This window comes from Streptomyces sp. NBC_01476 (assembly GCF_036227265.1).
Classification (GTDB): Bacteria; Actinomycetota; Actinomycetes; order Streptomycetales; family Streptomycetaceae; genus Actinacidiphila.
Genome location: NZ_CP109446.1, coordinates 6,155,001 through 6,212,671, shown reverse-complemented (window position 1 = coordinate 6,212,671; position 57,671 = coordinate 6,155,001). Strand labels below are relative to the sequence as shown.

Annotated in this window: 39 protein-coding genes, 1 tRNA gene and 2 rRNA genes (2 of these 42 cut by a window edge); 8 read left to right on the top strand and 34 right to left on the bottom strand. The window is 71.2% G+C overall.

All coding sequences use genetic code 11. The features are described from left to right. Positions 1–619: the 3' portion of a serine/threonine-protein kinase gene (locus OG552_RS27185; RefSeq protein ID WP_329137283.1), read on the top strand. It extends 602 nt beyond the left edge of the window; only the last 619 of its 1,221 coding nucleotides appear in the window; its start codon lies beyond the left edge, outside the window; its stop codon occupies positions 617–619. Here the strand turns inward: OG552_RS27185 and OG552_RS27180 are convergent. The 5 genes from OG552_RS27180 to OG552_RS27160 form a co-directional block, all read right to left on the bottom strand. Further along, the gene (locus OG552_RS27180; RefSeq protein WP_329137281.1) at positions 597–1,169 is read right to left on the bottom strand and encodes an FHA domain-containing protein; all 573 of its coding nucleotides are present in this window, start codon (positions 1,167–1,169) and stop codon (positions 597–599) included. The genes OG552_RS27185 and OG552_RS27180 overlap by 23 nt on opposite strands. 54 nt (positions 1,170–1,223) lie before the next feature. Next, entirely contained in the window at positions 1,224–2,990 is a 1,767-nt protein-coding gene (locus tag OG552_RS27175) for an IucA/IucC family protein (protein ID WP_329137279.1), read from the bottom strand. A gap of 108 nt (positions 2,991–3,098) precedes the next feature. Further along, entirely contained in the window at positions 3,099–3,818 is a 720-nt protein-coding gene (locus OG552_RS27170) for a GNAT family N-acetyltransferase (protein ID WP_329137277.1), read from the bottom strand. A gap of 37 nt (positions 3,819–3,855) precedes the next feature. Beyond that, positions 3,856–5,667 (bottom strand): IucA/IucC family protein, encoded by a 1,812-nt coding sequence (locus tag OG552_RS27165; RefSeq protein WP_329137275.1) that lies wholly within the window; start codon positions 5,665–5,667, stop codon positions 3,856–3,858. A gap of 118 nt (positions 5,668–5,785) precedes the next feature. Then, positions 5,786–7,249, bottom strand: a complete 1,464-nt coding sequence (locus OG552_RS27160) for a diaminobutyrate--2-oxoglutarate transaminase family protein (protein WP_443071045.1) — start codon at positions 7,247–7,249, stop codon at positions 5,786–5,788. A gap of 156 nt (positions 7,250–7,405) precedes the next feature. On the opposite strand from OG552_RS27160, the gene OG552_RS27155 reads away from it, so the two are divergent. After that, positions 7,406–8,575 (top strand): trypsin-like serine peptidase, encoded by a 1,170-nt coding sequence (locus tag OG552_RS27155; protein ID WP_329137273.1) that lies wholly within the window; start codon positions 7,406–7,408, stop codon positions 8,573–8,575. 208 nt (positions 8,576–8,783) lie between these two features. Here the strand turns inward: OG552_RS27155 and hflX are convergent, their stop codons facing one another. The 5 genes from hflX to miaA all read right to left on the bottom strand — a co-directional run bounded on the left by hflX (position 8,784) and on the right by miaA (position 15,519). Next, positions 8,784–10,280, bottom strand: a complete 1,497-nt coding sequence (gene hflX / locus OG552_RS27150) for a GTPase HflX (protein WP_329137271.1) — start codon at positions 10,278–10,280, stop codon at positions 8,784–8,786. 179 nt (positions 10,281–10,459) lie between these two features. Continuing rightward, complete coding sequence (locus OG552_RS27145; RefSeq protein ID WP_329137269.1) at positions 10,460–12,628, bottom strand: RelA/SpoT family protein; 2,169 nt, start codon at positions 12,626–12,628, stop codon at positions 10,460–10,462. Positions 12,629–12,874: 246 nt separating this feature from the next. Continuing rightward, positions 12,875–13,780: a diaminopimelate epimerase gene (gene dapF / locus OG552_RS27140; RefSeq protein WP_329137267.1), complete on the bottom strand. Its 906-nt coding sequence runs from the start codon at positions 13,778–13,780 to the stop codon at positions 12,875–12,877. Positions 13,781–13,862: 82 nt separating this feature from the next. Beyond that, positions 13,863–14,495, bottom strand: a complete 633-nt coding sequence (locus OG552_RS27135) for a hypothetical protein (RefSeq protein WP_443071044.1) — start codon at positions 14,493–14,495, stop codon at positions 13,863–13,865. Positions 14,496–14,604: 109 nt separating this feature from the next. Next, positions 14,605–15,519, bottom strand: coding sequence for a tRNA (adenosine(37)-N6)-dimethylallyltransferase MiaA (miaA, locus tag OG552_RS27130; RefSeq protein WP_329137263.1), 915 nt, complete (start codon positions 15,517–15,519; stop codon positions 14,605–14,607). A 206-nt stretch (positions 15,520–15,725) separates the two neighbouring features. Between miaA and OG552_RS27125 the strand changes: the two genes are divergently transcribed. Then, positions 15,726–15,941, top strand: coding sequence for an antitoxin (locus tag OG552_RS27125; protein WP_329137261.1), 216 nt, complete (start codon positions 15,726–15,728; stop codon positions 15,939–15,941). Positions 15,942–16,092: 151 nt separating this feature from the next. On the opposite strand, the gene OG552_RS27120 is transcribed toward OG552_RS27125, so the two are convergent. Next, entirely contained in the window at positions 16,093–16,899 is an 807-nt protein-coding gene (locus OG552_RS27120; RefSeq protein WP_329137259.1) for a class III extradiol dioxygenase subunit B-like domain-containing protein, read from the bottom strand. A gap of 110 nt (positions 16,900–17,009) precedes the next feature. Then, complete coding sequence (miaB, locus tag OG552_RS27115) at positions 17,010–18,512, bottom strand: tRNA (N6-isopentenyl adenosine(37)-C2)-methylthiotransferase MiaB (protein WP_329137256.1); 1,503 nt, start codon at positions 18,510–18,512, stop codon at positions 17,010–17,012. 125 nt (positions 18,513–18,637) lie between these two features. Here miaB and OG552_RS27110 point away from each other — a divergent pair, with 125 nt between their 5' ends. Next, on the top strand, positions 18,638–19,666 hold the full coding sequence (locus OG552_RS27110; protein WP_329137254.1) for a TAXI family TRAP transporter solute-binding subunit: 1,029 nt from the start codon (positions 18,638–18,640) through the stop codon (positions 19,664–19,666). Here the strand turns inward: OG552_RS27110 and OG552_RS27105 are convergent. Continuing rightward, the gene (locus tag OG552_RS27105; protein WP_329137253.1) at positions 19,656–21,122 is read right to left on the bottom strand and encodes a sensor histidine kinase; all 1,467 of its coding nucleotides are present in this window, start codon (positions 21,120–21,122) and stop codon (positions 19,656–19,658) included. The genes OG552_RS27110 and OG552_RS27105 overlap by 11 nt on opposite strands. Positions 21,123–21,189: 67 nt before the next feature. Further along, positions 21,190–21,936, bottom strand: a complete 747-nt coding sequence (locus tag OG552_RS27100; protein WP_329137251.1) for a response regulator transcription factor — start codon at positions 21,934–21,936, stop codon at positions 21,190–21,192. Between the two features lie 291 nt (positions 21,937–22,227). On the opposite strand from OG552_RS27100, the gene OG552_RS27095 reads away from it, so the two are divergent. After that, positions 22,228–23,982: an FAD-dependent monooxygenase gene (locus OG552_RS27095; RefSeq protein ID WP_329137249.1), complete on the top strand. Its 1,755-nt coding sequence runs from the start codon at positions 22,228–22,230 to the stop codon at positions 23,980–23,982. A gap of 79 nt (positions 23,983–24,061) precedes the next feature. Here OG552_RS27095 and recX read toward each other — a convergent pair whose 3' ends face one another. The 7 genes from recX to OG552_RS27060 all read right to left on the bottom strand — a co-directional run bounded on the left by recX (position 24,062) and on the right by OG552_RS27060 (position 29,522). Beyond that, positions 24,062–24,715, bottom strand: coding sequence for a recombination regulator RecX (gene recX / locus OG552_RS27090; RefSeq protein WP_443071043.1), 654 nt, complete (start codon positions 24,713–24,715; stop codon positions 24,062–24,064). Beyond that, complete coding sequence (gene recA, locus OG552_RS27085) at positions 24,636–25,760, bottom strand: recombinase RecA (RefSeq protein ID WP_329141174.1); 1,125 nt, start codon at positions 25,758–25,760, stop codon at positions 24,636–24,638. Before recA ends, recX begins: the two co-directional genes overlap by 80 nt. Positions 25,761–26,000: 240 nt before the next feature. Further along, on the bottom strand, positions 26,001–27,119 hold the full coding sequence (locus tag OG552_RS27080; RefSeq protein ID WP_329137246.1) for an AI-2E family transporter: 1,119 nt from the start codon (positions 27,117–27,119) through the stop codon (positions 26,001–26,003). A gap of 106 nt (positions 27,120–27,225) precedes the next feature. Next, on the bottom strand, positions 27,226–27,420 hold the full coding sequence (locus OG552_RS27075; RefSeq protein ID WP_329137245.1) for a DUF3046 domain-containing protein: 195 nt from the start codon (positions 27,418–27,420) through the stop codon (positions 27,226–27,228). 23 nt (positions 27,421–27,443) lie between these two features. Then, positions 27,444–27,770 carry an AzlD domain-containing protein gene (locus tag OG552_RS27070; RefSeq protein WP_329137244.1) on the bottom strand — a complete coding sequence of 109 codons (327 nt, stop codon included), beginning with the start codon at positions 27,768–27,770 and terminating at the stop codon, positions 27,444–27,446. Next, positions 27,767–28,546: an AzlC family ABC transporter permease gene (locus OG552_RS27065; RefSeq protein ID WP_329141172.1), complete on the bottom strand. Its 780-nt coding sequence runs from the start codon at positions 28,544–28,546 to the stop codon at positions 27,767–27,769. The genes OG552_RS27070 and OG552_RS27065 overlap by 4 nt, the downstream gene beginning before the upstream one ends. Before the next feature lie 124 nt (positions 28,547–28,670). Continuing rightward, positions 28,671–29,522: an AraC family transcriptional regulator gene (locus tag OG552_RS27060; protein WP_329137242.1), complete on the bottom strand. Its 852-nt coding sequence runs from the start codon at positions 29,520–29,522 to the stop codon at positions 28,671–28,673. A 130-nt stretch (positions 29,523–29,652) separates the two neighbouring features. On the opposite strand from OG552_RS27060, the gene OG552_RS27055 reads away from it, so the two are divergent. Then, complete coding sequence (locus OG552_RS27055; RefSeq protein WP_443071042.1) at positions 29,653–34,296, top strand: ATP-dependent helicase; 4,644 nt, start codon at positions 29,653–29,655, stop codon at positions 34,294–34,296. Positions 34,297–34,343: 47 nt separating this feature from the next. Continuing rightward, complete coding sequence (locus OG552_RS27050; protein ID WP_329137238.1) at positions 34,344–35,147, top strand: Fpg/Nei family DNA glycosylase; 804 nt, start codon at positions 34,344–34,346, stop codon at positions 35,145–35,147. Positions 35,148–35,606: 459 nt separating this feature from the next. On the opposite strand, the gene OG552_RS27045 is transcribed toward OG552_RS27050, so the two are convergent. From OG552_RS27045 to OG552_RS27005, 9 genes are all read right to left on the bottom strand, one after another. Further along, positions 35,607–36,077 carry a Dps family protein gene (locus tag OG552_RS27045; protein WP_329137237.1) on the bottom strand — a complete coding sequence of 157 codons (471 nt, stop codon included), beginning with the start codon at positions 36,075–36,077 and terminating at the stop codon, positions 35,607–35,609. 212 nt (positions 36,078–36,289) lie between these two features. Then, positions 36,290–36,691, bottom strand: a complete 402-nt coding sequence (locus OG552_RS27040) for a helix-turn-helix domain-containing protein (protein ID WP_329137235.1) — start codon at positions 36,689–36,691, stop codon at positions 36,290–36,292. A gap of 164 nt (positions 36,692–36,855) precedes the next feature. Beyond that, complete coding sequence (locus OG552_RS27035; protein ID WP_329137232.1) at positions 36,856–37,473, bottom strand: CinA family protein; 618 nt, start codon at positions 37,471–37,473, stop codon at positions 36,856–36,858. Continuing rightward, the gene (gene pgsA, locus OG552_RS27030; protein WP_329141170.1) at positions 37,470–38,039 is read right to left on the bottom strand and encodes a CDP-diacylglycerol--glycerol-3-phosphate 3-phosphatidyltransferase; all 570 of its coding nucleotides are present in this window, start codon (positions 38,037–38,039) and stop codon (positions 37,470–37,472) included. The genes OG552_RS27035 and pgsA overlap by 4 nt, the downstream gene beginning before the upstream one ends. Before the next feature lie 206 nt (positions 38,040–38,245). Next, positions 38,246–39,877 carry a 30S ribosomal protein S12 methylthiotransferase RimO gene (gene rimO, locus OG552_RS27025; protein ID WP_443071041.1) on the bottom strand — a complete coding sequence of 544 codons (1,632 nt, stop codon included), beginning with the start codon at positions 39,875–39,877 and terminating at the stop codon, positions 38,246–38,248. Between the two features lie 68 nt (positions 39,878–39,945). Then, positions 39,946–40,746, bottom strand: a complete 801-nt coding sequence (locus OG552_RS27020; protein ID WP_329141168.1) for a helix-turn-helix domain-containing protein — start codon at positions 40,744–40,746, stop codon at positions 39,946–39,948. Between the two features lie 246 nt (positions 40,747–40,992). Beyond that, the gene (locus tag OG552_RS27015) at positions 40,993–43,758 is read right to left on the bottom strand and encodes a DNA translocase FtsK (protein ID WP_329137230.1); all 2,766 of its coding nucleotides are present in this window, start codon (positions 43,756–43,758) and stop codon (positions 40,993–40,995) included. A gap of 247 nt (positions 43,759–44,005) precedes the next feature. Then, entirely contained in the window at positions 44,006–44,710 is a 705-nt protein-coding gene (locus OG552_RS27010; protein ID WP_329141166.1) for a response regulator, read from the bottom strand. Positions 44,711–45,027: 317 nt separating this feature from the next. Next, positions 45,028–50,472: a HAMP domain-containing protein gene (locus tag OG552_RS27005; protein WP_329137228.1), complete on the bottom strand. Its 5,445-nt coding sequence runs from the start codon at positions 50,470–50,472 to the stop codon at positions 45,028–45,030. Between the two features lie 331 nt (positions 50,473–50,803). On the opposite strand from OG552_RS27005, the gene OG552_RS27000 reads away from it, so the two are divergent. Then, positions 50,804–53,431: a SpoIIE family protein phosphatase gene (locus OG552_RS27000; protein WP_329137226.1), complete on the top strand. Its 2,628-nt coding sequence runs from the start codon at positions 50,804–50,806 to the stop codon at positions 53,429–53,431. 68 nt (positions 53,432–53,499) lie between these two features. Here OG552_RS27000 and OG552_RS26995 read toward each other — a convergent pair. From OG552_RS26995 to OG552_RS26980, 4 genes are all read right to left on the bottom strand, one after another. Then, positions 53,500–53,572, bottom strand: a tRNA-Thr gene (locus tag OG552_RS26995). Positions 53,573–53,621: 49 nt separating this feature from the next. Continuing rightward, the gene (locus tag OG552_RS26990; protein WP_329137224.1) at positions 53,622–54,341 is read right to left on the bottom strand and encodes a DegT/DnrJ/EryC1/StrS family aminotransferase; all 720 of its coding nucleotides are present in this window, start codon (positions 54,339–54,341) and stop codon (positions 53,622–53,624) included. 133 nt (positions 54,342–54,474) lie between these two features. Next, a 5S ribosomal RNA gene (gene rrf, locus OG552_RS26985) occupies positions 54,475–54,591 on the bottom strand. Positions 54,592–54,684: 93 nt separating this feature from the next. Beyond that, positions 54,685–57,671: ribosomal RNA gene (locus tag OG552_RS26980) — 23S ribosomal RNA — on the bottom strand; it runs 155 nt beyond the window's last position.

The following is a 57,671-nucleotide window of genomic DNA, read 5'->3' as shown; positions in this document are numbered from 1 at the left end:
TCTGGAGATCACCGGGCAGTCCGACCTCTACTCCTTGGGATGCGTCCTCTACGCGCTGCTGGCCGAGGGTCCTCCCTTCGCCGCGGACACCTATCAGGGCTACGCCTCCTTGCACGTCCATCAGACGCCGGAGCGGATCGAGGTCCGGCGTCCTGAGGTGCCCGGGGATCTCGCGCACCTGGTGCACCGGATGCTGGCCAAAGACCCGCGGGAACGTCCCGGGAATGCCGGGGAGACGGCGGATCGGCTGCGCACCATGCTGGACGGCCTCCGGGTGCCACGCGCTCCCAGGACGCTGGACCAGGACACGCTGCATGCCGTCTGGACGCTGCTCGAAGAGGCTGAGGGCCTGCTTTCCGCCGGCCGCTTCACCGAGGCCGACGCACGCTACTGGCAGGTGCTCCAGCAGCTCGCGGGGCAAGGTGCGGAGCGTGAAGCAGCCTCCTTTGCCGCGCTCTTCGGTCGTGCCCGGGCCCTGGAGGGCCGCGGCGGCGTCGCGGTGGCCGCCCGCCGGCTGGCGGAACTGGCCCGCGCTGCCGCCGCCGGACTGGGCGCGGAGCATCCGCTGGCCCGCTGTCTGGCCTCTTATGCGGCGGTCAGAGCAGCACACGTACGGTGACGTCGGCGGCGAGCCGTATGGTGTCGCCGGTGCGAAGAGCGGTCCGGTGCTCGGGAGGCAGCCGGCGCTCGTTCACAAAGGTGCCGTTGGTGGACCCCTCGTCGGTGATCCAGACGGAGCCGTCGGGGTCGACGGCAACCGTGGCGTGGACACGGGACAAGTTGCGACGGGCGGCCAGGAAGGTCACGGCGGGGCACAGGTGCGGGTCGCGGCCGAGCCGGACGCGTACCCCGGGTGACACCGGAACGCTCTCCCCGTCCGGGAAGTGCAGCCGCAGCGTCCGCGCAGGTGGGCAGGCGTCGCTCGGCCGGGGGTCGGGCAGGACGCCGGGGCCCAGGTCGAGGATCCGGGTGGGGGCGGCCTGCGGGTCGCTCTGCAGGGACGTTTCGGGCGCGAGGGGAGGGGGCGCCATCAGGGAGAAGGGCACGAAGCACCCCCGGCAGACGAGTTGGCCGGGCCGCACATCGGGGGCGCCGCACTGCGGGCACGTCCCGAGGGCCTGGTCCCGGCCCTGGTCCCAGCCCTGGTCCTGCTCCTGGTCCTGGTCCATGGCAGCTCTGCCCCTCCCGTCACGGCCGCCCGCGCATCGTAGCGAGGCCGACGGTCAGGGACCGTGCAGCGGATTGCGGACGGTGCCGTGCACGGCCGCGTGGGGGCGCTGGGCCCGGTCGCGGTAACCGTCCAAATGGAGACGGTTGCGATTGAGGCAGAGCCGCTCGATCCGCGGAGTGAGCAGGTCGAAGAGCGCGAAGCGCTCCTTCAGTTCGGGGAACCGTTCCTGGTGGCGGAGGATCTCGTCGCGCACCAGCGCCCAGAAATCGCTTTCCGGAACGCCGAGTTGCCGATCGCACAGCGGCGCCAGATAGCGGAGCACGCCGACGAAGAGCCCCGAATGGATGAACTGGGTGAGGAATTGCGGCGGCTCGGTGAGGAGTACGGCGCGGACGTCTGTGGGCATGGTGGCGTGTTCCGGCAGTGGTTCCGCGCAGACGTTGATGTCGTCCACGAAGTCCTTCACCGCGAGGCGCACCGGAATGTCGTGCTCGTCGAAGACGACGATGGCGTTCTCGCCGTGCGGGGAGAACACCGTGCCGTACCGGTAGAGGAAGTGCAGCAGGGGCGGCAGCAGGGTGGCGAAGAGGTGCCGCAGCCACACCTGTGGGGGCAGGCCGGAACGGGCCACGAGTTCCGCGGTGAATGCCCGGCCGGTGGGGTCGGTGTGCAGGAGTCCGGCCAGAGTGCGGGCGCGCTCCCCGGGGTCGAGATGGGGGCCCAGCGGTTCGCGCCAGATACAGCCGAGCAGTTCGCGGTATTGATACGGAACGGTCGGCAGCTTGTCGTACTGGGGGTGGGCGACGCTGACGGAAGCCACCTCGCCGAGCAGGATCACCCGGGCCTCGTCGCGCAGGAAACGGTCGTGGTCGCGCAGGCCGTGCACCCAGGTGGTGACCGCGGGGGCGGCCAGCGTGCGTTCGGTGGGCAGCCCGCGGTAGACGAGGGTGTTGAGGATCGACAGCGGCAGTTTGACGGTGCGGCGGAGCGGGTGGCTGGTGTTGAGGAAGGTACGGACCGACTGCTGCGGCAGTCGGAGGTCGTTGTCAGTGGTGAGGTGCAGGATGGATCCGTCGGCGATCGACGCCGCGAAAAGCGGGGCGACGGTCTGTTCCCACTGCCAGGGGTGGACGGGCAGCAGCAGGTAGTCGCCGGGGTCGCGGCCCCGGTCGGCGACGGTGCGCCGGAAGCCGGCCAGGGTGGCGGGGGCGAGTTCGTCCGCGTAGAGGAGATCGGGGGTGGCCAGCGTGACGGTGCCACGGTATTGCGCGAGGTCGCGGTGGACGGCGATCCACGGGAGTTTGTGCGCCATACGGGCTTCCGGCGCCCAGCGGGCCGCGTCGGTGTCCGAGAACCCGATACGTCCCTTGTTGGCGACGAGCCAGGGGTGACCGGTCTGGTGCCCTTCCAGTTCCGCGTAGTCGAGGTCGGCGAGATCCGCCGCCGGTAACGCGGCCCGGTCCAGCCGGACGTCCGCGCGCAGGGTCGCCAGCAGCTCGCGGACGAGGTGGCCGAGGGTGTCGCCGTTCACCCCGAGCACGGTGTCGTGGCCGTGCATGAGGAAGTGCAGCGGGTCGCCGGTGGGTTCGATGCTGGCCGCGTCCACGTACCAGCTTCCGTAGGAGCCCCGGTTCGCCCGGAATCGGTAGGTGATCTCCGGGCCGAGGTCGAGCCGGTAGGCGCTGGGTCCTCCCGCGGGGTCGGGCTGGGGGACGATCACCTCCTCGTACGCGAACTCGGCGAGCATCTTGGCGAGCAGGCGGCGGGACGCGTGCTGCCAGACGGCGGAGTCGGAGACGGGTGGCGGGGCGGCGGTCACAGGGGCTCCTGCGTGGGACGACGGGAAGGAGGCGGATGACGGAAAGGGGGTGCAGCGCGGGCGGCGGGGAGCGCTGAGCGGCGGGGAGCGCTCGGCGGTGGGCTCCGGTCAGAGCAGGTGGCGCAGGGCGCGTTCGCGGACCACGAGGGCAGCCCGCTTGTCGGGGAGGTCGAGTTCCGCGCAGAGACGGAAGCCGGCGCTGAGGAAGGCCGAGACCGAGGGGGTGTTGCGCAGGTCGGGTTCGGCGACGACCCGGGTGCAGGCAGGCCGGTTGTCGAGGACCATCGCGGCGACGGCACGCAGGAGGACGCTGCCCAGCCCCCGGGCACGGTCGGCGGAGCCACCGATCAGCAGGTGGATGCCGGTGTCGTGCGGCCGGGCGGGATACTGCCGGGCCAATGGGTCCAGATCGGCCCGGTAGATCTCCCAGTAGCTCATCGGTGTCCCGTCCAGGGCGCCGAGGCAGGGGACGCTGCGCCCGTCGCCGGTCAGCTGCCGGCGCAGATGCTCCTCGGTGACCTGCCGGTCGCCGGAGAGTTCCCAGAACTCGGCCACTGCCGGATCGTTCATCCAGCCGGTGATCAGCTCCAGGTCGCGGTCCAGCCGGGCCGGGACGAGCCGGAAGGATCCGGCTGAGGTCTGTGCGGCTCGCCAGTCGGCGACGTGGTCGAGCAGGTCGGGCGCGGCGGCGCGGTACGGCCGGCCGGAGGCGTAAGGGGTGCGCGGCTCGGAGGGCGGGGTGAGCGGTGTGGCGGCGAAGAGGGCGAGCACTTCCGGGGAAAGTTTCAGGTCGAGGGTGTCCTCGGTGCCGGAGTCGGCGGTGGGCAACGGAACTCCTTCCTCTCCCGGGGCCCTTGGGACGTGGTCAGCGGGCCAGCGGGTTGGGGATGGTGACGTAGACGGACTGGGTGTCGACCGGGCCGACGAGCTCGTCCATGCCGTGCAGCCGGGTCAGGAGGTTGGCCTTGCAGCGCAGTTGGGTGCTGTGCAGCAGCCGCTGCGGCAGGCTGCTGCCCTGTCCGGCGCCGGTGAGGAAGCGGCGGAAGGCCGCGATCAGCACGTGCTCGCCGGCGAGGCCCTGGGAGCCGAAGGCGCCGATGAGGCCGAGCACGTTGTTGATGCCGAGGTAGTAGGCGAAGCGCTCGTCCGCGACCGCGTCGGTGACGAAGGTGTCGCTGGCCGCACCGATGCCGGGCAGTTGGCGTTCGAGTTCGGCGCGGTGGGATTCGCGGAAGTAGTAGCCCTGGTTGTCGCGGTAACGGCCGCCGCAGGGCCAGCCGTCGGCGTCCAGCAGCACCAGGGTGTTCTGCTGGTGGGCTTCGAGGGCGATGCCGGCCTGCCCGTCCAGCCACAGCACCGGCCGGATCACCGCGTCCAGATAGCGCAGGAACCACTCGGTGGCCACCGCCGGGCCGGGGCGGCCGGTGCTCTCCGCGAGGTTCGCCACGAGCACCGCCAGCAGGGAGCGCAGTGCGGGGGCGGGCACCCCGGGCCAGGGGCGTGGCGAGGTGAGCCCGGCCAGGCAGTGCGCCTGGTGGCCTGCGCCGAAGGGATTGTGCCGGAGCATCACGTCGAGTCCGGGGACAGGCTCGCCCTCGGCGGTGTTCACCCCCAGCCATGCCGGGTCGCGGACGATGTCGAAGCCGGGGTGGGCGGCCTGCCAGCGGGCCGCCAGGCCGCTGCGGAGCAGCCGGTGCACCTCGATTCCGCGCAGCAGTTCCTTGCGGAGGTTCTCCCGGCGCGAATTGGTGATCCGCAGCCCCAGCGACAGCTTGAGCATGGCCGGGGCGCCGGAACGGTAGACGGTGCGGACCGAGGAGGTGGGGTGCCAGGGCTCGCCCAGCGGGCCGAGGTCGTGCAGCAGACCGGCGTCGAAGAGGTCCCGCACCTGGGGCCTGTGCTGGAGGTCGCGGGCCTGCCACGGGTGCAGCGGCAGCGGGGCGGTGCCCGCGGGCAGTCCGAGGCCGGGTCCGGCCAGCGCGGCCAGCAGATCGGCGGCCGGGACCGTACGGCCGCGCTCGGTCCAGGCGGAGTCGGTGGCGAGCAGCGAGGCGTCCACGGCGAGCCAGTGCAGCGGGAAACTGCCGCGCGACTCGGGCGAGTAGCCGGCGCTCTCCCCTTCGCTGAGTCCTTCGCGTCCTTTGGGCGCGGGGTGCAGCGGGTGGCCCAGGATCAGCGACTGCTCGGTGTCCAGGAAGGGCAGTTCGGGCATGACGGGCCCGGGCTGCGCACGGCGTTCGGTGATGAAGACGGCGGTGCGCCGTACCGAGTCCGCCACGCGTGCCACCAGGTCGGCGCTCTCGGCCGGGTCGGTGCCTCCCTCCCGGGCCAGCAGGGCCGCCAGCTGGACGGCGGTCAGCGGGCGCTGGTCGGCGGTGGCGAGCAGGGCCCTCCCGAAGCGGTGGTGCCCGGCCGCGGACCAGTGGTGGACGGCGACCTGCACCTCGGTGCCGCTGCCGGGCAGCGGGATCCGCAGCAGCCCGTCGCCCGGCTGGGTCAGACCGGTCTCCCGGACCCAGCACCGCAGCAGGTTCTCCACCCCGGCGGCGTCCGCCGCGCCATAGGGCTCGGAGTACGCCGGGGCCTCGCCGACCGCGGTACGGGCCGCGCCGGCCCGCTGCTGCGGCACCGGCCGGCCGTGCTCGGTTGCGGTGACCGGGGGCAGGGGTGCGGTCATACCGGGGCTCCACTCGTCTGGGCGGGTGCGGGTGAAGCGGAGGCCGTGCCGGGTGCGGCCCGGCCCGGGCGAGCGCAGCCGGCCCCCGGGGTCGTACCGAGCGCCCCGGCCACCGCCGTCACTCGGGTCCTCCGCACCGGGCCGCCTCGATGGCGGCGGCCAGCCGTTCCAGCACCGACTCGGCCTGCTCGTCGGTGATGGTCAGCGGCGGCAGCAGCCGCACCACGCTGGAGTGCCTGCCGCCGAGTTCCATGATCAGGCCGCGGCACAGCGCCTCCTGCTGGACCCGGGCGGCCAGGCGGGGCGCGCTGGGCAGTGCTCCGTAGTCGTCCGGCTCGGCGTCGGTGTCCACCAGTTCGACGCCGATCATCAGACCGCGGCCGCGTACGTCACCGATGCAGGCGTGGTGGGCGGCGAGCCCGCGCAGCCGGCTCATGATGCGGTTGCCGACCGTCTCGGCCCGCTCGGCCAGCCTGTTCTGCCGGACGAAGCGCAAGGTGGCGGTGCCGGCCGCCATGGCGAGCTGATTGCCGCGGAAGGTGCCGGCGTGCGCGCCCGGCTGCCAGGTGTCGAGGCCGTCGCGGTAGACGATCACGGCGAGCGGCAGGCTGCCGCCGATCGCCTTGGAGAGCACCATCACATCGGGCACGATGCCGCTGCGCTCGACAGCCCAGAAGGTGCCGGTGCGGCCGACCCCGGTCTGCACCTCGTCCACGATGAGCGGGATGCCGCGGGCCGCGGTGATCTCCCGCATGCTCCGCAGCCAGGCGTCCGGCCCCGGGATCACGCCGCCCTCGCCCTGGACGGCTTCCAGCAGCATCGCGGCAGGCGGCTCGACGCCGCCCTTCGGGTCGTCCAGGAGGTGCCGGGCCATACGCGCGCACAGCTCCGCGCCCCGGTCGCCGCCGACACCGAGCGGGCAGCGGTAGTCGTACGGATACGGCAGCCGGGTGATCCGCGGGTCCATGCCGCCGGCCGCGGACCGCACCGCCACATCGCCGGTCGCGGCGAGCGCTCCCGCGGTCATGCCGTGGTAGGCGCCGGAGAAGGCGAGCAGACCGCTGCGGCCGGTGGCGGTCCTGGTCAGCTTGAGGGCGGCCTCGACCGCGTCGGTGCCGGCCGGGCCGCAGAACTGGATGCGGCCGTGCTCGGCGAGTTCGGGCGGCAGCGTCTCGAACAGGGCCGTGGTGAACGCGTCCTTGACCGGTGTGGCGAGGTCGAGCACCTGCAGCGGCGCACCGGAGTCGAGGACGCCTCTGATCGCCTCCAGGACCACGGGGTGGTTGTGGCCAAGCGCCAGGGTGCCCGCCCCGGTGAGGCAGTCGAGGTAGCGGCGGCCGTCGGCGCCTTCCACGGTCATTCCGCGGGCCCGCACCGGCACCACGGGAAGCGACCGGGCGTACGTGCGCGCGGCGGACTCGCGCTGTGCCTGCCTACGGAGAATCCCCTCCTCCGCGGTGAAGTCGCCAGCGGGTGCCGCCACTTGTTCCGGCGCGCTCGACAAGGCCGCCACGTCTGCTCTCCTCCGGCTCGTCTTCCTGTCCTGTCGTCCCCCATCCGTACTAACGACGCGGCGACACATCGATCACGGGCGGCAGCCGGGACTTTCCCCGCGGAACCGGACGGCGGTGGCCGTTCGTCCCCCTCAGCGTCAGGGGCCGTACGGCGCACCGAGATCCAGGGGGAACCCGTCATGTCTTCGTCCACGTCACGGATTTCGTCACGGATATCGTCACGGATGTCCAGGCCGGTACTGGCCGCCGTGGCAGCCGCCGTACTGCTGGCGGGCACGGCCACCGCGTGCGGTTCGTCGGACGGGGGGAATTCGGCGGATCCGAAGCCGAGCGGTCCGGTGACGGCCGGGGACGACCACGGTCTGCCCTCGCTGCCCACGTCCTTCCCGACCAGCCTCGACGACCTGAAGAAGTGGGAGCAGGCGTACAAGGACGGCGGCTGGAAGAACTGGGACAGATCCACCTGGCTGCGCAAGGCGGCGGACTTCGTCAATCCGGTGATCGACGGTCTATGGAGCGACGACCGGATGAAGGGCGCCGACCAGAACGACCATCCGGTCGCCGGGGACATCGCCGCCGACCAGGGCCGGACGGATCCGGCCCCGGCGCCGGTGCGGGCCCGCCCGGTCACGACGCCCTACCACGACAACGCCCCGGGCCTCGGCAAGCTGTTCTTCGACGGTCCCAAGGGGTCGATGGTCTGCTCGGCGACGGTGGTGCAGGAACCGGCGCATCCGGGCAAGTCGAACCTGGTCTGGACGGCCGGCCACTGCGTGCACGCGGGCAAGAGCGGCGGCTGGTACCGCAACGTCGCCTTTGTGCCGTCCTACGACGACGGCGGTCTGGACGCCCGGGCGCTCAAGGGCGCCTCGCGGGACGTGCTGGCGCCCTTCGGGGTGTGGTGGGCGGACGGCGCGAGCACCTCCGACCAGTGGATCGCCTCCGGCTCGGAGAAGGGCGGCAGCGGCTCGCCGTACGACTTCGCGGTGCTCCATGTGACGCCGGAGGAGGGTGCGGGCGGCAAGTCGCTGCAGGAGACGGTCGGTGCGGCCTTGCCGGTGTGGTTCGACGCGCCCTCGGTGACGAGGATCGGCACCCTGGGTGCGTGGGGGTATCCGGCGGCGGCGCCCTACGACGGGCAGCGGATGTACGCCTGCCAGGGGAGGCCGGGACGGTTGTCGGTGGACCCGAGCGCGCCGACCGAGTACCGGATCGGCTGCACGATGACCGGCGGTTCCTCCGGCGGCGGCTGGTTCGCCACCCGGCCGGACGGCAAGACGGCGCTGGTCAGTAACACGTCGATCGGTCCGGTGACCAATACCTGGCTGGCGGGACCGCGGTTGGGCGCCGAGGCGAAGAAGGTGTTCGACGGGGTGAGCCAGAAGTTCAGCTGAACTCACCGCTGCGAACCGGGGATCGGCGCCCGTGCGCGGCACACCCGGGCATGGGTAAGGGCCCGCCTCCTGGAGGCGGGCCCTTACCCCTTGCCTTAAGACGCCAGGTTCCCCGGGCGTCACCCGCGCAAGGCTCGGGGTTGCGGGCTCAAGGCCGGGGTTTCCTGCTCAGGCCCGAGCTTTCCGGCTCAGGCCCGAGCTTTCCGGCTCAGGCCCGGGCCACCAGCGTGAACGGCGCAAGCTCCGCGGCCAGTTCCTCGTGCACGCGCACCTTGAGCAGGGTGCCGTCGCCGGTGTGCTCCTCGGAGAGGACCTCACCGCCGCCGTGCACGCGGGAGACCAGCGCGCCGTGGGTGTACGGCACCAGGGCCTCCACCTCGACGTCGGGTCGGGGCAGTTCCTCGTCGATGAGGTCGAGCAGCTCGTCGATGCCCTTGCCGGTGCGGGCGGAGACCGCGATGGCGTGCTTCTCGTTGCGCAGCAGGCGCTGCAGCACCAGCGGGTCGGCGGCGTCGGCCTTGTTGATGATGACGATCTCCGGCACGTTGAGCGCGCCAACATCGCGGAACACCTCGCGGACCGCGGCCAGCTGCTCCTCCGGCACCGGGTGCGAGCCGTCCACCACGTGCAGGATCAGGTCGGCTTCACCGACCTCCTCCATGGTGGAGCGGAACGCCTCGACCAGGTGGTGCGGAAGGTGCCGGACGAAACCGACGGTGTCGACCAGCGTGTAGAGCCGCCCGCCCGGTGTCTCGGCCCGGCGCACGGTCGGGTCCAGGGTGGCGAACAGCGCGTTCTCCACCAGGACACCGGCGCCGGTGAGGCGGTTGAGCAGGGAGGACTTGCCGGCGTTGGTGTAGCCGGTGATGGCCACCGACGGCACCTTGTGGCGCTTGCGCTCCTGCCGCTTGAGGTCGCGGCTGGTCTTCATCTCCGCGATCTCCCGGCGCATCTTGGCCATCTTCTCGCGGATCCGCCGGCGGTCGGTCTCGATCTTCGTCTCACCGGGACCACGGGTCGCCATACCGCCGCCCGAGGAGCCGGCGCCACCGCCACCCATCTGCCGGGAGAGCGACTGACCCCAGCCGCGCAGCCTCGGCAGCATGTACTGCATCTGGGCCAGCGAGACCTGGGCCTTGCCCTCACGGGACTTGGCGTGCTGGGCGAAGATGTCCAGGATCAGCGCGGTGCGGTCGACCACCTTGACCTTGACGACGTCTTCGAGGTGGATCAGCTGGCCGGGGCTCAGCTCACCGTCGCAGACCACGGTGTCGGCGCCGCTCTCCAGCACGATGTCCCGCAGCTCGCGTGCCTTGCCCGAGCCGATGTACGTGGCCGGGTCCGGCTTGTCGCGGCGCTGGATCACGCCGTCGAGGACGAGGGCACCCGCGGTCTCGGCCAGGGCGGCGAGCTCGGCCAGCGAGTTCTCGGCGTCGTCCACCGTGCCGCTGGTCCAGACACCGACGAGCACCACACGCTCCAGACGGAGCTGCCGGTACTCGACCTCGGTGATGTCCTCGAGCTCGGTGGACAGGCCCGCGACCCGGCGCAGAGAGGCGCGGTCGAAACGGTCGAGCTGGTCGCCGTCCCGTTCCCCGTCGATCTCATGACTCCAGGCCACGTCCTCTTCCATCAGGGCGTCGGCCCGAAGGCTCTCGGGGAGGCGCTGGCGGTTGTCCGAAGAGGAAGAAGAGGTGGAGGTCATTGGATCCTTTGGTCGTACGGTCAACGGTCCGGCGGGTCGTCCGCCGTCAATGTCGATGGTCGCACGCCGGACAGACGCGGTCACGTGGGTTTTCCACAGCGCCTCGCCAATTGTCGTTCGACAGAAAACACCGACGGTCATATCAACGGATGAGCGACCGCCGGCATTCCTCCGTCGCCTCATGCCCCGCCGGCGGCGGGCCGGGCCCGGTACACGTCGTAGACCCCGGGGACCGACCGCATCGCCCGCATCAGGGCGGTCAGCGCCTGCGGATCCGGCAGCCGCACGGTGTACGTGTGCCGTACCCGGTGCTCCTGCGGGGGCTCCACGGCCGCGGAGACGATACCGATGCCCTGGCCTGCGATGACCTCGGTGAGGTCGGCCAGCAGCCTCGGCCGGCTGAGCGCCTCGGCCAGCACGGTGGCCCGGTATCCGGCGGCCGGGCTGTCGTCGCGCCAGCGCACCGGTACGGGTTCGCGGCCGGAGGCGGCCATCCGGGCGGTGGCCGGACACTCGGCGCGGTGGACGGCCACGGTGCCGCCGCGGATGACGAATCCCGTCACCTGGTCCGGCGGCACCGGCGTACAGCAGCGGGCCAGGCGTACCGCCGCGTCCGGCAGGTCGGTGACCGCGACCGGGTCGACGGCGGGTGCGGCGTCGGGGGTCCGCGAGGGGCGTACCGCCCGGGCGCGGTCCTGTGCGGTCTCGCCGGCCACAGCCGGGTGCTGCGTGAGCCAGCGGGTGATCGCGATGCGGGCGGCGGGGGTGGCGGCGTGCTCCAGCCAGCTCCGGTCGGGGCCCGAGGTGGCGGAGTCGTCCATCAGCAGCTGCAGGGTGTCGCCGTCCCGCAGCCGGGTGCCCAGCGGCGCGAGCCGGCCGTTGACCCTGGCTCCGACGCAGGCGTGCCCGGAGCTGCCGTGCACCGCGTAGGCGGCGTCCACGCAGCTGGCGCCCGCGGGCAGCCGGACGGTGCCGGAGGCGCCGGCGCCCTGGCTGGTGAAGACGGTGATCTCGCGGTCCTGGGCGAGGTCGTCACGCAGCGCGGTCCAGAAGGTGTCGGCGTCCGGCGCGCCGCGCTGCCATTCCAGCAGGCGGGCGAGCCAGCCGGGCTGCGTGGGATCGACCCGTACCCCGCCGGTCTCCCCTTCGGTGGCGACGGTTTCGGCGCTCGCGTTCGGGTCGCCGAGGGCGATGACCCCGGCCTCGGCGGCCCGGTGCATCCGGTGGGTACGGACCAGCACCTCGGCGATCCGGCCGTGCTCGTCCGCGATCGCGGTGTGCAGCGACTGGTACAGGTTGAATTTCGGGGCCGCGATGAAGTCCTTGAATTCCGCGATCACCGGGGTGAAGCAGGTGTGCAGCTCGCCGAGGACCGCGTAACAGTCGGCGTCCTCGGCGACCAGCACCAGCAGCCGCCCGAAGTCGCAGCCTCCGAGCCGCGTGCCGCCACGCTTGAGCAGCAGCCGGTGGACGGAGACCGCGTGCCGGGGCCGGATGGCCACCTCGGCGGCGATCCCAGCCTCCCGCAGCACCCCGCGGAGCCCCTCGGCGACCGCGGCCAGCGGGTCGGGGCCTGCGGCATGGGCCTCGATCATGGCCCTGGTCGTGGCGTGCTCCTCGGGGTGGAGGATCGCGAAGACCAGATCCTCCAGCTCGGATTTGAGCGCCTGTACGCCAAGCCGCTCGGCGAGCGGGATGAGCACGTCCCGGGTGACCTTGGCGATCCGGGCCTGCTTCTCGGGCCGCATCACCCCGAGGGTGCGCATGTTGTGCAGCCGGTCGGCGAGCTTGATGGACATCACGCGGACGTCGCTGCCGGTGGCGACCAGCATCTTGCGGAAGGTCTCGGGCTCGGCGGCGGCGCCGTAGTCGACCTTCTCCAGCTTGGTGACGCCGTCCACCAGGTAGGCGACCGCCTTGCCGAACTCCTGCTCGACCTGATCGAGCGTCACCTCGGTGTCCTCGACGGTGTCGTGCAGCAGTGAGGCCGTCAGGGTGGTGGTCTCGGCGCCGAGTTCGGCGAGGATCAACGTGACCGCCAGCGGATGGGTGATGTACGGCTCGCCGCTCTTGCGCATCTGTCCGCGGTGCGAGGACTCGGCCAGGACGTAGGCCCGCCGCAGCTGATCGATGGCCTCGGGACCCGCATCGGGCCAGCTGGTGCGGTGGACCTTGATCAGGTGCTCGATCGCGTCGGGCAGCCCGTCCCGGCCGCCGGAGCCGCCAAGGAGTGCGGCCCGGCCCAGCAGCCGCAGGTCGATACGGCGCAGACCGCGCCTGCGGTCCGCCGCGGTCCGTCCCGCGTCGAGCGCGGGCCGTCCCGCGTTCACCGCGTTGTCTGCGCTCATCGGTCCTCCGGCAGCGTGAACCGGCCGCGGAAGCCCCTCACGACCCAGGGGCCGCGCCGGTGATTGATGCTATCGAGCCCACCACGTGCGGCTGTCACGCTCTCGCCGAGAGTGATTCCCGTCACCCGTTCGAGCGAACGTGTACGGGGTTCTCGCCCGGATACCTCCTGTTGTGCCCTGCCCACAAGATGGACAGTGAGCGCTTACCGAGGTCCGGGAGACAGCTCGCAAGCCGGTTTCCGGGTGTCAGCGGGCCCACAGACCGGGGTCTATGAATCCCTCGGCGACGATCACCGCGGGCCCGGTCATCTCGATCTCGCCGTCGGTGCCCTCGCTGATCACGAGCCGTCCGCCGGGCACGTCCACCGTGTAGGTGACAGGGCGGCCGGTGACCGCCGGATCGAGACCGTCCCGCCGGGCCGCGGCCACCATCACCGCGCAGGCGCCCGTACCGCAGGAGCGGGTCTCGCCGGAGCCGCGTTCGTGCACACGCAGCGCCACGTGCCGGGCCCCCCGGTCCACGACGAACTCCACGTTGGTGCCCGCGGGATACGCCGCCGCGGGCGTGACGTCGGGCGCCTTCAGCAGGTCCCCTGCCTCGGCCAGGTCGGCCACGAAGGCGACCGCGTGCGGGTTGCCCATGCTGACGTGCAGCGCGGGCCAGGCGCGAGCGCCGACGGCGACCGACACCTCGCCGCCGGGGAGGACGGCACGGCCCATCCGTACCGTGATGTCGCCCGGGGTGCCGTCGTCGGTGTCCTTGGCGATGTGCACGCGCCGCACTCCGTCCCGGGTGGCAACGGCGAGGTCGCCGGCCTCGGTGAGACCGGCGCGCTGGAGGTGGCGGGCGAAGACGCGGACGCCGTTGCCGCACATCTCGGCGATGCTGCCGTCCCCGTTGCGGTAGTCCATGAACCACTCGGCCTCGGCGGCCATGGGAGCGGCCTCGGGGTGCGCGGCCGAGCGGACGACCCGCAGCAGCCCGTCGCCGCCGATGCCGGCCCGGCGGTCGCAGAGCCTGGCCACGTCGGCCGCGGACAGGTCGAGCCGTCCGTCCGGGTCCGGGACGATCACAAAGTCGTTCTCGGTGCCGTGTCCCTTCAGGAAGGGAACGGAACCGGAAGGGACGGTGGCGGGCCGTGCGTCAGTCACAGAACCGATCGTACGCGGAGGGGGAGGCGGCTGCCGGACGGCGGCGGGCCCCTGTGGAAAACTCCGGCGCGGCTCGGCAGGCTCAGCGCAGCCGGGCGATCCGCCATACCGCGAGGACCGCGAGCAGCGCGATGGCCACCGCGTATCCGGCGACGTAACGCCAGTCCGGCCGGGCGCCGGAGCCGCGGGCGGGCAGCCCGGGCCAGGTCTGGCCGATCCGCCGGGCCGCCATCAGTCCCCAGCCCGCCGCGCAGCAGCACAGCAGCAGACCGAGCATCGCCACCACGGCTCCGGCGTCCCCGGACTCGAAGGCGAGCGGGAAGGCGAACATCAGCGAACCGCCGACCGCCAGCGCGATGATCGGGGCCAACTGCCAGATCCGCAGCCGCCGCTGCGGCCGCAGTTCGCCGAAGGACTGGCTTTCCTCGATGGGCGGAAGAACGTCGCCCCCGAGCGGATCGAGAGGTTCGAGCGTGTCAAGAGGGTCGAGGGGATCACGGGGATCGAGGGGGTGCAGTGACCCGAGAGAGCTCAAGGGCCCCCCTGCGTCGAGGGGTTCGAGCCGGTCGAGGGGTTCGGCGGACTCCAGGGAGTCCAGGGAGTCGCGGTTCGTCCGGGACCCAGGAATCCCACGATCATCACGGGACACGTGGGACGTACCCGCGTCCGCCGCTGAATCGCGCCCCGGTGGGGTGTCGCGTGGGCCGGCTGCCATCGCCACGCGCCCTCCAGAGTCTCCGACACCGTAGCCATCTCGAAGCTCGATGATGGCACGCGCGGGAGTCCGCTCCTGGACTCCGGAGCGTCCCGATGCCATCACGTGATCAGGCTGTGACCGCTTCTTGGAGCAACATCAGCGCCTCGTCGGCGAGTTCCGTTCCGCGGGCGGTCAGCCAGTGCACCCGCGGATCGCGCCGGAACCACGAATCCTGGCGGCGCGCGAAACGCTTGGTGGCGCGTACGGTCTCGGCGCGCGCTTCCTGCTCGGTGCAGTCGCCGGCCAGCGCGGCGAGGATCTGCTGGTATCCCAGCGCCCGGGAGGCCGTCAGTCCTTCGCGCAGGCCCCGCTTCTCCAGGGCGCTGACTTCGGCGACCAGCCCCGCTTCCCACATCCGGTCGACGCGCAGCGCGATGCGCTGGTCGAGTTCGGGCCGCGGGACGTCGACGCCGATCTGCACGGTGTCGTACACGGATTCATGGCTCGGCAGATGGGCGGTGAAGGGGCGGCCGGTGATCTCCACGACCTCCAGGGCGCGGACGATCCGGCGGCCGTTGCTGGGCAGGATGACGCGCCCCGCCTCCGGGTCCACTGCGGCCAGCCGGGCGTGCAGGGCGCCGGGCCCGCGCATGTCGAGTTCGGCCTCCAGCCGGGCCCGTACGGCCGGGTCGGTGCCCGGGAACTCCATGACGTCGAGGGCGGCGCGCACATAGAGGCCGGAGCCGCCGACGAGGACCGGGACCCGGCCGGCCGCGTGCAGCCGGCCGATCTCGGCGCGGGCCAGCCGTTGGTAGTCGGCGACATTGGCCGCCTGGGTGACGTCCCAGATGTCCAGCAGGTGGTGCGGGACCCCTTGGCGCTCCTGCGGGGTGAGTTTGGCGGTGCCGATGTCCATGCCGCGGTAGAGCTGCATGGAGTCGGCGTTGATCACCTCGCCGCCCAGTGTCCGGGCCAGGGCGACGCCCAGGTCGGACTTCCCGGCAGCGGTGGGCCCGACGACGGCGATCACACGGTTCTTCACGGTGTCAGTCTCGCAAAGATCGGGCCCTGACCTCGATCGAATGGGCTCACCCAGCCGACAGGGCGGAAAACGGACGGCGCGGGTATGGTCGGGAAGGGAAAGGGCGTTTTGTGGTGGTTTCGGCAGTCGCTGGACCATCGGGTGCGATGACGCATCCCGCCCGTCCCTTGGCAGTCGTCTTCGAGGGAAGGTTCCCGATGAGCTTCATGAACACGCTCAGAGACAAGCTGGGCATGTCGAAGGGCAAGGCCGACGATCTCGCCCGCCAGCACGGCGACCAGATCGAACGCGGCATGGACAAGGGCGCCAGGACACTCGACTCCAAGACGGGCGGGAAGCACGGCGACCAGATCGACTCCGGTACGGAGAAGGCGCGGAACTCCCTGCACGACCGCGAGAACAAGGACGGCGGCACGGCCTGACGACGGCCGCCTCGTTCATCGCCGACCGGACAGCCGCGGATTTCCACCATCCGCGGCTTGTCCTTTGCCCATGGCCGCAGGGCCGGGTCCGCACGGCTCGGCCTCGCGCACTGAGGAAGCCGGGGCCGTGCCCGGAGCAACGCGGCGCGGCTCAGGTCCAGGTCGCGACGAAGTACCCGACGCCATAAGGCGCCGCGTCGTGCAGCAGCTCACCGCTGAGCCCCGCCCCCTCGGCGGCACCGGCGAGCACCTGCCAGGGGGCGCGCCCGGCCGCCATGAGCGCCTGGGCCAGCTCAGGGTCGAGGGCGGCCAGCGCGCCGAGATCGGCATCCCCCAGGGCTACGGCCACACTCGCGTCAAAGGGCTCGGCCCGCTCGTCGAGATACCCCGGCGCCTTGAGGGAGCGGCGTGCGCTGCCGTCGCCCATCACCAGCAGCGCCACCCGGCCGGCTGAACCCGCCACCGCACGCCCGGTCGAGAGGCACCGGTCGGGCTCCAGTTGCTCTCCCACGCCGAGTCCTTCCACCGGCGCCGTGCTCCAGGCCCGCAGCAGCCACGCCGCGACGGCCAGCGACGGCGGCAGCGGCCGTACGTCCTCGGCAAGGGCCGCGTCCTCGGGCAGCGTCCCGTCCTCGTCCGGCCAGACGTCGTCAGGTCCCGCTGCCGCGGAGGCCACCACGGACAGCCGCTCCGGCGGTGTCTCGGGGGGCTCTCCCAGCGTGACGTCCAACGGCACTCCGAAGGCGCGGAAGGAGCCGGCCGAACCCTGTGCGAAGACGCCTCTGCCGGGCCGCTCCGCCGGGCCGATCACCACCAGCCGCTCCGGCCGGGAGGCGGCCAGCACCCCCACCGCGTCCGCGCAGGCCGCCCGCAGGGCGTCCAGCTCGGCAGCGGCCCCCGCGGCGACCTCGGGGACCAGCAGGGGCGGACAGGGACACACAGCAGCGGCGACGAGCATGATCGGAACCCTACCGGCGCCCTGTGACAGCGCGAGCGGCCCGGGCCGCCCGAGGAGCGGGGCGGCGGCGCACCTGGCCCACCGTGCCCTGGGACGCGGGGCGCGCCTTCCTAGCAGGCACAGCCGTCCGCCACCGCGGCCGAAGCGGCCAGCGCCGGGGCGCCGATGGTCGGCAGGCCGAGCATGACGCCGGCCGGCTGCGGCGCGGGGGCGGCGTTGCGGCGCTCCCAGGCGTCACCGGCGCGGGTGCGGCGCACTCCGAGCGGCGGGTTCTCGGCGAGCAGGTGGTGCGGAGCCGCATAGGTCACCTCGACGGTCACCATGTCGCCGGGCCTGACCGTCTCGGCGGGCCGCTCGAAGTGCACGAGGCGGTTGTCGGGGGCGCGCCCGGAAAGCCGCCGGGTGGCGTCGTCCTTGCGCCCCTCGCCCTCGGCGACCAGCACCTCCAGCGTGCGGCCGACGTGCTTCTTGTTCTCCGCCCAGGAGATCTTCTCCTGGAGCGCGACCAGCCGCTCGTAGCGCTCCTGGACCACCGCCTTGGGGATCTGCCCGTCCATCTCCGCGGCGGGCGTCCCCGGACGCTTGCTGTACTGGAAAGTGAACGCCTGCGCGAAGCGTGCCTCGCGCACCACGTGCAGTGTCTGCTCGAAGTCCTCCTCGGTCTCGCCGGGGAAGCCCACGATGATGTCCGTGGTGATGGCGGCGTCCGGCATCGCGGCCCGCACGTTCTCGATGATGCCGAGGTAGCGGTCCTGCCGGTACGAGCGCCGCATGGCCTTGAGCACCCGGTCGGAACCGGACTGCAGCGGCATGTGCAGCTGGTGCATCACGTTCGGGGTCTGCGCCATCGCGGCGATCACGTCGTCGGTGAAGTCGCGCGGGTGCGGCGAGGTGAAGCGGACCCGCTCCAGGCCCTCGACACCGCCGGTGGCCCGCAGCAGCTTGCTGAACGCCTCACGGTCGCCGATGTCGGAGCCGTAGGCGTTGACGTTCTGGCCGAGCAGGGTGACCTCGATGACGCCCTCGGCGACCAGGGCCTCCACCTCGGCGAGCACGTCGCCCGGGCGGCGGTCCTTCTCCTTGCCGCGCAGGGCGGGCACGATGCAGAAGGTGCAGGTGTTGTTGCAGCCGACCGAGATCGCGACCCAGGCCGCGTACGCGGACTCGCGGCGCGAGGGCAGCGTCGAGGGGAAGGTCTCCAGGGACTCGACGATCTCGACCTGTGCCTCGTCGGCGATCCTGGCCCGCTCCAGCAGCACCGGCAGCTGCCCGATGTTGTGGGTGCCGAAGACCACGTCCACCCAGGGGGCGCGCTTGACGATGGTGTCGCGGTCTTTCTGCGCCAGGCAGCCGCCGACCGCGATCTGCATGCCGGGGTGGGCCGCCTTCTTCGGCACCAGCTGGCCGAGGTTGCCGTAGAGCCGGTTGTCGGCGTTCTCCCGTACCGCGCAGGTGTTGAAGACCACGACGTCAGCCCCGTCGGCGCCCTCCGGCGCGCGGACGTAACCCGCCTGCTCCAACAGGCCGGAGAGCCGCTCGGAGTCGTGGACGTTCATCTGGCATCCATACGTGCGGATCTCGTAGCTGCGGGGAAGGGTGTCCTGCGCGGTCATGGCACCAGGGTAGGCGCTTCGCCGGTGTACCCCGAACGGACCTGCCCTCCTCCAGGCGCGGTCCGGCTCACGCGGCTGCCGCGACACCTTCCGCCGACCGGCCCTGCCTGGCAGGATCGCCGTGCATGGACCTCTCCCACCTCGGCGGACGCCTGCGGGCCGGGCTCGGCGGCGGGTCGGCCGGACAGCGGCGCGCCGTGCAGGCGGTGCTCGCGACCGCCTCCGTGCTGGCGCTGCTGCTGTGGTGGCTGCTGCCGTCGGACGGTCCTTCGTACCCCAAGGCGCCGATCACCCTCGCCACCGGTGTCGCGGACGGCGTCTACGACACCTATGGCGCGATGCTCAAGACCGATCTGCGGACCGCCCTTCCCGGCGTCCAGGTCAACTTGATGCACAGCGACGGGTCAGTGGACAACATCAAGCGCCTTGTCTCCGGACACGCCGACTTCACCATCGCGGCGGCGGACGCCGTCGCCGACTACGACGGCCCCGGCCGGTCCGGCCTGCGGGCCTGTGCCCGGCTCTACGACGACTACATGCAGCTCATCGTGCCGGCTGACTCCCCGGTGAAGTCCGCCCGCGACCTGCGCGGCCTGCGGGTCGGCGTCGGCCAGCCGGACTCCGGGGTCCACCTGATCACCGAACGGCTGCTGACCGCGGCCGGGCTGGACATCGACAAGGACATCAAGGCGTCACCGGTAGGCATCGACCAGGCGCCGGCGATGCTGCTCCAAGGGAAGCTCGACGCCTTCTTCTGGTCCGGCGGCCTGCCGACCGCCGCGGTGACCAGGCTCAGCGCCTCCAAGGCCGCGAAGATCAAGCTGGTGCAGCTGGGCGACCTGGTGACCAAGCTGCACACGATGGGGCCGAAGATGCAGTACTACCGGCAGGCGGTGATGCCGGCCGACGCGTACCCCCTGGCCCAGAAGGGGCACGCGGTCGCCACCATCGCCGTCGCCAATCTGCTGGTCACCACCGACCGCGCGAACACCGGGCTGGTGGAGCGGCTGACCCGGGCGGTGATCGACAGCCGTGACGCGATCGGCAGCAAGGTGCACGCGGCCCAGCTGGTGGACCTGCGCACGGCGGTCTTCACCGATCCGCTGCGGCTCCACGTCGGGGCCACGCGCTATTACCGGTCGGTCAAACCTTAGGGCTGTCGGGCCGGCTGAAGGTGCGGCCGTCCCGGGCCGGCGCCGATGCGCGCGGCACCGTCAAGGTGACCTCCAGGCCGTGCGGTTCGCGCCGCCCGTAGGCGACGGCTCCGCCGCCCTGGCTGAGGAGCGCGTGCGCGATGGACAGGCCGAGCCCGGAGCCGTGCACATTCTGGTGGCGGGCGCTGCGCCAGAAGCGGTCCCCGATCCGGGCCAGTTCGTCGTCGTTGAGGCCGGGGCCGCTGTCCGCCACCGTGATGGCGACGCTGTCGCCGTCCGCCGCCACCCGTACGCTCACCGTCTCGCCGGCCGGTGTGAACTTGATCGCGTTGTCGAGCACCGCGTCCAGCGCGCTGGACAGCGCCACCGCGTCCGCCCAGCCGGTCACCGCCCCGCCCCTGGAAGGTTCGGCGAAGTCCACCGCGGTCCCGGCCCGGTCGGCCACCGCCTGCCAGGCCAGGGTGCGGACCCGGACCAGTTCGGTGATGTCGGTGGCCGCCAGGTGGCTGCCCGAGTTCTCCGCGACCGCCAGGCCGAGCAGGTCGTCGAGCACCTGGGCCAGCCGGTGGCCTTCCTCCTTCACCGATTCCGCCTCGGTGTGCCCGTCGGGCAGTTCCAGGCCGAGGAGTTCGATCCGCAGCAGCAGGGCGGAGAGCGGGTTGCGCAACTGGTGCGAGGCGTCGGCGACGAAGGCCCGCTGCTGGTCGAGCACGGCCTCGACGTTGTCGGCCATCTCGTTGAAGGAGCGGACCAGGCGGCGCAGCTCGGGCGGGCCGCCGGCCGCCTCCACCCGGGATTTCATCCGGCCGGTGGCGATGTCGTGCGTCACCCGGTCCAAGGTCGCGACCGGAAGCATCACCCAGCCGGTCAGGCGTACCGCGAGCAGCACCGCGATCGCCATCGCGGCGAGTTCACCGGCCGCCAGCAGCAGCCACCCGTGCAGGATGCGCGAGCGCAGGGCCCCGGTCGGTGAGTCGGTGACGACCACCGCCACCACATCACCGTCCCGCACGATCGGCGAGGAGATCGCGAGGGTACGGGACTGCCAGGGCCAGACCTGCCGCGGGTTGTGCGCGCGGCGGCCGAGCAACGCCGAGTAGAACGAGTCGTACAGCTCGCTCCTGGGCGGTATCTCCCACGTCGCGGGAGCCGCGGCCATGGCGGCGCCGGTGCGGTAGAAGACACCGGCCTTGATCCCGTAGAGCTGCTGGTAGCGGGCGAGTTCGGTCTTCAGGGTGTGCAGCCTCTCGTCGTCGGCGGGGTCGACCGCGCCGGTCGCCTCGTCGCGGGCGGTGACGAACTGGGCGAGCGCTGCGAAACGCGTGGTGTCGTCGATCCGGTCCACGACCACGCGCTGCTGCTGGGCCGCGGCCTGGCTGGCGGCCAGCGGGAAGCCCAGGGCCAGCAGGACGCCGGCCATCAGCACGATGAGCAGCGGGAGCAGTCGCGAGCGCAAGGCGGCGGTCCTCTTCGTCCTCGTGTCCTGGCGTGTCCCGGCGTCCCGGCTGGCCCTGGCCGGCCCGTCAGCCGGCCGGGACGACGAGCCGGTAACCGACCCCGCGCACCGTCTCGATCATGGCCGGGGTGCGCAGTTTGGCGCGCAGCGATGCCACATGGACCTCCAGAGTGCGACCGGTGCCCTCCCAAGCGGTACGCCACACCTCGCTGATGATCTGCTCCCGGCGGAAGACCACCCCGGGCCGCTGGGCCAGGAGCGCCAGCAGATCGAACTCCTTGCGGGTGAGCGCGATCGGGACGCCGTCCACGGTGACCCGGCGGGTGGGCAGTTCGAGCGCGACCGGGCCGAGCAGCAGCGCGTCCCCGGCCGGCCCCGGGACGGCGGCTTCGGTGACCGGTACGGCGGCCTCCGCCGCGGGGCCGCCGGCCGGCGCGGGCCTGCGCAGCGGAGGGCGCCTGCTGACGGCGTGGATCCGGGCGAGGAGCTCACCGGTGTCGTACGGCTTCACGACGTAGTCGTCCGCGCCGAGGTTGAGGCCGTGGATACGGGAGCGTACGTCGGCCCGGGCGGTGACCATGATCACCGGGGTCGCGGTACGGCGCCGGATCCGGCTGCACACCTCGAAACCGTCCTGATCGGGCAGCCCCAGGTCCAGCAGCACGCAGTCGAAGGCCGGGCCCTCGTCGGGCAGCAGGGCCTGGATGGCCTCCTCGCCGCTGCGGGCGTGCCGGACGTCGAAGCCGTGCCTGCCGAGCACGGCGGAGAGGGCCGCGGCGACCCGGTCGTCGTCCTCCACGAGCAGCAGTCGCATGCGTCACCTCCGCTCGTCTGTTTCCCGGGGGTTTCCGGAAACCGGGTTGTGGTCCTTCTCAACCCTTCTCGACCGAATCCACGCCGATCCGGCCGGGGTGCGTCAAGGGGGTACCGGCTCACGCGGCCGACCGTTACCGAGCCGGTACGCACCGCGGGCGACCCGCGCCGTGCCTGAAGTGCGCCGGGTGTGCCGCCACCGCACCGCGCCGAGCCACGACCGTCGCTTGACGTGGACAGTCGCAGTGAGTTGCATACGCTTTGTGACCGCACTTCTTCCGGGGGCTGCTCCATGGACCCGGTGATCGTCGCGGGGGCGGGTCCTGTCGGCCTGACCCTCGCCCTCGCGTTGGCCCGCCGCGACGTCCCTGTCATTCTGCTCGACGAAGCGGAGGTACTGGGCGACGCCGACGGGCTGCGGCGGGCACGTACTGCCGTCCTCGGCCCGGCGACGGCGTCGCTGGTCGAACGGCTCGGCTTCCCGACGCTTCGTCAGGAGTCGTCGACCTGGACGGCCTGGCGCACCGTACGGCGCAGGACCGAGGTGCTGCGGGTCGACTTCGGCCCCGACCCGGCCGACGCGCCGCTGCACATCGCCCAGCACCGGCTGGAACGAGGTCTGCGGGACGCGCTGCTGAACTGCGGGTCGGTGCGGATCGTGGCGGGCTGCCGGGTGGACGCGGTCGAGCAGGACGCGCGTGGCGTCACCGTGCACACCAGGGGCTCCCACGAGACCTGGTGGCGGGGCAGTTTCCTGGTGGGCTGCGACGGCGCACGGTCCACGGTGCGCAAACTGCTGGGGGTGCGCTTCCCCGGTCGCACCGCGGTCGACCGGCACGCGGTCGCTGTCCTGCGCGCCGAGCTTCCGGAGCCGGGCGTGGCGCTGCTGCACCGCGACCCGCCGGGCGCGCCGGCCGGGCAGGAGATCACCGCCCGGCCGCTGCCCGACGGGCAGTGGCGGCTGGACTGGCTGCTGCCGGTCGAGAGCCGGCAGTTGACCCCTGATGCCCTGGTGGAGCGGGTACGGGCCGCGCTGACCGCGTGGTGCGGCCATGTGGTGCCCTATGAGCTGACCGGCTCGGCGGACTACCCGGTGCACCAGCGGCTGGCCCGGCGCTGGCGGGCCGGACGGGCCTTCCTGGCCGGTGACGCCGCCCATGTGATGGGCGCGCTGGGCGCACAGAGCGTCGAGGAGGGGCTGCGCGACGCGGAGAACCTCTCCTGGAAGCTGGCACTGGCCTGGCACGACGGTGCCTCCAAACTCCTGCTGAACAGTTACGAGGCGGAGCGGCGGGGAGCCGTGGGCGCCCGGCTCCGGGCAACCGACCAGGCCCTTCCGCTGCTGCGGGCGAGCGGGGCCTGGCAGAGCGTGCGGCATACGCTGCTCTCCGGTTCGGCCCGCGGGCACGCGGAGTTGCTGACCGACAGCCACCTCGGCCGCGGGGCGGCGGCTGCCTCGCAGGTGTACGGGCGCTCGCCGCTGTCGGTGCCGGCGCCGCGGGGCGGAGGCGGCAGGACCGGACCTTCCGCCCTGGCCTCGGGGTGCGACACCCCGCCGGGCGGTGTGGTCAGCGATGTGCAGGTCACAGCGCTGGACGGTACGGTCGGGCGGCTACGGGACCGGCTCGGCCGCGGGCTCGTCGTCGTCCTCGTCGCCCCTGGTACGGGCGTGTGGGAATCCCGGCACTGGCTGACCGCCGGGCTGATGCCGCGGCTGGCCTCCGCGGTCGCCGCGCTGCCCACCCGGGCCGAACTCCTGGTCGCCGAGACCTACCCCGGCGCCACCGCGCACAGCGTCCTGCTGATCCGTCCGGACGGGCACCTGGTGACCACGATGGTGGGCTGCCGCCCCGCTGAGCTCTATTCGTACGCCGACCTGGCCCGCGGTGGCCCACCGGTCGCGGATCCCACCGGGGACGACGCCGCTGCCCCGGGTGACTCCCCCGGCCTCGGCGCGGGTCCGAAGAACGCCGGCCAGGGCCACGGCGGCGGCCGTCCCGGAGGAGGCTCGGCCACCCGGCGGGTGGGTGATCCGGCCCGCTGGTGACGCGGGCCCTGACGCCGCGGTTTGCCGGCCCGGGCGATCCGCCCTGTGCGCAGGGGCGGGGTCCGGCCGGCGGCGCGCGTTATTCGCTCGCCCACGGCTCGTCCTCCCCCTGCTCGTCGGCGCCCTCCGCGGCAAGGGCGTCGCGCACCACGCGGAGGGCGAGTCCCTCCCCATAGCCCTTGCGGGCGAGCATTCCGGCCAGGCGCCGGATGCGCTTGTCCCGCTCCAGGCCGCGGGTGCCCGGGAGCCGGCGCCGTACCAGCTCGCGGGCGGTCTGCTCCTCCTGGTCGGGTTCCAGCAGTTCGACCGCCTCGCTCACCAACTCCGCGTCCACCCCGCGCTGCCGGAGTTCCATGGCGAGGGCGCGGCGGGCGAGTCCGCGGCCCCGGTGCCGGGACTCCACCCAGGCGTTGGCGAACGCCTGGTCGTCGATGAGGCCCACGTCCTGGAAGCGCTCCAGCACGCGCTCCGCGACCTCGTCCGGGATCTCCCGCTTCCGCAGCGCGTCGGCGAGTTGCCTGCGGGTGCGGGGGGTCCCGGTGAGCAGGCGCAGACACAGGTCCCGCGCCTGCTCCTCGGGATCGAGCGGCGACTCTCGCGAGGCCCTCGACTCGGAAGAGCCGCCGCGCTTCTTGGAGCTGAACGCCATGGCGTCAGCCCTTGACGGCGGTGGCCTTGGTCGCCTTCTTGGGGGCCGGGACCTCCGCCTTGGCGGTCTCGACGGGTGCGGCACCGGCCGCGTCGGCGCCCGGCTGCGTGCCCGGAGCCTCGACCACGGGCTTCGGCACGCCCACGCCGAGCTTCTCCTTGATCCGCTTCTCGATCTCGTCCGCCAGATCCGGGTTGTCCTTCAGGAAGTTGCGGACGTTCTCCTTGCCCTGGCCCAGCTGGTCGCCCTCGTAGGTGTACCAGGCACCGGACTTGCGGACGAAGCCCTGCTCGACGCCCATGTCGATCAGACCGCCCTCGCGGCTGATGCCGTGGCCGTAGAGGATGTCGAACTCGGCCTGCTTGAAGGGCGGCGCGACCTTGTTCTTGACCACCTTGACGCGGGTGCGGTTGCCGACCGCCTCGGTGCCGTCCTTGAGCGTCTCGATCCGGCGGATGTCGAGCCGGACGGAGGCGTAGAACTTCAGCGCACGGCCACCGGTGGTGGTTTCCGGCGAGCCGAACATCACACCGATCTTCTCGCGGAGCTGGTTGATGAAGATGCAGGTGGTCTTCGTCTGGTTGAGCGCACTGGTGATCTTGCGGAGCGCCTGGCTCATCAGGCGGGCCTGCAGACCCACGTGCGAGTCGCCCATCTCGCCCTCGATCTCGGCCCGCGGCACCAGGGCCGCCACGGAGTCGACCACGATGAGGTCGAGGGCACCGGAGCGGACCAGCATGTCCACGATCTCCAGGGCCTGTTCGCCGGTGTCCGGCTGGGACAGGATGAGGTTGTCCGTGTCGACGCCGAGCGCCTTGGCGTAGTCGGGGTCGAGGGCGTGCTCGGCGTCGATGAACGCCACCGTGCCACCGGCCCGTTGGGCGTTGGCCACCGCGTGCAGGGTGAGGGTGGTCTTGCCGGAGGACTCCGGGCCGTACACCTCCACCACCCTGCCGCGCGGGAGCCCGCCCACGCCGAGGGCCACGTCCAGGGCGGTCGACCCGGTGGAGATGACCTCGATGGGCTCGTTGGGCCGGTCGCCGAGACGCATGACGGCGCCCTTGCCGAACTGCCGTTCAATCTGTGCGAGTGCGGCGTCGAGCGCCTTCTCGCGGTCGTTTCCTGCCATGGTCTCCACCCGGGATGTCTGGTTCGATCGCTTCACGTCCACGACGCTAGCGCCTGCCACTGACAACGCGCTCGGACGTCTCTCCCGGGCTGTGGACAACTCTCGCGGCCCGGGCGGATTCCCAGGTCCGCGGCGGAAGCAATCCGGCCGGTTTCCCCATAAGAATGGATGTTCGATTTCTCTGTCAAGCGACCCGCCGAACGCGCTCCCCCGGGAATCACCGGCCCGCGGGCAGCGGACTCATCCGTCCTGCCGCTCGGCCACCTCGTAGCGCCGTACGTACGCGACGAAGAATCCTTGCAGCGTGGCAGTCGCGGGGATGGCGATCAGGGCGCCGACCGCACCGAGCAGCGCGGTGCCGGCGATGACCGAGCCGAAGGCGACCGCCGGGTGAATGTCCACGGTCCGCGCGGTGATCCGCGGCTGCAGCAGGTAGTTCTCGAACTGCTGGTAGACCACGACGAAGCACAGGACCCAGAGGGCATCCCAGGGGTCCTCGGTGAAGGCGATGAGGATGGGCAGCGCGCCGGCCAGATAGGTGCCGACCGTCGGGATGAACTGCGAGACCAGACCCACCCAGACCGCGAGCGCGGGTGCGTAGGGCACGCCCAGTACCTGGAGCAGGATGTAGTGCGCGATGCCCGAGATCAGGGCCATCAGGGCACGGGAGTAGAGGTATCCGCCGGTCTTGACGACCGCGATGTCCCATGCGCGCAGCACCTCGGACTGGCGGGCGGGCGGCAGCACCGAGCAGAGCGTCCACCGCAGCCGCGGCCCGTCGGCGGCGAGGTAGAAGGTGAAGAGCAGGATCGTGAAGATCCGGAACAGCGTGCCGATCACGGTGGTCGAGATGCCCCACACGTTGCTGGCGCCGTTGGCGAGGTAATTGCGCACCCAGTTGGAGTGCAGCACCCTGTCGCGGAGGTTGCCGGTGTCGAGGTCGGTGTGGAAGGTCTTGTTGATCCAGACCACCACGTCGTCGAGGTACTGCGGCAGGTTGTGCCCGATGGTGCTGATCTGGTCGGCCAGCAGTGAGCCGAGCGCCAGCAGGAAGCCGCCCCCGGCGCACACCACCGCGAGCATCACCAGACCGGTCGCCAGGCCGCGGCGCATCCCGCGCCTGGCCATCCAGTTCACCGCGGGTTCGATGGCCAGGGCGAAGAAGAACGAGATCAGGACATTGACCAGCAGCCCGACCACCCGGTCGAAGACCCAGTGGGCGAACTGGAAGCAGGCGAGCAGGGCGAGCGCCACGACGATCGCGCGGGGCAGCCAGCGCGGCATCCGGGCCCGCTGCCCGTCCGGGCCGTCCCGCGGCGCACCGGCCCCGGGCTCCGGGGTCTCGTCGCTTCCTGCCACAGGGCAAGTCTGGGCGCTTACAGGTAGTAAGTCCTGATATCAACCCATTTGCCGTAACGGCGCGAAAAGCGTCGCCACTCCCGCGCCCGAGGCGGCCAGGCACAGGTCAGCGGTGGGAGGCGGGCACCTCCATGGCGGCGCACACCGCGCGCCAGACGTCCTTGGCCTCCCAGCCGTCGTCCAGGGCCTGGATGACCGTGCGGCCACCCAGTTCCGACATCACATGGTCGCGCGCGAAGGTGTCGGCGGAGGTCTCGCCGAAATGCGCGCGCATCCGTTCCCAGAAAATCGTCAACCGCATGGGTGCCAGTATCGCGCGTTCGATCACATCCCGGAGATCGCCCGTACGGCCGCCGTGACGAGGACCGCCGCGGCCACCACCACCAGGAACGGTGCCCGCAGCAGCAGGGCGACGGCCGCCGCGGCCAGCCCGGCCGAGCGCGCGTCGACGGTGAGCCGCAGTCCGTCGGTGCCGAAGGTCTGCAGTGCGGTGAGAGCGGCCAGCAGGGCGATCGGCACGAGGGCGGCGAGCTTCTTGACGACCGGCCGCTCCAGCAGGCCCGCCGGCACGGACAGACCCAGCAGTTTCACGCCGTAGCAGCCGGCCACCGTCAGTCCGATCGCGATCCAGGTGCCCGCCGTGGTGCTCATCGCGTTTCCCCTTCCCCGGTGTCCTGCGGTGCCGGGCCCGCGCCGCTCGCGGTCTCCGTCCCGCCGTTCACGCCCCGCCCCCGGCCTGCCGCCGGCACAAAGGGGGCGGCCATCGCCGACACCAGCACCGGGACCCCGGCCGGCAGCACCGACAGGCCCCCCAGGGCGAGCAGGACGGCGACCGCGGCCACCGCGCGTTCCGTGCGGCCCTTCAGCATGGGTGCCAGCAGCGCCAGGAAGACCGCCGGGCCCGCGGCGTCCAGCCCCCAGGCGTCCGGGTCGCCGAGCGCCGAGGCACCCAGCGCGCCGACCAGGGTGGTGAGGTTCCACAGCACATAAAGGCTGGCGCCGGTCACGGTGAAACCGAGCCGTGCGGCCGCCCGGCCGCGCTGCGCCAGGGTGACGGCGGAGGTCTCGTCGATCACCCACTGCGCGGCCAGCGGCCGTACCGCCGCAGGCAGCCGGAGCAGCTGGGACAACCGCAGCCCGTAGAAGGCGTTCCGGGTGCCGAGGAAGAACGCCCCGGCCGCGGCGGCCAGCGGGTTGCCGCCCGAACCGAGCGCGCTGACCAGAGCGAACTGGGAGGCGCCGGTGAAGACCAGCAACGACAGCGCGCAAGACTGCGCGACGGAGAGTCCGGCGCCCGCCGAGGTCACACCGAAGGCGAATCCGGAGAGCCCCACCGCGACGCCCACCCCGAGGGCGTCGCGGATCACGGCGGCGCGGGCCGCGGGCGGCAGGTTCCTGGCGGTGTCCTGACGGGGTGTCGAGGGAATCGAGGGAGCGGTCACCCGCCCGACGCTACGGTTCCGCCGGCCGGCGGTCTTGTACGTTCTTGCGGCGCCGCGACCTGCCCCGCCGCATGCGCCGGCCGGGGCTGCGCGGGGGCCGTGTCCACGGCTACGTGGACGGCTGCGGGCGGGGGCCGCCGCGTTCCCGCTGGTACGCGCCCGGCGGCACGCCGACGATGCGGGTGAAGTGGCGGTTGAGGTGGGGCTGGTCGGTGAAGCCGACCGCGGCGGCGGTGTCGGCGGGCGTCGCGCCGGAGCCGAGGAGCCGGCGGGCGGCTCGTACGCGTTCGCCGGTCAGCCAGGCGTGCGGCGGCAGCCCGTAGGTCTTCTTGAACGCGCGCAGCAGGGCGAACGGGCTGGTACCGGTCCCGGTGGCGAGTTCGGCCAGGCTGGGCGGCGCGGTCAGCCGGGCGGCGAGCAGATCGCGGGCCCGGGCCGCGGCGCCGGGTCCGCCGCCGGGGAGCGGTCCGGAGGCGGGGGCGGCGCCGTGGCGGGCCAGGAGGCGCGCGACCACCAGCCGGAGGAAGGTATCGGCGGCGAGCGGGTTGTCGCTCTCGGCGGCCCGGTGGACGTCGGCGATCATCGCGGCGTTGGCCGGGTCGTCCAGCACGGTCGCGGTGAAGGCCGGGGTGCCGCGCAGCTCGGAGGTCTCGGCGGCCACGGAGGCGACGACGTCCGCCGAGGGATAGAGCACGCGGTAGCTCCAGCCGTCCTCGACGCCCGCGTACGCGGAATGCGGGGTGCCCGGGTTGATCAGGACGACGCCGCCCGGGCCGGCCCGCTCGCGGCCGCCGGGCAGGCCGATGCCCTCGATTCCGTCGGTGACCGCGGCGATCACATAGCCGTCGTGGGCGTGACGGGTGAAGGTGTGCCGTATGTAGCGGGCCCGCAGCAGATCGACGCCGGGCAGGCCGGGGTGCTCCCAGTGCCGGGCCTCTTCCCGGTCGGTCGTGGCGGCCATGCCGTCATTGTGGCAAGGAACACCGCGGACCCGGCCAGAGCCGCCACCGACGTGCTCACGTCAGGAGTTATCCACAGATCGCAGGGCCGGGCTCAGCGCGGTGTCGGTCCCGCGAGGCAGGATGGATGCCATGTCCCGTCACAAAAGCCTCGCCGCGTTCTCCCCCGCCACCCGCGCGTGGTTCACGGGGGCGTTCCGCGAGCCCACCGCAGCCCAGGCAGGGGCGTGGTCGGCCATCACGGAGGGCTCCGACGTGCTGGTCGTCGCACCGACGGGGTCGGGCAAGACGCTGGCAGCCTTCCTCGCCTCGCTGGACCAGCTCGCCGCCACCCCGCCGCCCGCCGAGGCCCGGCGCCGCTGCCGGGTGCTGTACATCTCGCCGATGAAGGCCCTCGCGGTGGACGTGGAGCGCAATCTGCGCAGCCCGCTGGCCGGACTGCGCCAGGAGTCGGTGCGGCTCGGCCTGCCCGAGCCGGAGGTGCGGGTCGGGATCCGCTCAGGGGACACCCCGCCCGCCGAGCGGCGCGCGCTGGTCACCCGGCCCCCGGACATCCTGATCACCACCCCGGAATCCCTCTTCCTGATGCTCACCTCGGCCGCCAGGGACGCGCTCAGCGGAGTGGAGACCGTGATCCTGGACGAGGTGCACGCCGTGGCGGGCACCAAACGCGGCGCCCACCTGGCGCTGTCGCTGGAGCGGCTCGACCAGCTGCTGGACCGGCCGGCCCGCCGGATCGGACTGTCCGCCACCGTCCGCCCGGTGGACGAGATCGCCCGCTATCTCTCGCCGCAGCGCCGGGTGGCGATCGTGCAGCCGGCGTCCCAGAAGAAGTTCGACCTGTCGGTGGTCGTGCCGGTGGAGGATCTGGGCGAGCTGGGCGGCTCTCCGGTGGCCGACCAGAGCGGCCCGGCGGCCGGTCCCACCGAGCGGGCCTCGATCTGGCCGCATGTGGAGGAGCGGATCGCCGACCTGGTGCAGGCGCACCGCTCCACGATTGTCTTCGCCAACTCCCGGCGGCTGGCCGAGCGCCTGTGCAACCGGCTCAACGAGATCGCCTACGAGCGGGCCGAGGGCGAACCGCTGCCGGAGGCGCACTCCCCCGCGGAGATCATGGCCGAGTCGGGCGCCGCCAGGGGCGCCCCGCCGGTGATGGCCAGGGCCCACCACGGGTCGGTGTCCAAGGAACAGCGGGCACTGGTGGAGGAAGACCTCAAAGCGGGCCGGCTGCCGGCGGTGGTCGCCACCTCCAGCCTGGAGCTCGGTATCGACATGGGCGCCGTCGACCTCGTGGTCCAGGTCGAGTCCCCGCCCTCGGTGGCCTCCGGGCTGCAGCGGGTCGGCCGGGCGGGACACCAGGTCGGGGCGGTGTCCACCGGAGTGGTCTTCCCGAAGTACCGCGGGGATCTGGTGCAGTCCGCGGTGGTGACCGAGCGCATGCGGGAGGGGGCGATCGAGGCGCTGCGGGTGCCGGCGAACCCGCTGGACGTGCTGGCGCAGCAGATCGTCGCCATGACCGCGATGGACAGCTGGGACGTGGACGAGCTGCTGGCGGTGGTGCGCCGGGCGGCGCCGTTCGCCGCGCTCCCGCACTCGGCCTATGTGGCGGTGCTGGACATGCTGGCCGGCCGCTATCCCTCGGACGCCTTCGCCGAGCTGCGCCCGCGCCTCGTCTGGGACCGCGTGGCGAACACGCTGACCGCCCGGCCCGGCGCCCAGCGGCTCGCGGTCACCTCGGGCGGCACCATCCCGGACCGGGGCCTGTTCGGGGTGTTCCTGGCCGGCGCCGACCCGAAGAAGGGCGGCGGCCGGGTCGGTGAGCTGGACGAGGAGATGGTCTACGAGTCCCGGGTCGGTGACGTCTTCACCCTGGGCACCACCTCCTGGCGGATCGAGGACATCACCCGCGACCGGGTGCTGGTCTCACCGGCCCCCGGAGTGCCGGGCCGACTGCCGTTCTGGAAAGGCGATCAGCTGGGCAGGCCGCTGGAGCTGGGCCGGGCGCTCGGGGCGTGGCTGCGTGAGGTCGGGGCGATGCCCCCGCAGGCCGCCAGGGAGCGCCTGTCGGCGGCGGGTCTGGACACCTGGGCGGCCGACAACGTGCTGGCGTATCTGGCCGAGCAGCGCCAGGCATGCGGGCATGTGCCGGACGACCGGACGATCGTCGTTGAGCGCTTCCGCGACGAACTGGGCGACTGGCGGGTGATCATCCACTCCCCCTTTGGCGCCCAGGTGCACGCCCCGTGGGCGCTGGCGCTGGGCGCGCGGCTGCAGGAGCGGTACGGCCTGGACGCGCAGGCGATGCACGCCGACGACGGCATCGTGCTGCGGCTGCCGGACGCCGATCTGATGGGTCTTGACCTGCTGGACGCCGACCCGGGCCGGCCGGGGACCGAGTTCGACCCCGAGCAGTCGCCGGTGGGAGCGGGGGACGTCGCCTTCGACAAGGGCGAGGTCGAACAGCTGGTCACCGACCAGGTGGGCGGTTCCGCGCTGTTCGCCTCCCGGTTCCGGGAATGCGCCGCCCGGGCTCTGCTGCTGCCGCGCCGCACCCCGGGCAAGCGCACCCCGCTGTGGCAGCAGCGGCAGCGCGCTTCGCAACTGCTGCAGGTGACCTCGGAGTTCGGGTCCTTCCCGATCGTGCTGGAGGCGGTCCGCGAGTGCCTCCAGGACGTGTTCGACGTGCCCGGCCTGGTGGAGCTGATGGGCGACATCGAAGCCCGCCGGGTGCGGCTGGTGGAGGTCACCACACCCGAGCCGTCGCCCTTCGCCCGTTCCCTGCTCTTCGGCTATGTGGCGCAGTTCCTCTACGAAGGCGACTCACCACTGGCCGAACGCCGGGCGGCGGCACTGTCGCTGGACTCGCGGCTGCTGGCCGAGCTGCTGGGGCAGGCGGAGCTGCGCGAACTGCTGGATCCCGAGGTCCTCGCCGAGCTGGACCGGGAGTTGCAGTGGCTCACCGACGACCGCAGGGTCAAGGACGCGGAAGGCGTGGCCGACCTGCTGCGGATGCTCGGGCCGCTCACCGACGCGGAGCTGACCGCCCGCGGCGCTGATCCGGCCTGGGCCGCCGAGCTGGAGTCGGCCCGGCGGGCGATCCGGGTGCGGATCGCCGGAGCCGAGCACTGGGCCGCGGTGGAGGACGCCGGGCGGCTGCGGGACGCCCTGGGGACGGCACTGCCGGTCGGGGTGCCGGTGGCGTTCACCGAGCCGGTGAAGGACCCACTGGGCGACCTGGTGGCGCGGTATGCCCGGACACACGGGCCGTTCACCACCGGGGACGTCGCCGCGCGGTTCGGACTGGGCGCCGCGGTCGCGGACGGCGTGCTGCACCGGCTGGCGGCGGCGGGCAGGGTGGCCCAGGGCGAGTTCCGGCCGGGCGGAGCCGGTCAGGAGTGGTGCGACACCGCGGTGCTGCGCCGGCTGCGCCGCCGTTCCCTGGCGGCGCTGCGGCAGGAGCTGGAGCCGGTGCCGCCCGCGACGCTCGGGGTGTTCCTGCCGCAGTGGCAGCACGTGGGCACCCACAGCCTGCGCGGGATGGACGGGCTGGCCCGGGCTATCGAGCAGTTGCAGGGCGCGGCGGTGCCCGCCTCCGCGCTGGAGAAGCTGGTGCTGCCGTCCCGGGTGACCGGTTACAGCCCGGCGATGCTCGACGAGCTGACCTCGTCGGGCGAGGTCCTGTGGGCGGGCGCCGGGGCGCTGCCCGGCAAGGACGGGTGGGTGTCGCTGTATCTGGCGGAGAGCGCGCCGCTGCTGCTGCCCGCCCCCCAGCCACTGGAACTGGGGCCGCTGCACCAGGTGGTGCTGGCCGCGCTGGACGGCGGCTACGGGCTCTTCTTCCGGCAGATCGCCGACCAGGTGCGGGCGGCCGGGCAGGAGGCCACCGACCCGCAACTCGCCGACGCGGTGTGGGATCTGGCCTGGTCGGGCCGGCTCACCAATGACACCCTGGCGCCGCTGCGGGCCCTGCTCGGTTCCGGCCGCACCGCGGGGGCCACCGCGCACCGGGCGCCGAGGGCGGTCCCCCGCGGCCGGTACAGCTCGCTCGCCGCCCGGGCACCGCGCAGCACCGCCTCCCGCAGCGGACCGCCCACCACCGCGGGCCGCTGGTCGCTGGTGCCCGCCGCCGAGCCGGATCCGACACTGCGGGCACACGCCCTGACCCACACCCTGCTCGACCGGCACGGTGTGGTCACCCGGGGCGCGGTGGCCGCCGAGGGAGTGGCGGGCGGCTTCTCCGCGGCTTACCGGGTGCTGGCGGCGTTCGAGGAGACCGGACAGGCCCGGCGGGGCTATGTGATCGAGGGGCTGGGAGCGGCGCAGTTCGCCATGGACGGCGCGGTGGACCGGCTGCGGGCGCTGAACACCGCGCGGGAGCGGGAGGAGGAGCAGCCCGGCCGGTCCCGGACCGTGGTGCTGGCCGCCGCCGACCCGGCCAACCCGTATGGGGCCGCGCTGCCCTGGCCCGAGCAGCCCGCGGGCGTCACCCACAAACCGGGGCGGAAGGCCGGCGCACTGGTCGTCCTCAACGACGGAGAGCTCGCCCTCTATGTGGAGCGGGGCGGCAAGACGCTGCTGTCCTGGCCGATGGAGGAGATACGAGTGCAGGCCGCCGCGGACGCGCTGGCGCTGGCGGTCCGCGAGGGCGCGCTGGGCAGGCTCACCGTGGAGCGGACCAACGGCGAGCCCGCCCTGACCTCCCCCCTGGGCCAGGCGCTGGAAGCGGCCGGTTTCCACGCCACTCCGCGGGGTCTGCGGCTGCGCGACGGCCGCTGACCCCGGCGGTCCCCGCGGATGACCCCCGGGTCGGCCAGAATGGAGAAATGCCCGAAGGAGACACAGTCTGGCTCACCACCCACCGCCTGCACGCCGCATTGGCCGGGCACTCGCTGGTGCGCGCGGATCTGCGAGTGCCGAAGCTGGCGACCGTGGACCTGGTGGGCCGACGCGTACTGGAGGTCGTGCCGCGCGGCAAGCACCTGATGATGCGGCTGGAGGACGGCCTGACCCTGCACTCGCATCTGCAGATGGACGGCTCCTGGCACCTCTACGCGCCCGGAGAGCGATGGCGCGGCGGTCCGTCGCACCAGGTGCGGGCGATCCTGGAGACCGCCGGCCGGGTCGCGGTCGGCTACCGCCTGCCGGTGCTGGAGTTGCTGCCGACCACCGGTGAGGGCGACGTGGTGGGCCACCTCGGGCCGGACCTGCTGGGCCCGGACTGGGACCCGGCGCGGGCCCTGGAGCGGCTGGCCGCCGACCCGGACCGGCCGGTCGGGGAGGCGCTGCTCGACCAGCGCAATCTCGCGGGCATCGGCAATGTCTACGTGGCGGAGCTCTGTTTTCTGCGGGGGGTCACGCCGTGGACACCGTTCGGGGACATCAAGGCACCGGAGAAGCTGGTGACCCTGGCGAAGCGGCTGCTGGAGGCGAACAAGACGCGCCCCGGGCATGTCACGACCGGGGACACCCGGCGGGGCCGTACGAACTGGGTGTACGGGCGGGAGCGGTTGCCGTGTCTGCGGTGCGGTACGCCGATCAGGTCCGCGCAGCACGGCTCGGCGGATCGGAGCCGGGTGGCGTACTGGTGTCCGCGCTGTCAGTCCGGCCCGGGTCCCGGCGGCGGCTGAGTGCCCTGGCGGCGGGGGCCGGCACGGCGTGCAGGGGTATCAGCCCGAGGGTCCAGCCGGCGGTGAACATCGCGCCCTCCAGTGGACCGGCGGCCCCGGGCCGGACGGCGAGCCGGTAGGCCGCCCACCACCACAGCAGCCCGGCGGCCAGGGCGAGCAGCAGGCGTGCCGCCTTCCAGGGCCGCCCCCGTAGCCGAAGTGCACGCATCGCCGCTCCTTCTCGGCCGCCCGGATCCTCGTAAAGGAGTCCAGGACAGCCCTCCCGGCCCCGAGGTCAGGTCATACTCGCGCGCAGACCGAGGACAGATGGAACACGGCACATCGCGGGTCCGCGGCCGGCGGGCACACGCTACGCCGCGCCTCGCCGGCCCGCACCCGGCTGGTCTGCGGCCGACCGGACGGCCGGCCACAGACCAGCCGCCGACCGGCCGGGAACCAGCCCTGCGGGGGACAGCTCGCTCAGACGTTCTCCGCCTGGAACATCCAGTGCTGCTTCTCCAGCTCCGCGGTGATGCCGATGAGGAGATCCTGCGTCACGGGGTCGGGCTCGTCGGTGGCCGTGATGCGTTCACGCATCCGGGTGATGACCGAGCCCAGCGCGGCGACCACGATCTCCACGACTTCGGAGTCCTTGACCCAGCCGTCGGTCACGGTGTCGATGCCGCTCGTCTTGGCGACCGTCCCGGCACGTCCATCGGGGGAGATGCCGAGGGCCGCGGCACGCTCGGCCACGTTGTCCGAGCCGGTGCGGGTCGCGGAGACCACCTCGTCCAACTGGAGGTGGATGGAGCGGAAACGCGGGCCGATGATGTTCCAGTGCACCTGCTTGGCGAGCAGCGACAGGTCCACCAGGTCGACCAGAGCGCCCTGCAGGGCCTCCCCGACCGTCTTGCGGGCCTGCTCGGGCAGAGGGCTCTTTACAACAGTCATGCGCTGTTCTCCTCGCGGATCGACGCGTTCAGGTCCGGTTCATCCCCCGCTGACCCTCTTCGTCTACCCTGCACTGGGCCCGTACACATGGCAAAAGCACCGAGGCCCACCGAGGGGCACACGGGATCACAGCAGAACGGCCCGCGACCGGGAACATCCCGGGGCGGGCCGCCGCGTGCAGCAGCTGACTGGAAGGAACCGGTGAGCCCGGCCTAGGCGGCGACGACGTCGACTGCCTCGGCGGACTTCTTCGGTGCCTTGATGGTGATCCGTTCGTCCGGACCGGAGGCCACGGAGGTGACGGAAGTGACAGACGTAACCGCGCCCAGCACGGGCCGCATCGGCGCGGCAGTGGTCTCGGAAGCCGCCGACTGCGAGAGCTCGGCGAGCGACAGATCGTCGCTGACCTCACGCATGACCTCGGACATCGGCACGTCCAGAGCCTCGCAGATCGCCGAGAGCAGTTCGGAGGACGCCTCCTTCTGCCCCCGTTCGACCTCGGACAGATAGCCGAGCGAGACCCGGGCGGACGAGGAGACCTCACGCAGGGTACGGCCCTGGCGCTGGCGCTGCCGACGCAGCACGTCACCAAGCAGGCGACGGAGCAGGATCATCGGTGGCTCCCTCCTCGGACCGCGTAACCGCATCTTCCTCGCCCCACCGTACCGCCTCGGGCACCGGCCGTGCGGGGAGCGAAGACGTGTTCACTCAGGGCTGCAAACATCCCTTCCCCCCGTCTTCTTCCCTATCCTCCGGCCCCGGACTCGTGCCAGGACCGTTATCCGGGACTCTGGCCGATTCCCGGACCCGCAACCGTACTCCTCCTCAACCGCGCCGCGAGCAGTTCCAGCACAGCGGCCACCGAAGCGGCACGGATCGCGGTACGGTCCCCGGCCAGCGCCAGTTCCGCTACCTCAGCGGCCCCGGGAGCCTCCGACGGGCCTGCCACGGCCACGAACACCGTACCGACCGGCTTACCGTCCTGCGGGTCGGGTCCGGCGACACCGGTGGTCGAGATGCCCCAGTCCGCGCCGAGCCGGTCCCGGACGCCGGTGGCCATCTGCCGGGCCACGTCACCGTCCACCGCGCCGCGCGCGGCGAGCAGGCCGGCGTCCACGCCGAGGATCTCGTGCTTGAGGGCTGTTGCGTAGGCCGTCACCGAGCCGCGGAAGGTCCGGGACGCGCCGGGCACTGCGGCGAGCTCCGCGGCCACCAGACCGCCGGTGAGGGATTCCGCGACGGCCAGCGTCCCGGCCCGCTCGTCCAGCAGCCGCAGGACCTCGGCAGCGGCAGCGCTCGCCCTTGCCGATGGGGCGTCGGCCGTACGGTCCTGGCCCGATGCGCCCGACGTGCCCGCCGCACCCGACGCACCCGATGCACCTGACGCACCCGTCATGCCCGCCGCGCCCGTTCCTCCTGCGCGGCCAGGCCGGCCCGGCGCAGGACGACCGCCTGCCGGATGTAGTCCAGGCCGGTCACCACGGTGAGGATCACCGCGACCCCCATCAGCCAGGCGCGGATCGAGGCCAGTGGGCCGGTCAGGATCAGGATGTACATGCCGACCGCCACCCCCTGCGCCAGCGTCTTGAGCTTGCCGCCGCGGCTGGCCGGGATGACGCCGTGCCGGATCACCCAGAACCGCATCAGGGTGATGCCCAGCTCGCGCACCAGGATCACCACCGTCACCCACCAGGGCAGATCGCCCAGCGCGGAGAGGCCGGCCAGCGCCGCGCCCATGATCGCCTTGTCCGCGATCGGGTCGGCGATCTTGCCGAAATCGGTGACCAGACCGTAGCGCCGGGCCAGCTCGCCGTCGAAGAGGTCGGTGATCATGGCGACGGCGAACGCCGCCCATGCGAAGGACCGCCAGGCCGGATCGTGGCCGTCGCCGTGGACCAGCAGCAGGACGAAGCCGGGGACCAGCACGAGCCTGATCATCGTCAGCAGGTTGGCGACGTTCATCAGCCGCGCCTTGGGCTGCGCCGGCGGGTCCCCGAGGTGGTCGGGGGACGAGCCGGACACCAGGGGTGCCACCGTCGCCCCGCCCTCCGGCGCGGCGGACTCACCAGCCGCGCCTGACGACGCAGAAGACGCCGATGACGCAGAAGACGAGCCTGAGGACTTCGAGGACGGGGGCGTCGGCGCTGACGCGGGCGTGGAGGCTCCGCTCATCTGCCCACCCCGTCCCCGTCACCGACGGTTCCCTGCACACCCAGCGGCTCGGCGATCAGGTCGACACCCTCCGTACCGGTCACCTTCGCGGTGACGAACATCCCCGGGGCCGGCTCCCACCAGCCACCGGCCGGCGTCAGCAGCACCTGGCCGTCGGTCTCCGGCGCCTGGTGGTCCGCGCGACCGGTGACCTCGCCGGTCTCGTCGTCCACCGACTCGACCAGCACCCGGACGGTGGAGCCGAGCCGCTCCTCGGCGCGCTGGGCGGTCAGCTCCTCCGCGAGCCGCGAGACCCGCGCCAGCCGGGCGGCCACCACGTCCTCATCGAGCTTGTCGCCGTAGGTGGCAGCCTCGGTGCCGTCCTCGTCGGAGTAGCCGAACACACCGATGGCGTCCAGCCGGGCCGAGCCGAGGAAACGTTCGAGCTCGGCCAGGTCGTCCTCGGCCTCGCCGGGGAAGCCGACGATGAAGTTGGACCGCACGCCCGCCTCGGGCGCCTTGGCGCGGATGGAGTCCAGCAGTTCCAGAAAGCGGTCGGTGTCGCCGAAGCGGCGCATGGCCCGCAGCACGGCGGGCGCGGAGTGCTGGAAGGAGAGGTCGAAGTACGGGACGACGCCGGGCGTCGCGGTGAGCACGTCGATCAGGCCGGGGCGCATCTCGGCGGGCTGGAGGTAGCTGACCCGGACGCGCTCGACACCGTCGACGGCTGCCAGTTCGGGCAGCAGTGTCTCCAGCAGGCGGATGTCGCCAAGGTCCTTGCCATAGGAGGTGTTGTTCTCGCTGACCAGCATCACCTCCTTGACGCCCTGTTCGGCGAGCCACCGGGTCTCGCCGAGGACGTCGGAGGGGCGGCGCGAGATGAAGGAGCCGCGGAAGGACGGGATCGCGCAGAAGCTGCAGCGCCTGTCGCAGCCGGAGGCGAGCTTCACCGAGGCCACCGGGCCGGAGTCCAGCCGCCGCCGCAGCGGGGCGCGCGGGCCCGACGCGGGCGCGACACCCTCCGGAAGGTCGGTCAGATCGGCTACGGGCCCGCCGTCGGCAGTGGCCAGTCCCCCACCGGGACCCGCGGGCCCGCCACCCGCAGCGGCCAGTGCCCCACCCGCACCCGCGACCCCGCCGGCCGGCGCCCCACCCGGACCCGCGGCCCCCGCGGCCTGCTCCTGCCCGTGCCCCGGCAGCGCCACCCGCGCGCTCTGCCGTTCCGCCGGGCTCACCGGCAGCAGCTTCCGCCGGTCCCGCGGGGTGTGCGGCGCGTGCACACCGCCCGCCAGAATGGTCCGCAGCCGGTCCGAGATGTCCGCGTAGTCGTCGAAGCCGAGCACCCCGTCGGCCTCCGGCAGCGCGTCCGCCAGCTCCTTGCCGTACCGCTCGGCCATGCAGCCCACCGCGACGACGGCCCGGGTGCGGCCCTGGCCCTTGAGGTCGTTCGCCTCCAGCAGGGCGTCCACCGAGTCCTTCTTGGCCGCGTCCACGAAGCCGCAGGTGTTCACCACCGCCACATCGGCATCGGACGCGTCGTCCACCAGCCGCCAGCCGTCCGCCGCCAGCCGTCCGGCGAGTTCCTCTGAGTCCACCTCATTACGGGCGCAGCCGAGCGTGACAAGAGCGACGGTACGGGTTTCGGGCATGAGCCCAGACTACCCGCAGGGGGTACGGCCACCGGTACGCGGCGGTTGGTGCACCGCCGCGTAGCTCGTCACCCTTGGGAGGGATCTCCGGGGGTGTAGGTCAGGTGGGCGACCTGGCCCTTGTCGCCGGCCAGGCCGATGTCCTTGCCGTTGACGAAGAGCTGCACCGCGCCCGCGTTGCCGACGACGAGCTTGATCTTCTTGTCGTCGGTCCAGGTCATCGACTCGCCCTTCTTCAGCGAGTTCTGGTAGAGCTGCTTGCCGTTGCCGTCGGTGGCCTGGATCCAGCTGGTGCCGCCCGCGGCGCTCGCCTTGACGGTGACCTTGCCGGGCGGCGCGGCGGCGATAGCGCTGTTGGACGGCGACGGGGGCTTGGGCACGCCGTTGCCCTGCGGCGACTGGCTGGGCGGCGGCGTGGTGGTGGCGGTCGGGGTGGCCTTCGCACTGGTGCCGCCGTCGTCCCCGCCGCTGAAGGCGGTGTAGCCGACGAAGCCCACCACCGCGACGATCGCGGCGATCATGGCGGCGGTCCAGTTGGGGCGGCGCGGTTCCGAACGGATCCGTTCCGCCTCGTAGAGCGGGGTCACGGGTGCGGGAGCGATCTCGCCGGCGTGCTCGGCAACGTAACGCTCGACCAGGGGTTCGGGATCGAGTCCCACGGCCCTGGCGATCGTACGGATATGCCCGCGCGCGTACACATCACCGCCACAGCGGGAGAAGTCGTCCTGTTCGATCGCCTGGAGGATCGGGACGCGTACCCGTGTGCTGGTGCTGACCTCGTCAATGGACAGTCCCGCGGCGATGCGGGCCTGGGCGAGGGCGCGACCGACCGAAGGACGGTCGTCGGAGGGCGAGTTGCCGATGGACACGAGGGTGCCTTTCGAGCGTGCAGCCACCTGCTGGAAGTTCAGTCTAGGGGGGGTGCAAAACGGGGGGGCAAGCGGACGACCGCTTTTTGTCCGCCACTCGGGCTGCGAAGAGCTGTGCGCGGGTGGAGTCGGTTCGTCCGTCCGTAACAACTTGACGCGCGGACAGGAGAAAGGGTTGCCCCAGAACGTGCCCCAAGTCCTGGGACCCACACTTCCCACCGACCCTCAGTGGCGGCAGGGGGTCGTTTACCCGCCGCGGATCACCGCGAGCACGCCGTCCAGCTCGTCGTTCTTGACCAGAACGTCCCGCGCCTTCGACCCCTCGCTGGGGCCGACGATGCCGCGCGACTCCATCAGATCCATCAGCCGGCCGGCCTTGGCGAAGCCGACCCGCAGTTTGCGCTGGAGCATCGAGGTGGATCCGAACTGAGTGGAAACCACCAGCTCGGCGGCCTGGCAGAGCAGATCCAGGTCGTCGCCGATCTCCTCGTCGATCTCCTTCTTCGGGCCGCTGCCGACCGTGACGTCCGACCGGTACGAGGGGGTGAGCTGCGCCTTGCAGTGGTCGACGACCTTGGCGACCTCCTCCTCGGTGACGAAGGCGCCCTGCATCCGGATCGGCTTGTTCGCGCCCATCGGCAGGAACAGACCGTCACCTTTGCCGATCAGTTTCTCGGCGCCCGGCTGGTCGAGGATGACCCGGCTGTCGGCGAGCGAGGAGGTGGCGAAGGCGAGCCGGGAGGGCACATTGGCCTTGATCAGACCGGTGACCACGTCGACGCTGGGGCGCTGGGTGGCGAGCACCAGGTGAATGCCGGCCGCCCGGGCCAGCTGGGTGATGCGGACGATGGAGTCCTCCACGTCGCGCGGCGCGACCATCATCAGGTCGGCCAGCTCGTCCACGATCACCAGCAGATACGGATACGGCGACAGCTCGCGTTCGCTGCCCTCGGGTGTCCTGGCCTTCCCCGAGCGCACCGCGGCGTTGAAGTCGTCGATGTGCCGGAAGCCGTACGCCGCCAGGTCGTCGTAGCGCAGGTCCATCTCCCGCACCACCCACTGCAGGGCCTCGGCGGCCCGCTTGGGGTTGGTGATGATCGGGGTGATCAGGTGCGGGATGCCCTCGTACGCGGTCAGCTCGACGCGCTTGGGGTCGACCAGCACCATCCGCACCTCGTCGGGGGTGGCGCGGGCCATCACCGAGGTGATCAGGCAGTTGATGCAGGAGGACTTGCCGGAGCCGGTGGCGCCGGCCACCAGGACGTGCGGCATCTTGGCGAGGTTGGCCATCACATAGCCGCCCTCGACGTCCTTGCCGAGCGCGACCGTCATCGGGTGGTCCTCGCCGGCGGCTTCGGCCGAGCGCAGCACGTCGCCGAGGTTGACCATCTCGCGGTCGCTGTTGGGGATCTCGATGCCGACCGCGGACTTGCCGGGGATCGGGCTGATGATCCGTACGTCCGGGCTGGCCACCGAGTAGGCGATGTTCTTGGCGAGCGCGGTGATCCGCTCGACCTTGACCGCCGGGCCCAGCTCGATCTCGTAGCGGGTGACCGTCGGGCCGCGGGTGAAGCCGGTGACATTGGCGTCGACCTTGAACTCCCTGAAGACCTGGCCGAGCGAGGCCACCACCGCGTCGTTGGCGGCGCTGCGGGTACGGCCGGGGCCGCCGCGCTCCAGCAGGTCCAGGGAGGGCAGGGCGTAGGTGATGTCACCGGAGAGCTGGAGCTGCTCGGCGCGCGGCGGCAGCGGGTCGCCGACGTCGGCGGTGTGCTTGGTCAGGTCCGGCACCGAAGACCCCGCGGCGGTGTCGCCGGCGGCGCGCGCACTCTGGGCGTCCTCGTCATCCTCCGCCCGGGCGGCCGGCACCTGCTTGCGCACCCGGCTGGTCAGATCGGCCACCAGCGGCGAGGGCTGCACCCCGTGCAGGACCGCGCCGTCCAGCGCGGCGGCCGCCGCCGCGGCCACATCCACCGCGGACGGCTCGTCGCCGGGTTCCGCCCGGCGCCGGGGCCTGCGCCGCGGCTTGGGCTCGTCGGCCGCGTCCAGCGGGCCGTCGCGGTCCACGTCGTACGGGTCGGCGCGGTCGGCGTGGTCAGCCTGGCCGGCGCGGTCGGTGAGCGGCGGCTTGGTGAAGCGCAGCGGCAGCCGGCGCACCGGCGACTCGTCGTCCTCGGCGGGCGGGAGCACGCTCTCGTCCCCGTCGAAGAGCTCCTCCAGCGGGACGGCCTCGGGGTCCGGTGGGGCCGCGTACAGGCCGAGCTTGGTGCCGGCGTACCGCAGCCGCTGCGGGATGGCGTTGACCGGGGTGGCGGTGACCACCAGCAGCCCGAAGAGGGTGAAGAGCAGCAGCAGCGGTACGGCCAGCGGGGCGCCGACCGTGTAGAGGAACGGGGAGGCGGCGGCCCAGCCGATCAGGCCGCCGGCGTCGCGCATGGCCTGCGCGCCTTCGCCGCGGCCCGGGGAGCCGCAGGCGATGTGGATCAGTCCGAGCATGCCGATGACGAGTGCGGACAGACCGATCACGATCCGGCCGTTGGCCTCGGACTGCTCGGGGTGGCGCATCAGCCGCACCGCGACCGCGCCGAGCAGGAAGGGCACCAGCAGGTCGAGCCGGCCAAAGGCGCCGGTGACGAGCATCTCGACGAGGTCGCCGACCGGGCCCTGCAGATTGGACCAGGTGCCGGCGGCGACCACCAGGGTGAGGCCGAGCAGCAGTAGTGCCAGTCCGTCCTTGCGGTGCGCCGGGTCCAGGCCACGGGCGCCGCGCCCTATGCCGCGGAAGATCGCTCCGATGCCGTGGGCGACCCCGAGCCACATGAAGCGTGCCAGGCGGAAGAGGGGGTTGGTCGGTGAGGGGGCGGCCTTGGGCGCGGGTCTGGCCGCCGCGGCCGCCTTCTTGGCGGGTGCCTTGGCGGGAGCGCTCTTTGCCGCGAGCTTCTTGGCCGCGGTCTTCTTCGCCGCAGGCTTCGCCGGGGCTTTCTTGGCGGTGCCGGACGTACGGGAGGCCATGGTGCCGAGGTTACCGCCCTTGTGATCGGGGGACACGCGTGCCTGGGGATACGCCCGTTCGTGTCGTACCGCGTCGATCAGATGATTGACGTCACGTCAGCGGCCCTGTGGGCGGGGCCGTGCAGCGGCCGGGCAGCGGGTGGGGACTCCCCCCGGAGTCGAAACCGGGCGGAGCCAGGTGAACCTGAGGGACTCTCAGGGCCCCCCGTGAACTCCGGTCAGCCGGACGAGGAAGTCCCGCCCACCACTAGTCGCCGTTCTGCTGCTTGCCGATCCCGCCGCCGGTGCCGGGCTCCAGCGCGTCCAACGCCCGCCGCAGCCCGGTGAGTTTGCGTTCCAGGTGGGCGGCGGTGGCCACGGCCGCGCCGTCCCCCGACTCGTTGAGCTGCTTGCCGAGCGCCTCGGCCTGCTCCTCGACCGCGGCCAGCCGGGCGGAGAGCTCGGCGATGATGCCGACCGACTCCCCGCCATTGCCACGCCGGGCGCCGTCGCCATTGGATCCGGCGGACGGCAGGCCCTGCTCCAACTGGAGCCGCAGCAGCGCCGCCTGCTCGCGCAGCTGGCAGTTCTTCATGTAGAGGTCCACGAAGACCGACACCTTGGCGCGCAGCACCCACGGGTCGAACGGCTTGGAGATGTAGTCGACCGCGCCTGCCGCGTAACCACGGAAGGTGTGGTGCGGCCCGTGGTTGATCGCGGTGAGGAAGATGATCGGGATGTCCCGGGTCCGCTCCCGCCGCTTGATGTGCGCCGCGGTCTCGAATCCGTCCATGCCCGGCATCTGGACATCGAGCAGGATCACCGCGAAGTCGTCGGTCAGCAGCGCCTTGAGCGCTTCCTCCCCGGACGATGCCCGGACCAGGGTCTGATCGAGCGCCGAGAGGATAGCCTCCAGCGCCAGCAGATTCTCCGGCCGGTCATCGACCAGGAGGATCTTGGCCTTCTGCATCATGGCCCGCCCTCCTCGCCCCGGCCCTGTGCCGGTCGCCGCCCCCGGGGACAGCTCCGTCATGCCGCCCATCCTTGTGCCGGTCATGGTAGCCGCACCCCGTCGTTCGCCACACCCTGTCACCGCCAGGTCACTCAACACGCACCGGAAACGTAGGCGGGGACCAGAAGGTTCCCTGATTCCAACGCCCTCACACCTCATCCGACACAGAGGCCGGGAAAACATACGCCTTCCCGCGCCGGTTCCGCTCCCCGACGCGCCGGGCGGCCCCAACAGCCGCACCGATCACGGCCGTACCGGAGCTGCGCCCGGCGCACGGGTCAGCGTGCGTGCATCCACTGTTCCATGAGTGTGAGCAGATGATCAGTGTCCACGGGTTTCGTCACATAATCCGACGCTCCTGAGTCGATGGCCTTCTCACGATCGCCCTTCATCGCCTTGGCGGTGAGCGCGATGATCGGCAGCCCGGCGAACTGCGGCATCTTGCGGATCGCCGTGGTCGTCGCGTAGCCGTCCATCTCCGGCATCATGATGTCCATCAGCACCACGGCGATGTCGTCGTACTGCTCCAGCACCTCGATGCCCTCCCGCCCGTTCTCCGCGTAGAGCACGGTGAGGCCGAACTGCTCCAGGACACTGGTGAGCGCGAAGACGTTACGGATGTCGTCGTCGACGATCAGCACCTTCTCGCCGCTGAAGCCGCCGGAGAAGCCCGCGTAGGTGTCCCCCTGTCCGGCGTCCACCCACTGTTCCGGTGCCGCGTTCGGCGTCTGCCCGTTGCCGTTGGGGCTGCCGTGCCCGTTGGCCGAGCCGCCCGAGGAACCGTTGGCGGTCGCCGGGTGCTGGGCCGGCGGCAGCGCCGAGCGGCGGCGCAGCCGGGCCAGGCTGCTGCCGGGGCTGCGGGTGCGGCCCTGGGCGGCCTCCTCGGTCTCGGTGTATCCCCCGGGCGGCAGTTGCGGCAGCGCCGGCGGCACCTCGCCGATGCTCATCGGCAGGTACAGGGTGAAGGTCGAGCCGCGGCCGGGCTGGCTGTCGGCGTGGATCTCGCCGCCCAGCAGCCGGGCGATCTCCCGGCTGATCGACAGGCCCAGGCCCGTACCGCCGTACTTGCGGCTGGTGGTGCCGTCGGCCTGCTTGAACGCCTCGAAGATCACCCGCATCTTGCCGGCCGCGATGCCGATACCGGTGTCGGTGACCGAGAAGGCGATCATCGGCTGGTCGGCCTCCCGCAGGGTGCCGGCCTCCAGCATCTGCTCGCGGATGGACTGCGGCACCTCCGTCGTCGCCGGCCGGATCACCAGCTCCACCGAACCGCTGTCGGTGAACTTCACCGCGTTGGAGAGCAGGTTGCGCAGCACCTGGAGCAGCCGCTGCTCGTCGGTGTGCAGGGTCACCGGCAGCTCGGGCGAGACCCGGACCGAGAAGTCCAGGCCCTTCTCCGCGGTCAGCGGCCGGAAGGTGGCCTCGACGTAGTCGACCAGCTGCACCAGCGCGATCCGGGTCGGCGAGACGTCCATCTTGCCGGCCTCGACCTTCGACAGGTCCAGGATGTCGTTGATCAGCTGCAGCAGGTCGGAGCCGGCGCCGTGGATGGTCTGGGCGAACTCGACCTGCTTCGGCGACAGGTTGCCGTCGGCGTTGTCGGCCAGCAGTTTGGCGAGAATGAGCAGCGAGTTGAGCGGTGTGCGCAGCTCGTGCGACATGTTCGCCAGGAACTCGGACTTGTAGCGCATCGAGACCGCCAGTTGCTCGGCGCGCTCCTCCAGCACCTGCCGGGCCTCTTCGATCTCGGTGTTCTTCACCTCGATGTCGCGGTTCTGCCTGGCCAGCAGCTCGGCCTTGTCCTCCAGTTCGGCGTTGGACATCTCCAGCGCCCGCTGCCGGCTCTCCAGCTCCGCGGAGCGTTCCTGCAACTGCTCGGTCAGTTCCTGCGACTGCTTCAGCAGCCCTTCGGTCTTGGTGTTGACCGAGATGGTGTTGACGCTGATCGCGATGATGTCGGTGATCTGGTTCAGGAAGTCCTTCTGGATCTGGGTGAACGGCTGGAACGCGGCCAGCTCGATCACCCCGAGCACCCGGCCCTCGAAGAGCACCGGCAGCACGATCACATGGGACGGCGGCGCTTCGCCGAGCCCCGAGGTGATCTTCAGGTAACCCGGCGGCACGTGCTCGACCAGGATGCTGCGCTTCTCCACCGCGGCCTGCCCGATCAGCCCCTCGCCGGGCAGGAACACCGTGGACAGGAACTTGCGGGAGAAGCCGTAGCTGCCGATCGGCCGCAGTTCGTACTCCTCGCCGATCTCCGTGGTGTCGTCGGCGAGGAAGAACGCGCCGTGCTGCGCGGACACCACCGGTGTCAGCTCGCTCATGATCAGCGCGGCCACGTCGCCGAGGTCCCGGCGGCCCTGCATCAGACCGGAGATCCGGGCCAGGTTGCCCTTGAGCCAGTCCTGCTCCTTGTTGGCGAGCGTGGTCTCCCGCAGCCGGACGATCATCGTGTTGATGTAGTCCTGCAGCTCCAGGATCTCGCCGGCCGCGTCCACGTCGATCCGCAGGTTCAGATCGCCGCGGGTCACCGCGGTGGCGACCTGGGCGATGTTGCGGACCTGCGAGGTGAGGTTGTTGGCCATCAGGTTCACCGACTCGGTGAGGTCCTTCCAGATACCGGAGACGTCCGGCACCCGCGCCTGACCGCCGAGGCGGCCTTCGGTGCCCACCTCGCGGGCCACCCGGGTCACCTCGTCACCGAAGGCCGACAGCTGCCCGACCATGGTGTTGATGGTGGTCTTGAGCTCCAGGATCTCGCCGCGCGCGTCCACGTCGATCTTCTTGGACAGGTCACCGCGGGCCACCGCCGTGGTGACCTGCGCGATCTGCCGCACCTGACCGGTCAGGTTGGACGCCATGCCGTTGACGGACTCGGTGAGGTCCTTCCAGGTGCCCGCCACGCCCGGCACCCGCGCCTGGCCGCCCAGGATGCCCTCGGTACCGACCTCGCGGGCGACGCGGGTGACCTCGTCACCGAAGGCGGAGAGCGTGTCCACCATCGTGTTGATGGTGTTCTTCAGCTCCAGGATCTCGCCCCGGGCGTCCACGTCGATCTTCTTCGTCAGATCGCCGTTGGCGACCGCCGCGGCCACCGAGGAGATCGAACGCACCTGGCTGGTCAGGTTGTTGGCCATCAGGTTGACGTTGTCGGTGAGGTCCTTCCAGATGCCGGACGCGTCCCGCACCCGCGCCTGACCGCCCAGCTGGCCTTCCGTACCCACCTCGCGGGCGACACGGGTCACCTCGTCACCGAACGCCGACAGGGTGTCCACCATGGTGTTGACCGTGGTGACCAGCGCCAGGATCTCGCCCTTGGCATCGACGGTGATCTTCCGCGACAGGTCGCCCTGGGCGACCGCGCTCGTCACATCGGCGATGTTGCGGACCTGCGACGTCAGGTTGTTCGCCATGAAGTTGACGGACTGCGTGAGGTCCTTCCAGGTGCCCGAGACTCCCTTCACCTCGGCCTGCCCGCCCAGGATGCCCTCGGTGCCCACCTCGCGGGCCACCCGCGTCACCTGCTCGGCGAAGGACGACAGCTGGTCGACCATCGTGTTCAGGGTGTTCTTCAGTTCGAGGATCTCGCCCTTGGCGTCCACGTCGATCTTCTGCGACAGGTCACCGCGCGCGACGGCCGTCGCGACCTGCGCGATGTTACGGACCTGGCCGGTGAGGTTCCCGGCCATGAAGTTCACCGAGTCGGTCAGATCGCGCCAGACACCGGCGACGCCCGGCACCTGCGCCTGACCACCGAGCCGACCGTCGGTGCCCACCTCACGGGCCACCCGGGTCACCTGCTCGGCGAAGGACGACAGCTGGTCGACCATCGTATTGATGGTGTTCTTCAGCTCCAGGATCTCGCCCCGCGCGTCCACGTCGATCTTCTGCGACAGGTCACCCCGCGCGACCGCGGTGGTGACCTGGGCGATCTGCCGGACCTGGGAGGTCAGGTTGCCGGCCATGAAGTTGACGGAGTCGGTGAGGTCCTTCCACGTGCCCGAGACGCCGTCCACCCGGGCCTGCCCGCCGAGGCGGCCCTCCGTGCCCACGTCGGTGGCCATCCGCGTCACCTGCGCGGAGAAGGAACCGAGCTGGTCCACCATCCGGTTCACGGTGTTCTTCAGTTCCAGCATCTCGCCGGAGACGTCCACCGTGACCTTCTGCGTCAGATCGCCGTTGGCGACCGCGGTGGTGACCTGCGCGATGTTACGGACCTGGCCGGTGAGGTTGCGGAAGGCGGTGTTGACGGAGTCGGTCAGGTCCTTCCAGGTGCCGGCCGCACCGGAGACCTGCGCCTGCCCGCCGAGGATGCCCTCGACGCCCACCTCGCGGGCCACCCGCGTCACCTCGTCACCGAACGAGGAGAGCTGGCCCACCATCGAGTTCACGGTGTTCTTCAGCTCCAGCATCTCGCCGGAGACGTCCACCGTGACCTTCTGGGACAGGTCGCCGCCCGCGACCGCCGTGGTGACCTGCGCGATGTCCCGCACCTGCGCGGTCAGGTTGCGGAAGGCGGTGTTCACCGAATCGGTGAGGTCCTTCCAGGTGCCCGCGGCGCCCGGCACCTGCGCCTGGCCGCCGAGCTGCCCCTCCGCGCCGATCTCCCCGGCCACCCGGGTCACCTCGTCGGCGAAGGTCCGCAGCGTCGCGGTCATCGCGTTGATCGTCTCGGCGAGCTGCGCGACCTCGCCGCGCGCCCCGATGGTGATCTTCTGCGTCAGGTCGCCGTTGGCGACCGCCGTGGTGACCTGCGCGATGTCCCGCACCTGCGCGGTCAGATTCCCGGCCATCAGATTGACCGAGTCGGTCAGGTCCTTCCACACCCCGGCCACGCCGGGCACCTGCGCCTGCCCGCCCAGCTCACCCTCGGTGCCGACCTCCCGGGCGACCCGGGTGACCTCCGAGGAGAAGGACGAGAGCTGGTCCACCATCGAATTGACGGTGTTCTTCAGCTCCAGCATCTCACCGGCGACATGCACGGTGACCTTGCGCGACAGGTCGCCCTTCAGCACCGCCTGGGTGACCAGCGCGATGTCGCGGACCTGGGCGGTCAGCCGGTACGCCATGGTGTTGACCGAGTCCGTGAGGTCCTTCCACGACCCGGCCATCCCGCGGACCTTCGCCTGCCCGCCGAGCTTGCCCTCGGTGCCGACCTCGCTCGCCACCCGCGTCACCTCGTCGGTGAACGCGGACAGCTGGTCGACCAGCCCGTTGACCGTACGGCCGACCTTCAGGAACTCGCCGCGCAAGGGGTGCGCCGACCCGTCGGCGTTCTGCGCCCGCAGGTCCATCCGCTGCACCAGGTCGCCCTCGGCCACCGCCGACAGCACCCGCCCGACCTCGGACACCGGCCGCACCAGGTCGTCCACGAGCGCGTTGGACGCCTCGATCGCGGCCGCCCAGGCGCCCTCGCTGTCACCGGTCTGCAGCCGCTCCTTGAGCTTGCCCTCCCGGCCGACCACCCGCCGGACCCGCGCCAGCTCCCCGGTGAGGTGCTGATTACGGTCCGCGACCTCGTTGAAGACCTCCGCGATCTCGGCCATCGGGCCCTCGCCGGTCACCGGAAGCCGCTTGCGGAAGTTGCCGTCCCGCATCGCGGCCAGCGCTCCGTGCAGCTTGGCGAGCGCGGCGGCGTCGACCTCCACGGTCCCGCTGCCGCGCGACCGCCCGTTCTTCGTACGCGTGACTGCGCCCCGCGCCGATGCGCCAGACTCCACCGTGTCCCTCCCGGAGGGTCGACCGACCTGCAGATGAGCAAGATTGCTGCCTTGCGAGCATCCCCAGTGTTTCACCCTCGCCCCGTCCGGCCATAACAGTTCGGCAGCATCGCATATGTCACCCGGCACGTTTCGGGGTGGAAACACCCGCAACCGGCGCACGCGGCGTACCCGGGGGTCAGTAACCTGGCTCTGTTGTCAGGGGGGACCCGTCCCCTCCGACGGGTCGCACACCTCCAGGGAGCCGCCGGTGAAAGTTCGACAGCGCGGCGGCACGTCGACGGACGCCACGGTCGCGCCCGTCCAGTCACGAGCAGCAGCGAGGAGACCGGTGATCACGGCGCGGGCAGCGGCCAGCTTCGAACCAGTGGGACGGTCGGTCGCCGTCGCCCGGGCCTTCGTCCGCGACACCCTGCACGGCTGGGGCTTCGCCGACATCGTGGACGACGCCGTCGTCCTGACCAGCGAACTCGTCACCAATGCGGTGGTCCACGCCGGTACGGCCGCCGATGTGACCTGCCTGCGGTACGACACCGCGGTCCGGGTCGAGGTCGCCGACCACTACCCCGAGCGCGAGATCCCGATGCAGGGCCGGGGCCGGCAGTTCCGCGACGGCGACAACGAAGGCGGCCGCGGCCTGCTGCTCTGCGCCGCCCTCGCCGGCCGCTGGGGCGTGGAGTACACCGGGGCGGGCAAGACCGTCTGGTTCCAGCTCGACCTGCCAGAACGCCCGGCCGGCACCCGCTCGGCCGGACCGGTGCTGCCTACCACCGAGCTGCCGGTCGCCGACGAACGGGTCCGGGTCGCGGTGATCCAGGCCGACGGCCGCGGCACCATCACCCGCTGGAACGACGACGCCACCGACCTCTTCGGCCACGCCCCCGCCGACATACTCGGCACCTCCCTCACCGACATCACCGCCTGGCCGCAGACCCCCGGCACCGGCATCGGCCTCGCCGACGCCCTCCAGCTCTCCCGCTGGGAGGGCACCTACGGCCTCCGCGACGCCGACGGCCGCGTCCTGCCGGTCTACGGCTCCCACCTGCGGGTCCGCGACAGCGCCGGCGAGCCCTCCACGGTCTGCCTGCTGGTACGCGCCGAGGAACGCGCGATCCTGCAGTCCCCGGCCCGCGGGCCTGCCCACTCCGACACCGGCCTCACCCAGCGCGGAAAGAGCACCGACGCCTTCGAAGTCTTCATCGGCTCCCCCGCCCCCGACGACCTCGACGGCCTGCTCCAGCGCACCGTGGAACGCGCCCGGGACATGCTCGACGGCGACGCCGCCTACCTGCTGCTCGCCACCGACGACGAGACCGAACTGGAAGTACGCGCCTCCACCGGCCTCCCCTCGGCCCGCCAGCGGTTCGCCCGGGTCCCCGTCGAGGCCGGCACCGGCCGCTACGGCAGCGCCCGGATGCCCGCCGTCCACGAGGACCTCACCGCAGTCCCCGGCGCCGTACCGCTGCTCTCCGGCACCGGCATGCGCTCGGTCGTCACCGTCCCGCTGAAGGTCGAGGGGCGCCTGACCGGCTCCATCGGCGTCGCCTGCGAGGCCCCCGGCCGCTACTCCAACCAGGAGGCACTGCGGCTGCAGTTCGCCGCGGACCGGATCGCGCTCGCCGTGGAGAGCGCCCGCCTCACCGAACTCGAACGGCTGCGCCGCGGCTCGCTCTCCTTCCTCGTGGAGGCGTCCGACCTGCTCGCCGGCACCCTGGAGCGCGACCAGACGCTCGCCCTGATGGCACAGATGACGGTCCCCACACTGGCCAGCTGGTGCGCCGTCTACACCATCGCCGAGCAGTCGCAGTCGGAACCCGAGCTGGCCTTCGTCCTGCACGAGGACGAGGACCGCATCGACGGCATCAAGGCGCTGCTCTCCCAGGTGCGCCCGCCCGACCCCGACCCGACCCCCGGCGCCCGGGTCTGGACCGACCCCTCGGACGTGGCCCACTCCAGCGCCCTGCGCGCCTCCCTGCGCAGCCTGGGCGTCGGTGCCACCACCGCGGCGGCCGGCGCCCGCGCCAGCACCCCCGGCATCCAGCTGGCCACCGCGGCCGCCGTGGGCGGCGAGACGGTCGTCCTGCCGCTGGTCGCCAGGAACCGCGTCATCGGCATGCTGACCCTCGGCAAGCCCACCGACGAACGCTTCCGCCAGGAGATCCTGGAACTCGCCGAGGACCTGTCCCGCCGGGCCGCCCTGGCGCTGGACAACGCCCGCCTCTACAGCGAGCGCACCGCCATCAGCCAGGCCCTCCAACGCAGCCTGCTGCCGCCCGAGCTGCCCCGGGTCCCCGGCGTCGAGGTCGAGGTCGTCTACCGGGCGGCCGGCGAGGGCAACGAGGTCGGCGGCGACTTCTACGACCTCTTCCCGATCCGCGACGGCTGCTGGGGCTTCGCCATCGGCGACGTCTGCGGTACGGGCCCGGAGGCCGCCGCCGTCACCGGCCTGGCCCGGCACGCCCTGCGCCTGCTCGCCCGCGAGGGCTTCGGCGGCCCCGCGGTCCTGGAGCGGCTCAACGCCGCCATCCTCGACGAGGGCGCCCGCAGCCGCTTCCTGACGCTCCTTTACGGCGAGCTGTGGCCGCAGCAGGACGGCAGCGCGGTCCTGCGCATGGTCTGCGCCGGCCATCCCCTCCCGCTGCGCCTGCGACCCGACGGCACGGTGGAGCCGGCCGCGGAACCACAGCCGCTGCTGGGCGTGATGGAGGACCTGGAGCTCTTCGAGCAGTCCATCACCCTGGACCCGGGAGACGTCCTGCTCTGCGTCACCGACGGCGTCACCGAACGCCGCGAGGGCAGCCGGATGCTCGGTGACGACGGCCTCGCCGATGTCCTCGCCACCTGCACCGGCCTCACCGCCGGCGCGGTCGCGGCCCGCATCCAGCGGGCGGTGGAACGCTTCGCCTCCGACGCGCCCTCGGACGACATGGCGATTCTGGCGATGCGGGTCCCGAAGTAGGGGACGGTACGAAGAGTTGGGGAGAACGGAAAAGCCCCCGCCTGTCGGCGGGGGCTTTTCGCTGTCAGAGCCCCAATACGGAATCGAACCGTAGACCTTCTCCTTACCATGGAGACGCTCTACCGACTGAGCTATTGGGGCGCGTCGACGAGAGGATCTTAACCCATGGAAGGGGGTGCGGAGAAACCCGTCAGATGAGTCCGCCGAGCGCGTTGCAGGCGTCGGTGATATGCGTCAACTCCCGCTGGGTCAGCCCCGAATGCACCGGCAGGGAGAGGGTGTCCGCACAGACCAGCTCGGTCTGCGGCAGCATCGTCCCGGTGCGGTGCGCGGGCATCCGGTGCACCGGAACCGGCACGCTCACCGTCGCGTTGACTCCGCGTGCGGCCAATGCGCGCCGGAACGCGTCCCGATCGGGCCGGCCGTTGCCCGGCACCCGCACCGTGTACTGGTGGTAGAGGTGATGGGCACCGGGCTCCGTGTACGGCACGATCACCCCGGTCAGCGCCGAGTCCAGGAACCGCGCGTGCGCCCGGCGACGGGCGACGGCACCGATGTCCTCCCCCGCGTCGCCCTCCTCGACCAGGGCCAGCGACCAGCGGTCGGCCACCTCACCGAGCCGCTCCAGCGGGGCCGGGTGCCCGAAGACACCCACCGGGAGGATCGCGGCGGTACGGGACGTGACGCCGGCCGCCACCGCCTCGGGGTCGAGGCAGAAGGTCCGCGGGTCGATGTCGGCGAAGACGGCTATGGCGCCGGCCAGGCGTACGGCGTCGGCGGGCGCGCTGGGCCCGAAGGACGGCACGATCACCTCGTCGCCCGCGCCTATCCGCAGCTCAACGAGGGCATCACGCAACGCGGAGGCTGTCGAGTCCGAAGCGATCCTGTGCCGGCGTCCTGCAGTGGTCATCTGCACGTGTCCACACCTCCGAGCCTGTCGGGATGCCAGAGTCCCGACACGACGTGAACGCGGGGTAACGGCAAACAGAAAAGCCCCGGCCCCTGAGACAAAGCTCAGGGGCCGGGGCTTCTTTTCAAGATTTGTTCGGCGGTGTCCTACTCTCCCACAGGGTCCCCCCTGCAGTACCATCGGCGCTGAAAGGCTTAGCTTCCGGGTTCGGAATGTAACCGGGCGTTTCCCTAACGCTATGACCACCGAAACACCATGAAACACACACCAACCCACCCCGAAAACCCAGAGGTAGGGGTTGGTGGCTGGTTGTTTCAGAACCACACAGTGGACGCGAGCACACATGGACAAGCCCTCGGCCTATTAGTACCGGTCAGCTCCACCCCTCACAGGGCTTCCACATCCGGCCTATCAACCCAGTCGTCTCCTGGGAGCCTTACCCCATCACGTGGGTGGGAGCCCTCATCTCGAAGCAGGCTTCCCGCTTAGATGCTTTCAGCGGTTATCCCTCCCGAACGTAGCCAACCAGCCATGCCCTTGGCAGAACAACTGGCACACCAGAGGTCCGTCCGTCCCGGTCCTCTCGTACTAGGGACAGCCCTTCTCAAGACTCCAACGCGCGCAGCGGATAGGGACCGAACTGTCTCACGACGTTCTAAACCCAGCTCGCGTACCGCTTTAATGGGCGAACAGCCCAACCCTTGGGACCGACTCCAGCCCCAGGATGCGACGAGCCGACATCGAGGTGCCAAACCATCCCGTCGATATGGACTCTTGGGGAAGATCAGCCTGTTATCCCCGGGGTACCTTTTATCCGTTGAGCGACGGCGCTTCCACAAGCCACCGCCGGATCACTAGTCCCTACTTTCGTACCTGCTCGACCCGTCAGTCTCACAGTCAAGCTCCCTTGTGCACTTACACTCAACACCTGATTGCCAACCAGGCTGAGGGAACCTTTGGGCGCCTCCGTTACCCTTTAGGAGGCAACCGCCCCAGTTAAACTACCCACCAGACACTGTCCCTGATCCGGATCACGGACCGAGGTTAGACATCCAGCACGACCAGAGTGGTATTTCAACGACGACTCCCCAATGGCTGGCGCCACCGGTTCACAGTCTCCCACCTATCCTACACAAGCCGAACCGAACACCAATATCAAGCTATAGTAAAGGTCCCGGGGTCTTTCCGTCCTGCTGCGCGAAACGAGCATCTTTACTCGTAGTGCAATTTCACCGGGCCTATGGTTGAGACAGTCGAGAAGTCGTTACGCCATTCGTGCAGGTCGGAACTTACCCGACAAGGAATTTCGCTACCTTAGGATGGTTATAGTTACCACCGCCGTTTACTGGCGCTTAAGTTCTCAGCCTCGCCACACCAAAGCATGACTAACCGGTCCCCTTAACGTTCCAGCACCGGGCAGGCGTCAGTCCGTATACATCGCCTTACGGCTTCGCACGGACCTGTGTTTTTAGTAAACAGTCGCTTCTCGCTGGTCTCTGCGGCCACCCCCAGCTCACACTGCAAGAGTGATCACCAGGAATGGCCCCCCTTCTCCCGAAGTTACGGGGGCATTTTGCCGAGTTCCTTAACCATAGTTCACCCGAACGCCTCGGTATTCTCTACCAGACCACCTGAGTCGGTTTAGGGTACGGGCCGCCATGAAACTCGCTAGAGGCTTTTCTCGACAGCATAGGATCATCCACTTCACCACAATCGGCTCGGCATCAGGTCTCAGACTTCATGTGCGACGGATTTACCTACCGCACGCCCTACACCCTTACCCCGGGACAACCACCGCCCGGGCTGGACTACCTTCCTGCGTCACCCCATCGCTTACCTACTACCCCATCGGGCCGGCGGCTCCACCACTCCCCATCACTCCGAAGAGATCAAAGGCGGCTTCACGGCCTTAGCATCAGAAGATTCAGTACTGGGCGTTCCAAAGCGGGTACCGGAATATCAACCGGTTGTCCATCGACTACGCCTGTCGGCCTCGCCTTAGGTCCCGACTTACCCTGGGCAGATCAGCTTGACCCAGGAACCCTTAGTCAATCGGCGCAAGAGTTTCCCACTCTTGTATCGCTACTCATGCCTGCATTCTCACTCGTGAACCGTCCACCACTCGCTTACACGGCGGCTTCACCCGGCACACGACGCTCCCCTACCCATCACAACGGGCGTTAACCCTTCACGCTGCAATGACACGACTTCGGCGGTACGCTTGAGCCCCGCTACATTGTCGGCGCGGAATCACTTGACCAGTGAGCTATTACGCACTCTTTCAAGGATGGCTGCTTCTAAGCCAACCTCCTGGTTGTCTCTGCGACTCCACATCCTTTCCCACTTAGCGTACGCTTAGGGGCCTTAGTCGATGCTCTGGGCTGTTTCCCTCTCGACCATGGAGCTTATCCCCCACAGTCTCACTGCCGCGCTCTCACTTACCGGCATTCGGAGTTTGGCTAAGGTCAGTAACCCGGTAGGGCCCATCGCCTATCCAGTGCTCTACCTCCGGCAAGAAACACACGACGCTGCACCTAAATGCATTTCGGGGAGAACCAGCTATCACGGAGTTTGATTGGCCTTTCACCCCTAACCACAGGTCATCCCCCAGGTTTTCAACCCTGGTGGGTTCGGTCCTCCACGACCTCTTACAGCCGCTTCAACCTGCCCATGGCTAGATCACTCCGCTTCGGGTCTTGAGCATGCTACTAAATGTCTAATTAAAGACGGCGCCCTGTTCGGACTCGCTTTCGCTACGGCTCCCCCACACGGGTTAACCTCGCAACACACCGCAAACTCGCAGGCTCATTCTTCAAAAGGCACGCAGTCACGACACCAAGCGCAAGCACTCGATGCGACGCTCCCACGGCTTGTAGGCACACGGTTTCAGGTACTATTTCACTCCGCTCCCGCGGTACTTTTCACCATTCCCTCACGGTACTATCCGCTATCGGTCACCAGGGAATATTTAGGCTTAACGGGTGGTCCCGCCAGATTCACACAGGATTTCTCGGGCCCTGTGCTACTTGGGTGGTAAGCAAACGAGCCGTACAGATTTCAGCTACGGGGGTCTTACCCTCTACGCCGGACCTTTCGCATGTCCTTCGCCTATCCATACGGTTTCTGACTCGTCTCACAGCCGGCAGACCATGAAAGCTCACTCCCACAACCCCGTATACGCAACCCCTGCCGGGTATCACACGCATACGGTTTGGCCTCATCCAGTTTCGCTCGCCACTACTCCCGGAATCACGGTTGTTTTCTCTTCCTGCGGGTACTGAGATGTTTCACTTCCCCGCGTTCCCTCCACATGCCCTATATATTCAGGCA

Coding starts and splice junctions, on each gene's coding strand:
- OG552_RS27070 (WP_329137244.1), bottom strand. CDS start 27,770: ATGAGCACCACGGCGGGCACCTGGATCGCGATCGGACTGACGGTGGCC.
- OG552_RS27100 (WP_329137251.1), bottom strand. CDS start 21,936: ATGCGACTGCTGCTCGTGGAGGACGACGACCGGGTCGCCGCGGCCCTC.
- OG552_RS27160 (WP_443071045.1), bottom strand. CDS start 7,249: ATGTGTCGCCGCGTCGTTAGTACGGATGGGGGACGACAGGACAGGAAG.
- OG552_RS27135 (WP_443071044.1), bottom strand. CDS start 14,495: ATGGCAGCCGGCCCACGCGACACCCCACCGGGGCGCGATTCAGCGGCG.
- OG552_RS27095 (WP_329137249.1), top strand. CDS start 22,228: ATGGACCCGGTGATCGTCGCGGGGGCGGGTCCTGTCGGCCTGACCCTC.
- OG552_RS27010 (WP_329141166.1), bottom strand. CDS start 44,710: ATGATGCAGAAGGCCAAGATCCTCCTGGTCGATGACCGGCCGGAGAAT.
- OG552_RS27055 (WP_443071042.1), top strand. CDS start 29,653: ATGTCCCGTCACAAAAGCCTCGCCGCGTTCTCCCCCGCCACCCGCGCG.
- OG552_RS27155 (WP_329137273.1), top strand. CDS start 7,406: ATGTCCAGGCCGGTACTGGCCGCCGTGGCAGCCGCCGTACTGCTGGCG.
- OG552_RS26990 (WP_329137224.1), bottom strand. CDS start 54,341: ATGACCACTGCAGGACGCCGGCACAGGATCGCTTCGGACTCGACAGCC.
- hflX (WP_329137271.1), bottom strand. CDS start 10,280: ATGACCTCCACCTCTTCTTCCTCTTCGGACAACCGCCAGCGCCTCCCC.
- OG552_RS27040 (WP_329137235.1), bottom strand. CDS start 36,691: ATGATCCTGCTCCGTCGCCTGCTTGGTGACGTGCTGCGTCGGCAGCGC.
- OG552_RS27050 (WP_329137238.1), top strand. CDS start 34,344: ATGCCCGAAGGAGACACAGTCTGGCTCACCACCCACCGCCTGCACGCC.
- OG552_RS27035 (WP_329137232.1), bottom strand. CDS start 37,473: ATGACGGGTGCGTCAGGTGCATCGGGTGCGTCGGGTGCGGCGGGCACG.
- pgsA (WP_329141170.1), bottom strand. CDS start 38,039: ATGAACGTCGCCAACCTGCTGACGATGATCAGGCTCGTGCTGGTCCCC.
- OG552_RS27075 (WP_329137245.1), bottom strand. CDS start 27,420: ATGCGGTTGACGATTTTCTGGGAACGGATGCGCGCGCATTTCGGCGAG.
- rimO (WP_443071041.1), bottom strand. CDS start 39,877: ATGCCCGAAACCCGTACCGTCGCTCTTGTCACGCTCGGCTGCGCCCGT.
- OG552_RS27165 (WP_329137275.1), bottom strand. CDS start 5,667: ATGACCGCACCCCTGCCCCCGGTCACCGCAACCGAGCACGGCCGGCCG.
- OG552_RS27120 (WP_329137259.1), bottom strand. CDS start 16,899: ATGCTCGTCGCCGCTGCTGTGTGTCCCTGTCCGCCCCTGCTGGTCCCC.
- miaB (WP_329137256.1), bottom strand. CDS start 18,512: ATGACCGCGCAGGACACCCTTCCCCGCAGCTACGAGATCCGCACGTAT.
- OG552_RS27110 (WP_329137254.1), top strand. CDS start 18,638: ATGGACCTCTCCCACCTCGGCGGACGCCTGCGGGCCGGGCTCGGCGGC.
- OG552_RS27045 (WP_329137237.1), bottom strand. CDS start 36,077: ATGACTGTTGTAAAGAGCCCTCTGCCCGAGCAGGCCCGCAAGACGGTC.
- OG552_RS27180 (WP_329137281.1), bottom strand. CDS start 1,169: ATGGACCAGGACCAGGAGCAGGACCAGGGCTGGGACCAGGGCCGGGAC.
- OG552_RS27015 (WP_329137230.1), bottom strand. CDS start 43,758: ATGGCCTCCCGTACGTCCGGCACCGCCAAGAAAGCCCCGGCGAAGCCT.
- recA (WP_329141174.1), bottom strand. CDS start 25,760: ATGGCAGGAAACGACCGCGAGAAGGCGCTCGACGCCGCACTCGCACAG.
- OG552_RS27060 (WP_329137242.1), bottom strand. CDS start 29,522: ATGGCCGCCACGACCGACCGGGAAGAGGCCCGGCACTGGGAGCACCCC.
- OG552_RS27125 (WP_329137261.1), top strand. CDS start 15,726: ATGAACACGCTCAGAGACAAGCTGGGCATGTCGAAGGGCAAGGCCGAC.
- OG552_RS27145 (WP_329137269.1), bottom strand. CDS start 12,628: ATGAGCGCAGACAACGCGGTGAACGCGGGACGGCCCGCGCTCGACGCG.